Below are 56472 nucleotides of genomic sequence, written 5' to 3' on the forward strand. Positions count from 1 at the left end.
GTCGGCCAGATCGATGGGGCGGTCGTCGCGATGCAGACGATGGGGCGCCCGCTTGGGCAGGCGCATCGCGAGGCGCGACCCGAGCGTGGTCGCCAGCGGGTTGCTCAGCGAGGAGAGCACGAACCCACCGGTCACGGCGATCACCAGGGCGTTCAGCCAGTCGGTCGAGAGCCAGCCCGCGTCCACGCCCACCGCCGCCAGGATCAGCGCGAACTCCGAGTAGTTCGCCAGCAGCAGCGAGGCGAGCACGCTGGTGCGGTTGCGCAGGCCCAGCCACCACAGCAGCAGCCAGTACATCGCCGCCTGCACGGGCAGCAGGAGCAGCAGGGACAGCCCGTCGATCACGTCGCGCAGCGTCGGCACGCCCTCGTAGCCGATCTCCACGAAGAAGCAGACCAGCAGCAGCTCCTTGAGCGTGAACATGGTGCGGGCCAGCTTGTCTGCGCCGGTGTGCTTGGACAGGACCACGCCCATCAGCAGCGAGCCCAGCCCGCCCGAGAGGCCCAGGTACTCGAAGAGCGCATACCCGGGCACGAGCGCCATCGCGAGCCCGAACAGGGCGCCCAGGTCGCCGTCGCCCAGACGGTGCCAGCGGCGGGTGATGACCATGAGCACGGGCACGATCACGAGCAGGCCGAGCGACCAGGGACTCGGCGCGCTGCCCGTGGAGACCGCGATGAGCACCACCGCGAAGACGTCCTGCATGATCAGCACGCCGATGCAGATGCGCCCGTACAGCGACTGCTCGTCGTCGCGGTCGGCGAGCACCTTCAGCACCATGATCGTCGAGGAGAACGAGAGCACGAGGGCGAGCTCGAGCAGCTTGTGGAGGGGCTCCGGGCCGACGAGGCCGACGAGCCCGAGCACCGAGAGGAACACGGCCCCGATCACCGTCATCGCGAGCATGTGCGCGCCCGCGGTCAGCCAGACCTCCACGCGCAGCAGCACGCGCAGGTCCAGGTGCAGACCGATCGCGAACAGCATGAGCGCGACGCCGAGGTCCGCGAGCATCGGCAGGCCGATGATCTCGGGGACGCCCAGGGCGTTGAGCAGGAACCCGGCGCCCAGGTAGCCGATGAGCGGGGGCAGCCGCAGCAGGCGCGCCAGCAGGCCGAGTCCGAAGACCACGACCAGGTACGTCACCAGCAGCTCACCCATGCCTCCATCCTCTCGTACGAGAGGGCCGGGCAGGGGGCCAACGGACGACGGATCTCAGGGGCTCTGGAGGCTGCCGGGTGTGCTCGGCTCGGCGACGTCGTAGTGCAGCCCGAGCAGCCGACCCTCGGCGGTGAGGCTCACGCGCACGATCGCGTCGGCCCGCTCACGATGCTCCCGTGCGCTGACCAGCGTGACCTGAGCGATCACGCGGGCCTCGGGGGCCTCGCGGGAGAGGCACGCGCCGAAGATCGGCTCCACGCCGGCGAGCACCGGGGCGGCGCCGTCCTCGCCGAGCGCGGCGCGCATGCGGGGGCTCGCGATGGCATCGAGGAGTGCGGCGTCGCCAGTTGCGGCGTGCTCCATCACCTCGACGGCGCGCGCGACCAGGGCGGGGTCGGGCGTCGCCGCCTCGGCGAGGACCCGCTGCGGCGGGGCGGAGAAGCGCTTCTGCGCGGCCTGGCGCGTGATCCCCAGGACGCTCCCGATCTGCGCCCACGAGGTGCCCTGGTCCCGAGCGGCGGCGACGAAGCGGTGCAGGGTGCGGTCGGCCGAGGCGACCAGATGCGCGGCGGCGGCGAGCGGCTCCTCGCCGGCCGTGCCCGCGCTCTCCAGGGCGCTCGTGCACAGGGATGCGGAGAAGCGCAGCTCCTCCAGGAGCTGCGCGTCCGCGTCGGCCGGTCGGCCCGGTCCCTCGATGCTCACCCGTCGATCCTGCCGGATCGCGGGGAGGGCGGTGCCGGGATCTCCGCATCCTGGCCCGGAGCAGCAGCGGAGGAGGGCAGTCCGCGCACGATCGGTCGCCGGGCCCGCCACGGCACGATGACGGCGGCCGCGATGAGCAGCAGCACGACCCCGATGATCCCGGCCTGCGTGTCGATCAGCGGGTTCAGGGCGGCGCCGGTGGCCAGGGTGCTGACCACCCCGATGAGCGTCGAGCCCAGGGAGTTGACCGCCGAGTGCGCCCACGCCGAGGGGAGGGGGCTGCCGCCCGCGCGGTCCGCGAGGCCGCAGAACAGCAGCGACATGGCGATGCACGGGAGGATGAAGAACGGGATCGCGATCCAGCGCGCGACACCGGGGTAGTTATAGCCGATCACCATCACCGGGGTGTGCCAGAGCGCCCAGATCACGCCCATCACGAGGGCGGCGCGCACCCGTCCGAGCGGCCACAGGGCGGGCCACAGCCAGCCCCGCCAGCCGATCTCCTCGCCGAGCGTCGCGAGGACCGTGATCACGAGGCCGAACGCCAGGTTGAACGCCATGGCCAGGACGAAGGCGACCGGCGGGATCTCGGTCCCCGTGAGGTCGGAGATCTGCCGGGTGCCGATGCCGAGCCAGGTGCGCCCGGTGAGGTCGCCCGGGACGCCCCGCAGCACCATCAGGACGGCGCCCGCGAGGACGACCGCGGCGATCACGACCACGCCGAGCACGGACCAGACGATGATCCCGCGCCAGCGACCGCGGAAGCGCAGCCCCACGCGGGTGCGCCAGTTCGTGCGCTCCACGCCCTTGGCCATGATGATCGAGGCGAGCGCGGGCGCCCACATGCCCACCGCGATCACGAGGGTGAACAGCGGATTCGCGATGCCGCCCGGCAGGAACCAGAAGGGCGCGGCGAACACGGCGAAGATCGCGTAGGCGAGGACCACGAACAGGCCCACCCGCTTCCACGGCACGCGGTCGAAGACGACGGGCGGGACGATCGGGGGCGCCGGGCGGGCCGAACGCGGGGCTGTGGCCGGGGCTGACGCCGACGGCGCTGCGGGTGCGGGATCGGGGGCTGGGTGCTCGGCTGCGGTGCTCATGCCTCCGAGACTCCGCCCCGCCCGACGGGGTGTCAACGTTTCGTGGACACCTCTGGCGGATGGTCGGCGAGGTCGCGACCAAAGGCGGAGGGCGGGGCGTCGGAGGTCGCAGGTGCGGTGCGCGCAGGCGGCGGTGATCAGCTCGCTCGCGTCGGCGCCGACGTCGGCAACGGCGTCAGCTCACGCACGCGCCAGACGGTGCCCCGAGCGGGATCGCCCGACGGGTGCTGCTCCACGCGGTCCTCGGCGAACCCCTCGCGTGCGTAGAACGCCGCAGCCCGGGTGTTGCCCGCGAAGTGCTCCGTGAGCAGCCGGGGCGCTCCTGCCGGGAGCTGGGCGATGGTGGCCTCGATCAGCCGCGGCCCCAGGCCGCAGCCGCGCGCCTCGGAGGAGAGGTAGAGCTTATAGAGCACGTGGTCCTCGCCGAAGCGGCCCCGCTCGGCGACGCCCACGATCTCGCCGGCGCGCACGGCGAGGACATGGCGTCCCTCCTCGACGGACTGCGCGATGGCCGCGCGCGTCCACCAGGTGTCGACCTGGCCCTGCGCCGCGTCCGCGCCGATGATCGGCCCGTAGTGCGCGGGGAGCACCTCGGCCCCGAAGTCGCGGATCGCCGGGACGTCATCCGGTGCGGCGAGACGGATCTCGACCGGTTCGATGGGGCGGGAGAGGTCGAGGATGACGCCGGGCAGCGCCGGGACGGAGATCCATGCCGAGCGCTCCCCGAAGTCCATGTCCTGCGGAGGGCGCACGCTGCGCGCTCCCCGGCGCACCGCGGAGGCGTGAGCGGCGTCCACGTCATCGGCCGCGAGGTGCAGGACGATCCCGGACGAGGCCGCCTCGCCGTCCCCTGGGACGTTCAGCCAGAGCGGGATGCCGGAAGGCGGCGTGAGGGAAGCGAACGCCCCGACGTCGGACTCGATCTCCCAGTCGAGGATCGCGTGGAGCGCGGCCGCCGCCGCGGAGGGATCGGCGACCAGCAGGGTCAGGGCGCGGATGCGATCGGGCACGGTGCTCTCCTCGGTGTCTCCTCAGCGGGGCTCCTCCACGGGCCCGCTCGATCGGATGCTAGCAAACTAAGCTCAGACGGGCAGAGACGGGCAGAGACGGGCAGGCACGGGCGGGGACGGGCGGTCACGGGACGCACACCCATGGCGCGTGCATCCCATCGGGCCTAACGTTGCGCCATGACCGCATCCTTCGAGGAGCTGCTGCGCATCGGCGCGGAGGCGGACGTCAGCGGCTGGGACTTCTCCTGGCTCGACGGCCGCGCCACCGAGGAGCGCCCGCCGTGGGGGTACGCGCGTCTGCTCGGCGAGCGTCTCGCGGGGGCGACGGCCTCGCTCGACATCCTGACCGGCGGGGGAGAGGTCCTCGCCGAGGCGCCGCGCTTCCCCGCCCTCGCCGTCGCCACCGAGTCCTGGCCGCCGAACCTCGCGCGCGCCACCGAGCTGCTGCATCCGCGCGGGGTCGCCGTGGTCGCCGACCCCGATGAGCCGCCCCTGCCCTTCGCCGACTCGGCCTTCGACCTCGTGACCAGCCGCCACCCGGCGACGATCCACTGGGAGGAGATCGCCCGCGTGCTGCGGCCGGGCGGCACCTACCTCGCCCAGCACGTCGGCCCCGCGAGCGCCTTCGAGCTCATCGAGTTCTTCCTCGGCCCGCTGCCCGAGCAGAGGCTGGGCCGAGATCCCGAGCGGGAGGCGCGGCAGGCCCGCGCTGCCGGACTCGAGATCGTCGACCTGCGCACCGCCAGGCTGCGCATCGAGATCTTCGACGTCGCCGCCGTGGTCTACCTGCTGCGCAAGGTGATCTGGTGGGTCCCCGGCTTCACCGTCGAGGCGCATCGCGACCGCCTGCGCGACCTGCACGAGCAGATCCGCTCGGAGGGCCCCTTCATCGCCCACTCGAGCCGCCACCTCATCGAGGCCCGTCGGCCCGGGTGAGGCTCCAGCCGGCCCGCGGAAGGCACGAGCCGACCCGCGCAGGCACGCATCGATCCCATCGCACGAGGAGACCCGCCATGACCAAGTACCTGCTGCTCAAGCACTACCGCGGCGCCCCGAAGGGCGTGAACGACCATCCCATGGACACCTGGACCCCGCAGGAGGTCGAGGCGCACGTCGCGTACATGGACGACTTCGCCGACCGTCTGCGCGCCACCGGCGAGTTCGTCACCAGCTTCGCCCTCGCCGACGAAGGCCTCTGGTGCGCTACGGCGGCGAGGGGCAGCCGCCGCTCACCGACGCCCTCGGCGAGTCCAAGGACCTCATCGCCGGCGGGATGGTGCTCGACGTCGCGAGCCGCGAGCGGGCGCTCGAGCTCGCGGCGGAGCTCTCCGCGGAGCCCGGCAAGGGCGGCGACCCGATCCACGAGTGGCTCGAGGTGCGGCCCTTCCTGGGCGACGAGTGAGCCACGAGCGGCGTCGTCTAGGCTCGCTCCCATGACGCAACTCGTGCTGACCGCGATCGGTGAGGATCGCGAAGGACTGGTCTCCGCCCTGGCCCGCGTGGTCGAGACACAGGGAGGCAACTGGCTGGACAGCCAGTTCGCCCGCCTCGCCGGCACCTTCGCCGGCATCGTCCTCGTGGAGATCGACGAGTCCCGCGCGACCTCCCTCGAGGCGGCCGTCGCCGATCTCCTGTCCGAGGTGGGCTGGAGCATCGAGGTCACCCGCGCCCCCGAGCACGAGGCGGCCGACGCAGCGGGCGCGGCGGGCGGCGGTGCCGCGGCCGGCGCGGCCGGGAGCGTCGCGGCATCGGCGCTGCGCGTGCACCTGCTGGGGCAGGACCGCTCGGGTATGGTCCACCAGGTCAGCCGCGCGCTCGCCGAGCAGGGCGTGAGCATCGAGTCCTTCCGCTCCTGGACGCTCGACGCGCCCGAGGGCGGAGGAGTGCTCTTCGAGGCCGAGGCGCTCGTGCGGCTGCCGGCGACGGGAATCGGCGGTGCCGACGCCGACGTGGTGCGCCGCGTGCTCGAGCCCATCGCGAACGACCTCATGGTGGACCTGGACCTCGAGGACGCCGCGCCGGCGACCGGCGCCTGAGCGGCACCGGCGGAGCGCCGCCCCATCAGCCCCCGGCGGCGACCTGTCAGCCGCCGGCGAAGGGCGGCAGCACGTCCACGCGGTCGCCCGCGATCGCACCGTCGTCCCGGCGCACCACGCCGTCCACGAGGAACGATCCCGTGGCCAGCACGCGGCGCATCGGGTCGCCGTAGCGCTCGATGAGCTGGGAGCGCAGGGTTCCCAGGTCGGCATCGGGACCCGGCTCCCAGGTCTCCTGCTCGGTGCCGGCGGCGTCGGCCGCGGCGGCGAAGAAGCGGACGGTGATCGCGGACATGCCCCCAGTCTATGAGCCCCGGACCAGGGCCCTCCGTCCCGCCGTCGCGCGCCCTCCCGCGCCTACGATGGCAGCCATGGACACCTCCGACGCCGCCCCCGCGACCTCCCGCGCTGCGTCCGGGGAGAGGGGCCCGGCCGACGGGGCCCAGGGCCCGGCCGACGGGGCCCAGGGCCCGGCCGCAGCGACCCCGGTGCCGCTCGTCGCCCCCGGTGCGCCGCTGAGCCCGGAGCAGTCCGAGAGGGCCCGCCGCCAGCTCGCCCTGCCCGGCTTCGACGAGACCGCCCAGCGACGCCTCGCCGCCGCGCGCGTGCTCGTGATCGGCGCCGGGGGACTGGGGACCGCGAGCGTCCCCTACCTCGTGGGGGCGGGCGTCGGCACGATCGGCATCGTCGACGACGACGTCGTGGACCTCGTGAACCTGCACCGGCAGGTCGCCCATCGCACGGCCGACGTCGGCCGCGCCAAGACGTCCTCGCTGGCCGACGCCGCCCGCGCCCTCGACCCCGCGGTGCGGGTCCACGAGCACCGGCTGCGCCTGACCGCGGCCAACGCGCTCGACGTCCTCTCCGGCTACGACCTGGTGCTGGACGGCAGCGACAACTACCCCACGCGCTACCTCGTGAACGATGCCGCGCAGCTCGCCGGCATCCCGCTCGTCTGGGGCGCGATCCTGCAGCACCACGGGCAGGTCTCCGTCGCCTGGCACGAGCAGGGGCCCGGCTACCGCGACCTCTTCCCCGCGCCGCCCGCCCCCGAGGACGTCGTCAGCTGCACCACGGGCGGTGTCCTCCCCGGTCTGTGCGGCACGGTCGGTTCGCTCATGGCGACCGAGGCGCTCAAGCTCATCTGCGGGATCGGCCGCCCGCTCATAGGCCGCGTCCTCGTCTACGACGCGCTCGCCGCCCGCACCCGCGAGATCCCCTTCGCCCGCGACCCGCAGGCGCAGCCGGTCACCAGTCTGGTCGACTACGAGCTGTTCTGCGCCGGGCCCGACGCCCCGCCCTCGATCGGGGCCGACGAGCTCGCCGCGCTGCTGCGGGCGGCCCGAGGGGCGAGCGCCGAGGCAGGAGCAGGGGCCGACGCACGATCAGAGGCCGACGCACGAGCAGGGGCCGACGCAAGAGCGGAGGCCGATGGCCGCGCGCCGTGGATCCTGGACGTGCGCGATCCCAAGGAGGCCGCGCGGCTGCGCATCCCGGGCGCCCACCTGCTGCCGCTCGCCGAGCTCGAGGCCCGCGCCGAGGACGCGGCGGGGACCGACCTCCTGGCCGGCGCCGCGCCCGCGCCGGGGGAGCGGGGACCGCTCGTGGTCCACTGCGAGCGCGACCCGCGCTCCGTGCGCGCGGCGCGGCTCCTCGCCGCCCACGGGGGCGACGACGTCCGCTACCTGCGCGGCGGCATCCAGGAGCTCGATCGCGTCGCCCCCGATCTGCTGACGGAGGGCGAGCAGGCCCGCTGACGCCGGGCCCGCTGACGCCGGGCCCCTGAGATCGGGCCCGCTGATCCCCGAGCGTCGCGGCAGAACTCTTCCGCGGGCGCACCCCGAGTCTCGGAGGATCCCTTCCGCGGGCGCTCGCAGAGGGGTATCTTCGGACGAAAGGCGTCGACGGATCGGGACAAAGGGCCCTTCTTTACGCGACAGTGCTGTTGCGCAATTCCATTCACCCTCGTCGCGCGGGATTCCGCATCGCCGCGATTCCGGAGAGCCAGAATCCGACGCATTCGAGGAACCGCAGGACGGGGCCATCGTCCCTTTCTCAGGTCATCACCTCGTGTACTCTGAATCTCAACGGGGCGGAAACACTGCGACCCGCCCCGGGATCCCGATTCCCAGCAGCCAGAGCGAGAGTGGAGCGCCCTGATGCCGACCGCCCCGACCCCACGATCCGCCCCGTCCTCGAGCACGGCCGCCGATGCCATACCGCGCGGAGCCGCACGCGCACTTCTGCTCGCGACCCTCGGCTTCGGCCTGAACTTCTGGGCCTGGGCCCTGCTCAGCCCCCTCGGTCCCGTCGTCGTCGAGCGCGGCATCGCCGAGGACGCCTCCCTCGTCGTCGCGATCCCCGTCCTCGTCGGATCGCTCGGCCGGATCCCCATCGGCGCCCTCACGGACCGCTTCGGCGGGAGGGTCCTGTTCCCTCTCGCGAGCCTCGTGACCGTCATCCCCGTGCTGTTCCTGGGCCTGGGAGGGCAGAACTCGCTCACGGGCCTCCTGGTCGGAGGATTCTTCCTCGGCATCGGCGGGACCACGTTCGCGATCGGCGTCCCCTATGTGAATTCCTGGTTCCCTCCCGCCAAGAGAGGAATGGCCACGGGAATCTACGGCGTGGGCATGGGCGGAACCGCCATCAGCGCGTTCACGACCCTTCCCCTCACCCAGAGCCTCGGCCCGAGCACACCGTTCGTCCTCACCGCGATCTGCCTCGTCATCTATGCGGTCATCGCCTTCTTCCTGCTGCCCACGTCCCCTCACTGGACCAGCGCGCGCAGCAGCGTGATCGGCCGCACCCTCGCGGTCATGCGCCTGAAGGTCACCTGGCAGAGCTGCTACCTCTACGCGCTGTCCTTCGGCGGCTTCGTCGCGTTCTCGGTGTTCCTGCCGACGATGCTCAAGAACTGGTACGACCTGGAGACGTCCGACGCCTCGTTCCGCACGGCGGGCTTCGTGGTCGTCGCCGTGCTCCTGCGGCCGCTCGGAGGCGTCCTCTCCGACCGGATCGGGGCCGCCCGGGCCCTGCTCGGCTCCTACATCGCCGTCGCGCTCGCCGCCCTCGTGCTCATCGCCCAGCCCGCCCTCATGCCACTGGGCACCCTCGCCTTCATCGTCATGGCGGCCGGGCTCGGACTGGGCTCAGGTGCGGTCTTCGCGCTGGTCGCCCAGACCACCGACGCCTCGCAGGTCGGCTCGGTCACCGGGTTCGTCGGCGCGGCGGGCGGCCTCGGCGGATTCGTCCCGCCGCTCGTCATGGCCGCCGTGCACGCGAGCACCGGCACCTACGCGCCCGGCGTCGCGCTGCTGCTCCTGGCCACGCTCGGAGCCGTGCTCGTGACCATCGCCGTCTCCCGCGGCAGGCGCCGGAGCGCGGCGTCGGCATGAGATCCGCACCCGAGCCCCGACCCGTCGGCCGCACCCCTGCACCTTCCACCCACCCCACGAGGAGCTGCTCCGCATGACCATCCACGAGACCTCCGACCGCCGTGGTCCCGACGACGCCCCGGCCTCCCCGGGCGTGGACTCGCCCCTGTTCGACTCCCTGATCGGCGCGCGCCGCATGTTCGAGCGCCGCACCACGATCTCCGAGGACAACCGCGAGATCCATCGGGTGGGCGGGCGCAGCGGCGACTCCTTCTACCGCGAGCGCTGGAGCCACGACAAGGTGGTGCGCTCGACCCACGGCGTGAACTGCACGGGCTCGTGCTCGTGGAAGGTCTACGTCAAGGACGGCGTCATCACCTGGGAGTCCCAGGAGACCGACTACCCCTCGGCCGGCCCGGACAAGCCCGAGTACGAGCCGCGCGGCTGCCCCCGCGGCGCCTCGTTCTCCTGGTACACTTACTCGCCCACGCGCGTGCGCTTCCCGTACGTGCGCGGCGCCCTGCTGAGCATGTACCGCGAGGAGAAGGCGAAGGCGCCCGGCCACGACCCGGTCGAGGCCTGGAAGGCGATCGTCTCGGACCCCGAGAAGGCCGCGAGGTACAAGTCCGCGCGGGGCCGCGGGGGACTGGTGCGCGCCTCCTGGGACGAGGCGATCGAGATGGTCGCCGCCGCCTACGTGCACACCGTGAAGGAGTACGGGCCCGACCGCACCGCCGGGTTCTCGCCGATCCCCGCCATGAGCCAGGTGTCCTTCTCCTCCGGCGCCCGCTTCCACCAGCTCATCGGCGGCGCCATGCTCTCCTTCTACGACTGGTACGCGGACCTGCCGCCCGCCTCCCCGCAGGTGTGGGGCGACCAGACCGACGTCCCCGAGTCCGGCGACTGGTGGGACGCCGCGTACCTCATCATGTGGGGCTCGAACGTGCCCCTGACCCGTACGCCCGACGCCCACTGGATGACCGAGGCCCGCTACCGCGGGCAGAAGGTCATCTCCATCGCGCCGGACTACGCCGAGAGCGTCAAGTTCGCCGACGAGTGGCTGGCCCCGCACCCCGGGACCGATGCCGCGCTCGCCATGGCGATGGGCCACACCATCCTGCGCGAGTTCTTCGTCGAGCAGCAGGTGCCCTACTTCGAGTCCTACACGCGCCAGTTCACGGACCTGCCCTTCCTCGTCGAGCTCGACGAGCGCGAGGACGGCGCGCTCGTGCCGGGGAAGTTCGTGGTCGCGAGCGACCTCGGCCCGGAGCTCGTCGAGGAGGCCGGTACCGAGCACGCGGACTTCAAGCCCCTCATGTTCGACGCCGCGACGCAGCGGCCCGTCGTCCCGCAGGGCACGCTCGGCCACCGCTACGCGGCCGACGGCGAGGGCCGCTGGAACCTCGAGCTCGGCGACATCGACCCGGCGCTGAGCCTCATGGACCACCGCGAGGAGGTGGTCGAGGTGCTCGTGCCGCGCTTCGACACCGCGGGCCAGGGCGGGCGCGGGGACATGCCGCGCGGCGTCCCCGTGCGCCGCATCGGCGATCGCACGGTCACCACGGTCTTCGACCTGCTGCTCGCGCAGTACGGCGTGGGTCGCGAGGGGCTGCCCGGCCGGTGGGCGCGCGGCCTCGACGACGCCGACGCCCTCTACACCCCGGCCTGGCAGGAGGAGATCACGGGCGTGCCCGGCCAGGCCGCGGCCCGCATCGCCCGCGAGTTCGCGCAGAACGCGATCGACTCCAAGGGTCGCTCGATGATCATCATGGGCGCCGGCACCAACCACTGGTTCCACTCGGACACCATCTACCGGGCGTTCCTGACCCTCACCAACCTGTGCGGCACGCAGGGCGTGAACGGCGGCGGCTGGGCCCACTACGTGGGCCAGGAGAAGGTGCGGCCCATCACCGGCTGGCTGCACCTGGCCAACGCCCTGGACTGGTCCCGCCCGCCGCGGCAGATGACCCAGACGACCTACTGGTACATGCACACCGACCAGTGGCGCTACGACCGCTTCGGCGCCGACACCCTCGCCGCCACCACCGGCGCCGGGCGCTTCGCGGGCACCACCACGGCCGACGCCGTGGCGCTCTCCCAGCGCCTGGGCTGGCAGCCCTTCTTCCCGCAGTTCGACATGTCCTCCCTGGACGTCGCCGACCGCGCGGCCGAGGCGGGCGAGGAGACGATCCCGTGGCTCGTGGACCGCCTGAAGGACGGCAGCGTGCGCTTCGCCGCCGAGGACCCCGACGCCCCGGAGAACTTCCCGCGCATCTGGTCCATCTGGCGGGCCAACACCCTGGGCTCCTCCGCCAAGGGCGACCAGTACTTCTTCCGCCACCTGCTGGGCACCACGAGCGACGTCACCGGCGAGGAGACGCCGCCCGCCTTCCGCCCCCGCGACGTGCAGTGGCGCGAGGAGGCGCCGACGGGGAAGGTGGACCTGGTCCTCACCCTCGACTTCCGGATGACCAGCCACACCCTGCACTCCGACGTGCTGCTGCCCGCGGCCACCTGGTACGAGAAGCACGACCTCTCGACCACGGACATGCACCCGTTCATCCACTCCTTCAACCCCGCTATCTCCAGCCCCTGGGAGTCCCGCACCGACTGGGAGACCTGGTCGGCGATCGCCGAGAAGTTCTCCGAGATGGCGCGCACTCACCTGGGCACGCGCACCGACGTGGTCGCCTTCCCGCTGCAGCACGACACGCCCGGCGAGCTCGCGACCCCGCACGGCCGGGTGCGCGACTGGAAGCGCGGCGAGTGCGAGGCGGTCCCCGGGCTGACCCTGCCGACCCTGAAGGAGGTGGAGCGGGACTATACGCAGATCCACGCGAAGTTCACCTCCGTCGGCCCTCTCCTGGACTCCCTCGGGATGACCACCAAGGGCGTCACCTACGACGTGCGCGAGTACGTCGAGGAGCTCGGACGGCTCAACGGCGTGCACCGCGAGGGCCCCGCCGCCGGGCGCCCGAGGATGGAGACCGATCTGCAGGCCTGCGAGTTCATCCTGGGCCTGTCCGGCACCACAAACGGGCAGATGGCCACCGAGGGCTTCAAGACCCTCGAGAAGCGCACCGGCACCCGCCTGCACGACCTCGCCGCCGAGAACGAGGGCAAGCGCATCCACTTCGCCGACACCAAGGCCGCGCCCGTCCCCGTGATCACCTCCCCGGAATGGTCGGGCTCGGAGACCGGAGGGCGCCGCTACAGCCCCTTCACCATCAACGTCGAGCGCAGGAAGCCCTGGCACACCCTCACCGGGCGCCAGCACTTCTACATCGACCACGACTGGATGCTCGAGATGGGAGAGGCGATGCCCGTCTTCCGCCCGCCGCTGGACATGACCGCCCTGTTCGGCGAGCAGCCGCTGGGCAGCAGCGACGGCGCCTCGATCTCCGTGCGCTACCTGACCCCGCACAACAAGTGGGCGATCCACTCGATGTACCAGGAGAACTTCTTCATGATGAACCTCTCCCGGGGCGGCCAGAACATCTGGATGAGCGTGGAGGACGCCGAGGCCGCCGGCATCACCGACAACGACTGGGTCGAGGCCGTCAACCGCAACGGCGTGCTCGCCTGCCGGGCCGTCGTCAGCCATCGCATCCCCCGCGGCACCGCGTTCATGCACCACGGGCAGGAGCGCACCGTGAACGTCCCGCTCACTGAGCGCGACGGCACCCGCGGCGGCATCACGAACTCGCTGACCAGGATCATGCTCAAGCCCTCCCACCTCATCGGCGGGTACGGCCAGCTCTCCTACGGCTTCAACTACTACGGCCCCACGGGCAACCAGCGCGACGAGGTCACCGTGATCCGCAAGCGCACAGCCCCCGTGGAGTACTGAGCACCCGAGGCGAGAGGAGGAGGACGAACAATGCGCGTCATGGCCCAGATGTCGATGGTGATGAACCTCGACAAGTGCATCGGCTGCCACACCTGCTCGGTCACCTGCAAGCAGGCGTGGACCAACCGCTCCGGGACCGAGTACATCTGGTTCAACAACGTCGAGACCCGGCCCGGCCAGGGATACCCCCGCACCTATGAGGACCAGGAGACCTGGAAGGGCGGCTGGGAGCTCGGGCGCAGCGGACGGATCCGCCTGAAGGCCGGCGGCAGGGTGAAGAAGCTCCTGCAGCTGTTCTCCAACCCGCGCCTGCCCGGCATCGAGGACTACTACGAGCCCTGGACCTACGAGTACTCCAACCTGCTCAACGCCCCCGCGCAGCAGAAGACCATCCCCACCGCACCCCCGAAGTCGCTCATCACCGGTGAGCGCACGGACATCCGGTGGTCGGGCAACTGGGACGACGACCTCGGCGGCACCTACCTGCACAAGGACAAGGACCCGATGCTCAAGGGCATCGAGGACAAGGTGCAGTTCGACTTCGAGCAGACCTTCATGTTCTACCTGCCGCGCATCTGCGAGCACTGCCTGAACCCCAGCTGCGTCGCCTCCTGCCCCTCGGGCGCGATCTACAAGCGCGAGGAGGACGGCATCGTCCTGGTGGACCAGGACGGCTGCCGCGGCTGGCGCATGTGCATCACCGGCTGCCCGTACAAGAAGATCTACTTCAACCACCGCACCGGCAAGGCCGAGAAGTGCACCTTCTGCTACCCGCGCATCGAGCAGGGCGAGCCGACGGTGTGCGCCGAGACCTGCGTGGGCCGCCTGCGCTACATCGGCCTGGTCCTCTACGACGCCGACCGCGTCACCGCGGCCGCCTCCACCCCGGATGAGAAGGATCTGTACGCCGCCCAGCGCGACCTGATCCTCGACCCCTCCGACCCGGAGGTGATCGAGGGGGCCCGGCGCGCGGGCATCCCGCACGACTGGCTGCTGGCCGCCCAGACGTCGCCGACGTACCGGCTCATCAAGGACTACGAGATCGCGCTCCCGCTGCATCCCGAGTACCGCACGATGCCGATGGTCTGGTACATCCCGCCGCTGTCCCCGGTGATCGACGTCGTCAAGGACACCGGCTACGACGCGGAGGACGCCGACAATCTCTTCGCCGCGATCGACGCCCTGCGCATCCCCGTGGAGTACCTCGCGAACCTCTTCACCGCGGGCGACGTGCCGACCGTCGAGCGGGTGCTCTACCGGATGGCCGCGATGCGCGCGTACATGCGGGACATCAACCTGGGCGGCGAGCCCCGCGAGGGCATCGCCAACGCCGTCGCCATGACCGGCCAGGAGATGCAGGACATGTACCGCCTGCTCGCGATCGCGAAGTACTCCGACCGGTACGTGATCCCCGTGGGCCACCACGAGAGCGCCCACGACCTCGAGGGCATCAGCACCGACTGCCCGCTGAACTCGCCCGGCGGCCCCGGCATGGGCATGTCCCTTCCCGAGGACGACCTGGGACTCGCCGGCCCCGGCTACGGGGCGAAGCGACGGATGGGGGCCGACGGGGCGGGCGGCCCGGTCCCGCCGCCGGAGGGCGTGAGCGTCAACCTGCTGAACTGGAACGGCAGGGGACGGCCCGAGGGCATGTTCCCGCGCTCCGCGACGGGAGGTGCCTGATGGGCGCGCTCGCACGGCTGCTGGAGCGGACCGGTCTGATCGGCGGGGACAGGGCGGAGGAGCGAGCGGCCGGGCCGGGAGCCCCGTCGGCTCCGTCGGGCCCGTCAGCTCCGTCGGCCCCTGCCGCACCGGGGACCGACCCGTCGGCCCCCTCCGAGCCGCCGCATGCCGGCACGTCGGCTCGCTCGCGCGCGGCATCCGGAGCTCCCGACGGTCGCCGGTCCCTCGCGTCCCGGGACCTGCTGCACGCCGCCGGTCTGCCGACGGAAGCCCTGCGCGGCTGCTGGATCGCCGTGTCCTGGCTGCTGAGCTACCCGGACGCATCGCTGCGAGCCCGCCTGCCCGAGGTGCGGGCGCTCGCCGGGACACTGCCGGACGCGCTGCGCTCGCCGCTGCTCGAGACCCTCGACGCGCTCGCGGACGAGGACCCGATGGGCATCGAGAGCCGGTACGTCGACACCTTCGACACGCGGCGCCGCGGCTGCCTGCACCTGACCTACTTCAGCCAGGGCGACACCCGGCGGCGCGGCATGGCCCTGGTGCGCATCAAGCAGGACTTCCGTGCCGCAGGCGTCGAGGTCACGGCCGAGGAGCTGCCCGACCATCTGCCGCTCGTCCTCGAGTTCGCCGCCGCGCACGACGCCGAGCGGGGAGCGAAGATCCTGCGCGCGAACCGCCCCGGCGTGGAGCTGCTGCGCCTGCACCTCGAGGACATCGGCTCCCCGTGGCACGGAGCGTTGCGCGCCCTGTGCGCGACCCTGCCCCCGCTGGACGCCGACGACCGCCAGGCCGTGCTGCGGCTCGCGGAGGAGGGCCCCGAGGAGGAGACCGTCGGCCTGGACGGCGACCTCGGCGGCTACGGGATCGACGGCGCGGCCGCCGATCTCGCGGGCCAGACCCGCGCCGCCTCATCGTGCGGGGACGGAGCCGCCGCCCCCGGGCCCGTGCCCATCGAGCTGCTGAGAGGACGACCGTCATGAGGATGGACCCCGACTCGACCCTCGCGATCCTGCTCTGGGTCGTCTACCCCTACATGGTCCTGGCCGTGTTCGTGCTCGGGCACGTCTGGCGGTTCACCAAGGACCGCTTCGGCTGGACCACGCGCTCGAGCCAGATCTACGAGTCGCGCCTGCTGAGGATCGGCTCACCGCTGTTCCACTACGGCATCATCGGGATCTTCTTCGGTCACGTGGTGGGCCTCGGCATCCCCAAGGCATGGACCACGGCGATCGGCATCAGCAACCACATGTACCACCTGATGGCGGTCACGGTCGGCCTCGCCGCGGCCTGCGCCTGCGTGGGCGGGCTGCTGATCCTGCTCTACCGCCGGCGGACGAACCGGCGGGTGTTCGGGGCGACCACCGTGGGTGACAAGCTGATGTACCTGCTGCTGACCCTCACGATCACCTGCGGAGTGCTCGCCACCCTGGTCCACTCGACCTTCGGCGAGTACGACTACCGCGAGGGGGTCTCGATCTGGTTCCGCGACTTCTGGACGCTCCAGCCCACGACGCACCTGATGAGCGAGGCGCCGCTGTTCTTCCAGCTGCACATCCTCAGCGCGCTCACGCTGTTCGCGGCCTGGCCGTTCACGCGGCTCGTGCACGTGTTCGCGGCCCCGATCGGATACATCAGCAGGCCGTACATCGTCTACCGCAGCAAGGACCCCCGCAAGGAGGCCCAGCGCCGCGGATGGGAGAAGGTGAAGTTCTGAGATGACCGGGATCGATGCATCGCGCGGATCTGCACGGCCGACGGCGCTCATCGTCCTCGGCGGGGGAGAGGGCAGGCGCCTCGGCGGCGTCTCCAAGCCCGATCTGCTGCTGGGCGGACGGCGCCTGCTGGACCGCGTGCTCGACGCGGGCTCCGAGTGCGCGCCGCGCGTGGTCGTCGCGCCCGAGACGGTCGAGGTGCCCAGCGGAGTCCTGCGCACGCTCGAGGATCCGCCCGCGGGCGGGCCCGTCGCCGGGATCGCCGCGGGCCTCGCCCTGCTGCGCGGGGTCGAGGCAGAGGGCGACGGAAGCGGCGGGGGCAGCGGGGACGGTGCCGAACGGGGCGCGGTCGCGGGCGACGTCCTCATCGTCGCCTGCGACCTCCCCGGCGCCGCCGGATTCATCGGGCCGCTCCGGGCCGCACGACGGGACCAGGAGGAGACCCGTGCGGCAGAGGCTTCCGGCGCAGGTGCAACGGACACCGCGGGGGCCGACGGCGTGATCGCCGCGCACGCCGATGGTCGGCGCGAGCTGCTCGCCGTCCTCGCGGACCGCCGGGCCCTCGAGGCATCCATCCGCGAGGGCGGGGATCGCGATCGCTCCGTGCGCTCCCTGCTCGCACCGCTCGACCTCGTGTCCGTCACCGTCCCCGAGACCTCGATGGAGGACGTGGACACCTGGGGCCAGCACGCCGCATGGGAGGAAAGGACATCATGAGCACCAGGACGACCAGCGCCCGGACGGGCAGTGCCCAGACGAGCAGCGCCCAGACGACCAGCGCTCGGCCGGACAGTGCCCAGACGACCAGTGCCCAGGCGACCAGCGACCAGGCGACCAGCGACCGGAAGGGCAATGGCCGGGCGGCCGAAGAGCGGGCCCAGCACGGTTCACTCGGTTCGCACTCGTCCCTCGACGGACGCGGCGGTGAGCAGAGTCGCGGCGGACATCTCGAGACAGGGCACCGCGACGGTCACCGGGAGCACGGCTCACGCAAGCCCCCGGTCACGCAGCAGGAGGACTGGGAGACCATGCTGCGGCCCTGGATCCTGCAGGTCGAGGACGCACTCGAGATCGACGACCTGTGCGACGTGGACCGCGTGCACGAGATGACCGGTGTGGTCGCGAGCGGCGTGCAGCGCTCGATGGCGCCGATCTCCTCATTCCTCGTCGGCATCGCCGTCGGCCGCGGCGCATCTCTCGAGGACGCCTGCCGCGTCGTCGAGCGCGTCACCGTCGAGCGGGCCGGTGCCGAGCCGGGGGCCCGTTGAGCCGGTCGACGCGGGAGCGGCCAGCACCACGCAGGCCAGCACCGCGCAGGCCAGCACCGCACAGTCCAGCACCGCACAGTCCAGCACCGCGCAGGCCAGCACCGCACAGGTCAGCACCGCGCGGGACGTCAGCGAGCGGGGCGGCTCGCGTGGTCCGTGAGCAGCGCCCACCGCGGTGACCCGGTGGTAACCCTGAGTTGTCGTTGTTATCGGTCCTCTCAACAACGACAACTCAGGGTGAAGCGGCCGGAGCCGGACATTGTGAGCCTCCCGCTTCGACATCACGCAGGAGTCCAGCGGTCTGACGGCTCGGCGGCCCGACCCTCCAGGGGTCCGATCGGCTGACGGCCCGACGGCCGACGTCCCGGCAGCCCGGACGCGATCCGGCCGGGCGCTGTGGAGGAACGGCGCGCATCCACGTGACCAGCCCACTGTGCATGACCTCTGCCTCGAGCGATCCGCGTCGGCACCATGGGCGCATGACCCGTTCGCGCTCCCCGCTGCCTCGCTCTCTCGGCGCTGTGTTCACCACGCAGCAGGCCCGGGCGGCGGGCGTGAGCGCGCAGCGTCTGCGTGCGGGCGACATCACGACCCTGAGCCGCGGCCTCTACAGCAGGGTCGGCACCGTGCCCTCGCCGTCGGACGTCGCACTGGCCCTGGCCAAGGGGAAACCCCGGATCGTGGTCTGCGGTCCCACGGCGGCGGAGATCTGGGGACTGCCCCTGCCCTCTTCGCTGGCGATGGCGCGCGGCGCTGCCGCCCATTTCAGCTGCGAGACGGCGCGCACCAGCTCCCGCCTGGTCCGATGGCATGAACGCTCGCATGCCGCGGATGAGACGGTCGAGACCCGAGGCGTGCGCCTGACGCACCGCGTGCGGACCTGGTGCGACCTCGCCGGCATGGTGTCCGTCGACCAGCTCGTGCATGTCGCAGACCATCTGCTCCGATGGCCGCGCGAGATCTTCGAGGGGCGCGCTGAGCCCTATGCATCGAGAGCCGGTCTCGAACTTGCCATCGCGCGATGGGGGAGACCATGGACCGCGCAGCTGAGGGAGGCGCTCGCCCTGGCTCGCATCGGCAGCGATTCGCCCGCGGAGACATCGCTCCGCCTCGGGCTCCGAAGGGCGGGGCTCCCGGATCCGAGCCTGAACGAGGAGATCTGGGACGGCGATGAGCGGCTCGGCGAGCCAGATCTGCACTGGGAGCAGTGGAAGGTGTGCGTCGAGCACGAGGGGCCGACCCATCTTGACCGGGAGCAGCAGGCGAAGGACATCGCCCGCACCGAGCGGCGCACGAATGCCGGTTGGATCGAGGTGCGCACGACCGCCGTCGACCTCCGTCACGGCGCCGCCCGCGCCTCGCGGCGCACGGCCGAGGCCCTGCGCCGCCACGGGTGGAATGGCGAATGATTTCCGTGGAGGGGGGGCGGAGCGCTACGGCCACGCGGAGATGCTTGCGGAACCTCGCCCCGCGCGTCATGACCCGGTGCTTCACCCTGAGTTGTCGTTGTGATGAGGGCTCATGACAACGACAACTCAGGGTGAAGCGGAGCGGAGCGGGTGAGGCTGGGCGTAGGGGATGGGGCGGAGCGGGTGAGGCTGGGCGTAGGGGATGGGGCGGCGCGTACGGAACGGCGCGGGCGGATGGGTCCGCGCGCCTCCCGGCTCAGGCCCCGTCGGCCCCGAACTCGCCGACGTGGGTGATCTCCAGGACGGGTTCGCCGGCCTCGTCGGTCGCCTCGAGATCGAGCTCGGCCTCGATGCCCCAGTCGTGGTTGCCGTCGGGGTCGTCGATGACCTGGCGGATGGTCCAGCGCTTGGACTCCTCGCGGATCTGCAGCAGCTGCGGGGAGCGCGCCGCGCCGTCGATGCCCACGTTGTCGTAGGCGTCGTAGTACTCGTCCATGGCCGCGGCCCAGGCCTTGCGATCCCAGCCGGAGGCGCCGTCGAGCTCGCCCAGGCGCTCCTCGCGCTCGAAGGCGAAGTGCTCCACGCGCTGCCAGAGGGCGGCGCGGACCATCTGGCGCAGCACCTTGGTCTGGGCGGAGAGCCCCCGCGGGGACGTCGGCCGCACCTCGCTCGCGGCATCGGCCTCGTCCTCGGGATGGGTGAGCGCCTCCCACTCGTCGAGCAGGGAGGAGTCGATGCCGCGCACGAGCACGCCCAGCCACTCGATGACGTCCTCGAGCTCGTCGGTGCGGAGGTCCTGGGGGATCGTGCGGCTGAGGGCCCGGAAGGCGTCGGAGAGGTAGCGCAGCACGATGCCCTCGGAGCGCTGCAGGCCGTAGCGCTGCACGAACTCGCTGAAGGTCTGGCCCGTCTCGTACATCTCGCGCACGATCGACTTCGGCGAGAGGTCGCCCTCGCGCACCCACGGCCGGTTCTTCCGGTAGATCTCGAGCGCGGCCTCGAGGTCCTCCTCGAGCGGCTTGGGCCAGGCGACCTCGTCCAGCAGGGCCATGCGCTCGGTGTACTCGACGCCGTCGGCCTTGAGCTCGGCGAGCAGCTCCCCCCGGGCCGCGTTCTGCTGGGCCAGCAGGATCTGCATCGGGTCCTCCAGGATCGCCTCGATGATCGAGACGGTGTCCATCGTGAGGGACTCGGAGTCCTCGTCGAGCGAGTCGATGACGGCGATCGCGAAGGGCGCGAGCGGCTGGGTCATCGTGAAGTCCAGCTGCAGGTCCTCGACGAGCGCGATGCGCCGGCCCAGGTGGTCGTCCTTCTCGAGGGTCTCGATGATCTCCGCCTCCCGCAGGCCGCGGAAGATGTCGGCCGCCTGCTTGACCAGTCGCAGCTTCTGGTTGCTCGTCTGATGGGACTCCATGATCAGGTGCCGGGCCGAGGCGACCGCGCTGCCGGGACGGGCGATGAGCGCGAGCTCCATCGACGGGGTGATCTGCAGGTGCGGGCGCAGCGTCTCGGGCGGGGACTCGATCAGCTTGGTCATGTTCTGCTCGGTCCAGTTGATCGCGCCGTCGGGGATGCGCGGCTTGGGCTCCTTCTTGCGCTTCTTCGCGCTGTTGGGCGCCTTGCCGGCCTCCTCCCGCGCCTTCACGCGCGCCTGCTCCTTCGCGAACTCCACGGCCCACTCGGGCGCCTGCACCACGACATGGCCGACGGTGTCGTACCCCGCGCGGCCCGCGCGCCCGGCGATCTGGTGGAACTCGCGCGCGTTCAGCAGTCGCATGCGCTTGCCGTCGAACTTCGCGAGGCCCGTGAGCAGCACGGTGCGGATCGGCACGTTGATGCCGACCCCCAGGGTGTCGGTGCCGCAGATGATCTTCAGCAGGCCCGACTGGGCGAGCCGCTCCACGAGGCGCCGGTACTTCGGGAGCATGCCGGCGTGGTGGACGCCGATGCCCTGGCGCACGAGCTTCGAGAGGGTCTGACCGAAGCCCTTGGAGAAGCGGAAGTCGCCGATGAGGTCGCGGATCCGCTCCTTCTCCTCGGTGCTGAGGATCTTCGTGCCCATCAGCGCGGTCGCCTGGTCCAGGGCGTCCTTCTGCGTGAAGTTCACGATGTACACCGGGGCGTCGCGGTCATCGAGGACGGTCTGGATCGTGTCCGGCAGCGCATCGAGCGACCAGCGGAAATCCAGCGGCACGGGCCTGGGGGCGTCGTCGACGACGGTGACCTCCCGGGCCGTGCGCGCCTCGAGGTCCTCGACGAAGAAGGAGACGTCGCCCAGGGTCGCGCTCATGAGCACGAACTGGCACGCGGGCAGCTCGACGAGCGGCACCTGCCAGGCCCAGCCGCGCTGGGAGTCCCCGTAGTAGTGGAACTCGTCCATGACGGCCACGCGCACGTCGGATGTCGGCCCGTCGCGCAGCGCATGGTTCGCGAGGATCTCCGCGGTGCACACGATGATCGGGGCGTCATGGTTCACCGAGGAATCGCCGGTCATCATGCCCACGTTCTCGGCCCCGAACATCGCGACGAGATCGAAGAACTTCTCCGAGACGAGCGCCTTGATCGGCGCCGTGTAGTACGCCTTCTCACCGCGGGCCATCGCCGCGAAGATCGCCGCGTACGCGATCGTCGTCTTCCCCGATCCCGTGGGCGTCGCCGCGATCACGTGATCGCCGGCGGCGATCGCCAGCAGCGCCTCCTCCTGGTGCGGGTACAGAGAGCGTCCCGAGGCCCCCTGGGAGGCGATGAATCCGTCGACGGTCTGCTCCTGATCGGCGGGCGCAGGCGGGAGGAAGGAGGTCAGCGAGGGCATGGGGACAGTCTGCCAGGGGAGGAGTGGGGCCCGGCGCACGCGGCGCCACGACGAGTGCCCCCCCCCGGCAGCCATACCGATGAGGAGCCGTGCGGCGTCCTCCGATGTCCCGCCGTCAGCCGTGGGCACAGCGACCGAGTACGTTCGAGACAGGTGCCCGACCTCGACTCGGGGTCGACTCCCGTACCCTGCGTGCCGTCCCCACGGAAGGACTCACACCATGACCCCCAAGCGATCCGACGACCCCGCCGCCCGCGAGCGCGAGGAGCACGCGCCCTCGGCCTCCGACTACTGGGACGAGGAGCGGCGACACGCCGCGATCCCCGCCGAGATCCGCATCGATCCGAGCTCTCGGAGAACGGATTCCGAGGAATCCGAGAGCGACTGCGACGCCTCCGAGGAATCGCCCGAGTCGTCCAGCGGAAATGCTGATACCGGTCGCGGAGAATCGCTCTGAGGAAACGGGTTTCGGTTCCCGGCGATGCGTCCCGCCTTGTCCGGATCGGACCGGTTGGCGTGACTTTTGTGTGACGCATCACATGGTCTACGGTGGCGCCCGCGGCCCTCCCGGGCCCATCCCGATCCCACCCGAAAGGACCTCCGGTGATCACTCCTCGCACCGTTTCCGAATCCTCCTCGCGGCCCGGCTCCTCGCGTCTGCGCCGCTGCCTCCACCTCGCCGGCGGCGGTCTTTTCGCTGCAGGGCTCGTCATGGGCAGTGCATCGTTCGCCGGCGCCGACCCGGGCGACAACGACTGGGGCGGCGAGAGCCACGCCCCGTCGGTCACCGAGCAGAAGGCGGCCGCGGACTACTGGACCCCCGAGCGCATGGAGAACGCGAAGTCGGCCGACTCGCTCGTCGCCGACAAGGACGTCCCGAGCGGGGACGTCGCCTCCTCGGACCCCAGCACCGTGCCCTCCCAGAAGGCCGACCCGGCCGTCCAGAAGTCCGTGCAGAAGCAGGCTGCGACGGACGGGGCCGAGACCGCCGCCGCAGGCGGCACCGACCACATCGGCAAGGTGTTCTTCACGCAGGGCGGCACGGACTACGTGTGCTCCGGCAACGCGGTCTCCTCGGGCAACAAGTCCACCGTCGCGACCGCCGGCCACTGCACCAACGAGGACGGCACCTGGGCCACGAACTGGACCTTCGTGCCCGGCTACGACCACGGTGACGCCCCCTACGGCAAGTGGACGGCCTCCGACCTCTACTCCACGCAGCAGTGGATCAGCAGCGAGGACATGAACTACGACGCGGCCTTCGCCGTCGTCTCGCCCGAGAGCGGATCAGCGAGCCTCACCGACACCGTCGGCGGCTCGGCCGTGGCCTTCAACGCCGAGCGCGGCCAGCAGTACACCTCGTACGGCTACCCGGCCGCAGCGCCCTTCGACGGCGAGAGCCTCGAGAACTGCCAGGGCACCGCGTTCGACGACACCCTCGGCGACACCGACGACCAGGGCATCGACTGCGACATGACCGGCGGGTCGTCCGGCGGTCCCTGGTTCCTGGGCGGCGACGCCTCGGGCGCGCAGAACTCGGTGAACAGCTTCGGCTACACCAGCCAGGCGAACGTGATGTACGGGCCGTACTTCGGCGACGTCATCCAGTCCACCTACCAGCAGGCCGCGAACTCCTGATCCAGGCCTTCGCGCAGTTCCCCACGGACGGGTCGGCACCTGCGGGTGCCGGCCCGTTCTGCGTGCAGCGGCCGGGAGCGCGGCGATCGGGTGTGCGGCGTCCGCGTCGCGCTCATCGACCCGGCGGGTCTCGTCCTCGCGTGCGCCGTCAGCGGGCCGCGGGCAGCAGCGCGGCGAGCGGCTCGACGTGCGCGAGGATCCGCTCGCGCAGCTCGTCGGCGCCCGCGGCGAGCTCCCGCTGGCGCCGCTGGTACTCGGCCTTGCCGTCGGCTGTCTCGATCGGGACGGTCCCGTAGCCGAGCGGGCGCACGTCGTACGGGCTCGCCTCCATGTCCAGCACGCGGGTCGCGCGGGCGTGCTCGAAGCAGTCGAGGACCAGGTCGGAAGGGACCAGGGGCACGAGTTTCATCGCCCACTTGTACAGGTCCATGCCCACGTGCAGGCAGGCGGGGTTGTCGCGGCGCACCTGCGTCTCGCGCGTGGGCGCCATCACGTTGCGCGGCACGGCCTCGGGCGTGAAGAAGCGGAACGCGTCCACGTGGGAGCACACGAGGCGCTCGCGCTCGACGACCGCATCGGTCTGCTGCCGCCCCAGTCGCAGCGGCAGGTCCTCGTGGCGCTGCGCCCCCTCGGGCAGGCGGTAGACCATCGCCCACTCGTGCAGCCCGAAGCACGCGAGGTTCGGCCGGCGCTCGCGCAGCGAGGACGAGCGGAGCAGACGGGCCATGAATCCCAGCGCGCCGGCCCTCTCGGCGAGATAGCGGTCGACGTCGGCTCGGCGCAGCATCGACGTGCCGCGGTGCGGGGCCCCGGTGCGCGACGCCGAGTCCGTGGGTGCCGTGTCGCCGGACCGGTCGAGATACCACGAGCGCACCCCGTCATGGACGTCGCCCACCGTCCCGTCGCCCGGCCCCGGGTCCGCCGCCGCGTCGTAGGCGACCTCCCAGCCGGGATGCCAGCGCCGCAGGCGTGCGGGGGAGAACGGGTAGTAGGTGAACAGGAAGTCCTCGACGGGGTGCTTCTCGCCACGTCGGCGACGCTCCCTGTGCTCCGCGGTCAGGGCGTCCGTCCGCTCCTCGTGCGCGCGGCGCAGCCGCCTCGCCTCGTCGGCCGAGAGGACGGCGCGCGGGGCGGGGACGGGGGCCGGGACCGGGGCCGGGACATCGGCGCTCGCGGCGGGGACGTCGCGGGGCGCGGCGGGGGAGTCGGAGGGCGGAAGAGGCACCCGGCCAGTCTGGCATCCGCCGTTCGCGCCGCCCCGCCCCGTGTGCCCGGGATCGCGGCGGACCCGCCCGCCCCGTCGGCCCTAGACTGGGAGCCATGCGCATCGCCCGATACACCACCGGTGACGACCCCAGCTTCGGCATCGTCCAGGAGAAGGACGGCACGGAGTACGTCTACGGCATCACCGGAGACCCCCTGTACACCGAGATCCGCCCCAGCGGGAAGCGGCACCCGCTCGCGGACGTGCGCCTGCTGGCCCCGGTGATCCCGCGCTCGAAGGTGGTGTGCGTCGGCAAGAACTACGCCGCGCACGCCGCGGAGATGGGCACCGAGGTCCCGGAGCAGGCGCTCTACTTCCTCAAGCCCAACACCGCCGTCATCGGCCCCGACGAGCCCATCGTCCTGCCCGCCTACAGCACCGAGGTCAGCCTCGAGGCGGAGCTCGCCGTCGTCATCCAGCGCATGGCCAAGGATGTCGACGCCGAGCAGGCGTCCGACGTGATCCTGGGATACACCTGCGCGAACGACCTCACCGCCCGCGACGCCCAGCGCGCCGAGAACCAGTGGTTCCGCGCGAAGGCCTTCGACACCTCCTGCCCGCTCGGACCCTGGATCGAGACCGACGTCGACCCGTCGGCCCTCGCGATCGGCTCGACGGTCGACGGGGACCTCGCGCAGGACGGCACCACCGCCGACATGCTCCGCGGCGTCCCGGAGCTCGTCGCGGAGATCTCCCGCGTGACCACCCTGCTCCCCGGCGACGTCATCCTCACCGGCACTCCCGCCGGCGTGCGCTCGGTCGGAGCCGGCAGCGTCATCGACGTGACCATCGAGGGCGTCGGCACGCTCACGAACCCCGTCGTGCGCCGCTGAGGTCACGGGCCGCCGCCCGCAGCTCTCATCACCCGCCCGCCGCTCCGCGGCATCCCGAAGGAGTCCTCCCGCGTGACCCACGCCCCCGCCACCGCACCGACCACCGAGGCCACCGGCGCCGACATCCGCGTGCGCTTCTGCCCGAGCCCCACCGGCACCCCGCACGTGGGCATGGTCCGCACCGCCCTGTACAACTGGGCGCACGCGCGGCGCCACGGCGGCACGCTCATCTTCCGCATCGAGGACACCGACGCCGCGCGCGACAGCGAGGAGTCCTACCACCAGCTGCTCGACGCCATGCGCTGGCTCGGCATCGACTGGGACGAGGGCGTCGAGGTGGGCGGGCCCGACGGTCCCTACCGCCAGTCCCAGCGCGGCGAGATCTACGCCGACGTGATCGCGAAGCTCAAGGACGCCGGCGTCATCTACGAGTCCTTCTCCACGCCCGAGGAGATCACCGAGCGCCATCGCGCCGCCGGTCGCGACCCGCAGCTCGGCTACGACGGCTTCGACCGCGACCTCACCGAGGAGCAGAAGGCCGCTTTCCGCGCCGAGGGGCGCCTGCCGGTGTGGCGCCTGCGCATGCCCGACGACGACATCACCTTCGAGGACATGGTGCGCGGCGAGATCACCTTCAAGGCGGGCTCGACCCCGGACTTCGTGGTGGTCCGCGGCAACGGTCAGCCGCTGTACACGCTGGTCAATCCCGTGGACGACGCGCTCATGGGTGTCACCCACGTGCTGCGCGGCGAGGACCTGCTCTCCTCGACGCCCCGTCAGATCGCCCTGTACCGCGCGCTCATCGAAGTGGGCGTCGCGACCGCGATCCCGCGCTTCGGCCACCTGCCGTACGTGCTCGGCGAGGGCAACAAGAAGCTCTCCAAGCGCGACCCGGAGTCCAACCTCTTCAACTACCGCGACCAGGGCTTCCTGCCCGAGGGCATGGTCAACTACCTGGCGCTCCTGGGCTGGGGCTACAGCGCCGATCAGGACGTCTTCACGCGCGAGCAGATGGTCGAGCGCTTCGACGCGAGCGACGTGAACCCGAACCCCGCGCACGTGGACTTCAAGAAGGCCACCGCCATCAACGCCGACCACATGCGCCTGCTGGATCCGGTCGAGTTCACCGAGCGCATGGTCCCGTACCTGCAGAAGGCCGGTGTCGTCTCCGACCCGATCACCGAGCACGAGCACGCCCTGCTCGCCGCGGCGACCCCGCTCGTCCAGCCGCGCATGAACCTGCTGGGCGAGGCCCCGGACATGCTCCGCTTCCTCTTCATCGACGACGCGGACCTGACCATCGCCGAGGACGCCCTGAAGAAGATGGGGGAGGACCCGGCGGCGGTCGTGGACCGTGCGATCACGGAGGTCGAGGCGATCTCCGAGGACGACTTCGCCGCCGCCCGCCTCGAGGAGGCGCTGCGCGCCGCGATCGTCGAGGACATGGGCATCAAGCCGCGCCTCGCCTTCGGCCCCCTGCGCTCGGCGATCTCCGGCCGCCGCATCTCGCCGCCGCTGTTCGAGTCCATGGAGCTGCTCGGCCGCGACTCCTCCCTCGCGCGTCTCCGTGCGGGTCGTGAGGTCTTCGCGGGGCTCGCCTGAGCGTCAGGATCCGGGAGCGCCGGGATCCGGGAGTGTCAGGATCCGGCAGCGCCGGGACCCGGCGGCGCCGGGATCGGGAGTGCCAGGATTCGGGAGAGACGATGACAGCTGATGCGGCATGTGCGTCGTGGTCGATGACGGCGAGGGTTCGGTGAGCGAGGCGGGGCGGAGTTCGTCGTCCGACGGGCCGGCGTGCCGCCCGGCCGAGCTCGCCGAGCACCTGGCAGGGGTGGAGGCCGTGCTCCTGGACATCGACCACACGCTCGTCGACACGGCGTCCGCCTTCGCCCGCGCCCTCGGCCGTTCTCTGATCCCGATGCTGAGAGAGCGGCGCGGCGGGTCCACGCAGGCCGGGAGCGAGGAGCTCGCCTCGAGCCCCGACGACCGGGTCAGGAGCGCCGACGGCCAGGCGACGGGCGCCGACGAGAGGGCTGCGGGCGTCGACGACCGGGAGATCATCGCGCGCTGGTCGGCCGATCCGGGGGATCACTACCGCTCGTACACGCGCGGTGAGGTCCCGTACGCCGTCCAGCGCCACGCCCGCATCGACGAGATCGCGCACTGGCTGGGCCTCACCGCCTTCACGGACGCCGAGTACGAGACGTTCGCCCGCGCCTTCGACGCGGAGTTCGCGCCCGCGTGCGAGGCCTTCGATGACGCCCGACCCGCGGTGCTCGCACTGCGCGAGGCCGGGGTGGCGGTGGGAGCGGTGTCGAACGCGTCCCGCTCCCTGCAGGAGCGCAAGCTCGAGTGCGCGGGGCTCGCGGACGTCGTCCCGCTGCTCGTGACCGTCGAGACCTTCGGCATGGGCAAGCCCGATCCGCGCGTGTTCCGCGAGGGCGCCCGCCTGCTCGGCGCCGACCCCGCGGCCACCGCGTACGTGGGTGACGAGCCCGATGTGGACGCGCAGGCCGCGGCGCTCGCAGGGCTTCGTGGCGTGCTTCTCAGGCGCCCCGGCGACGAACGGTCCCTCGAGCACCGAGAACCGGCGTCTGACCAGCGCAGATACTGCGAGGTGGGAGACCTCACAGGGGTCGCGGCCGCGATCGCTTTGCCGACGGGCACGGAGACCGGGTAATGTTCTATCTTGTTGCGGCACCCGCACCGCGGACCCAGGTCCTCGGAAAGGTGCTCTGACCTTGGGGTATGGTGTAATCGGCAACACGACGGTTTCTGGTACCGTTATTCTAGGTTCGAGTCCTGGTACCCCAGCGCTTCACCCTCGCTCAGGCGGGGAGTTCGAAGTCCGCGCCCCGTTCGTCTAGCGGCCTAGGACGTCGCCCTCTCACGGCGGTAACACCGGTTCAAATCCGGTACGGGGTACCAGCAGATCCTTCGATCTGCGGCAGGTCCAGGACCTGCATCGCGGTCCACGGGACCGCACCTCGGAAACATGGCCTGCATGGCAGGTGATCGCTCCGGATCGTCGGTCCTCGGATCGGCAGCTGATCTTCTGATCGGCACAGGCCCCGTTCGTCTAGCGGCCTAGGACGTCGCCCTCTCACGGCGGTAACACCGGTTCAAATCCGGTACGGGGTACGAGCGGCACAGAAGGAGTCGGCATCCACGCGGATGCCGGCTCCTTCTGCGTGCGGGGCAGGCGCTCGTGTTCTGGAGCGGCGTATACGGGACGTCTCTGCCATATATGGCAGAGACGTCCCGTATTTGCCGCTGCGTGACGGTATCGCCCGAGGTCGGCCCGCCCCACGGCACCCTGCCCCGTGACGGCCTCACCTCCGCTCCAGCTCTGCGGCGGCCTCACCTCCGCTCCAGCCCCGCGGCGACCCCGCCCCAGCTCAGCCGCCCGCGCGGCGCAGGACCTCGCTGAGGTGGTTGGCGGAGCTGATCACCGCGGCGGCGTGCAGGCGCCCGGGCTGTCGGGTGATGCGCTCGAGCGGCCCCGAGACGCTGAGGGCCGCGATCACGCGCCCGCCCGGACCGCGCACCGGGGCCGAGACGGAGCCGACGCCCGCCTCGCGCTCACCGATGGACTGCGCCCAGCCGCGGCGCCTGACCGCGGAGAGCATGGTCGCGGTGAAGCGGGCGCCGTGGAGGCCGCGGTGCAGGCGGTCCGGCTCCTCCCAGGCCAGCAGGATCTGGGCGGCCGAGCCGGCCTTCATCGTCAGCGTGGATCCCAGCGGCACGGAGTCGCGCAGGCCGATGGGCGGCTCGGCGCTCGCCACGCAGATGCGGTGGTCGCCCTGACGGCGGTAGAGCTGGGCGGACTCGCCCGTGTGATCTCGCAGCGCGGTGAGGACGGGACCCGCGGCGGCGAGCAGGCGGTCCTCGCCGGCGGCGGCGGAGAGCTCCCCGAGCCGGGGGCCCAGGATGAAACGACCCTGCATGTCGCGCGCCACCAGGCGATGATGCTCCAGGGCCACCGCGAGGCGATGGGCCGTGGGGCGGGCCAGTCCTGTGGACTGGACGAGCTGGGCGAGGGTCGCAGGGCCTGCTTCGAGGGCTCCGAGGACGGTTGCGGCCTTGTCGAGCACGCCGACGCCGCTCCCGCCCTCCTCCGTGGTGGTGTCCATGCTCCGATATTGCCGTCTTATTTGTTGAGACGCAAGTGCGCAGCGCGATTTCCCTGGCGACGATTGCAGTGTTCCGGCCGAGCGCCGGTGCGCGTGACGTCCTCGTCGGCCCGGGCCGACGGGCCTGTCGGCCCCGCACCGAGCCCGCGCCGGAGGCCGATCCGGCATCGTGCCGGACCTCATCCGGCGCGGACGCCGGGTGATCACGAGGGAAGGAAGAGGAGCCATGGCGAGCACGCTCGCGGAGAAGGTGTGGAAGGACCATGTGGTGCGCCGGGGAGAGAACGGCGAGCCCGACCTGCTCTACATCGACCTCCAGCTCCTCCACGAGGTGACCAGCCCCCAGGCCTTCGACGGGCTGCGCCAGGAGGGCCGCGACCTGCGCCGCGTGGACCAGACGATCGCGACCGAGGACCACAACACCCCCACGGTCGACATCAACAAGCCGATCGCGGACATCACCTCCCGCACCCAGATCGACACCCTGCGCCGCAACGCCGAGGAGTTCGGCGTGCGCATCCACTCCCTGGGTGACAGGGAGCAGGGCATCGTGCACGTCGTCGGCCCGCAACTGGGGCTCACCATGCCGGGCATCACCGTGGTCTGCGGCGACTCGCACACCTCCACCCACGGCGCCTTCGGGGCGCTCGCCTTCGGCATCGGCACCAGCGAGGTCGAGCACGTGATGGCGACCCAGACGCTGCCGCTCGCCCCCTTCAAGACCATGGCGATCACCGTGGACGGCACGCTCAAGCCGGGCGTGAGCGCGAAGGACATCATCCTCGCGGTGATCGCCAAGATCGGCACCGGCGGCGGCGCGGGCTACGTGCTCGAGTACCGCGGCGAGGCCATCCGCAGCCTCTCCATGGAGGGCCGGATGACGATCTGCAACATGTCGATCGAGGCCGGCGCCCGCGCGGGCATGGTCGCCCCCGACGAGACCACCTTCGAGTACGTCAAGGGCCGCCCCCATGCTCCGGAGGGCGAGCTGTGGGACGAGGCCGTCGAGTACTGGAGGTCGCTGCGCACCGACGAGGGCGCGACCTTCGACGCGGAGGTCGTCATCGACGCCGACGAGCTCGAGCCGTTCGTCACCTGGGGCACGAACCCCGGGCAGGGCCTGCCGCTGTCGGCCGCGGTCCCCGCACCGGAGGACTTCACGGACGACACCTCGCGCGCGAGCACCGAGAGCGCCCTGAAGTACATGGACCTGGTGCCCGGCACCCCGCTCAAGGACATCCGCGTGGACACCGTGTTCATGGGCTCGTGCACGAACTCGCGCATCGAGGACCTGCGAGCCTTCGTGGACGTGATCCGCGGGCGCAGCAAGGACCCGGACGTGCGGGTGATGGTGGTGCCCGGCTCGGCGCGCGTGAAGCTGCAGGCCGAGCAGGAGGGCCTGGACCGCGAGATCCTCGCCTTCGGCGCCGAGTGGCGCCAGGCCGGCTGCTCCATGTGCCTGGGCATGAACCCCGACCAGCTCGCGCCGGGGGAGCGCTGCGCGTCGACCTCGAACCGCAACTTCGAGGGCCGGCAGGGCAAGGGAGGACGCACCCACCTGGTCTCCCCGGTGGTCGCCGCGGCGACCGCGGTGCGCGGCACCCTGAGCTCCCCGTCGGACCTCGAGCCCGTCGACCCCGCGGCCGAGCCGCCCCGCGCCGAGCGCGTGCCGCTCCCGGGCGGACTGCGCATCGCCTGAGCGCGAGCACGCACCGGCCGACGACCCACGAGCAAGGAAGCACAGACCATGGAGAAGTTCACCACCCACAGCGGCGTCGGCGTCCCGTTGCGCCGCAGCAACGTCGACACCGACCAGATCATCCCCGCCGTCTACCTCAAGCGGGTCACCAAGACCGGCTTCGACGACGGCCTCTTCGTCAACTGGCGCAAGGACCCCGACTTCATCCTGAACCAGGAGCCCTACTCCCACGGCTCGGTGCTCGTGGCCGGCTCCGACTTCGGCACCGGGTCCTCCCGCGAGCACGCCGTCTGGGCGCTGCGCGACTACGGCTTCAAGGCCGTGCTCTCGAGCCGCTTCGCCGAGATCTTCCGCGGCAACGCCGGCAAGCAGGGCCTGGTCGCCGCGAAGCTCTCCCAGGACGACATCGAGCAGCTGTGGAAGATCCTCGAGGAGGCGCCGGGCACCGAGATCACCGTCGACCTCGAGAACCAGCAGGTCCATGCGGCCGACGCGACCTTCCGCTTCGACATCGACCAGTACACCCGCTGGCGCCTCATGGAGGGCCTGGACGACGTGGGCCTGACCCTGCGCCACGAGGCGGACATCTCCGCGTTCGAGGCGAAGCGTCCGCGCTGGATGCCCAAGACGCTTCCCGCGCGCGCCGCGGACTGAGCGGCGGCCGACGTCCAGCCCCGCCACATCGCCCTCCGGTACTCTGTCAAGATCGGAGGACGGACCCCGCCCGGGGGTCCCCGGAACGCTTCAAGGACGATATGACCTCGACATTCCACGTGCGCGGAGGGCGCCCGCTGAACGGTGACATCACCGTGCGCGGCGCCAAGAACCTCGTCTCCAAGGCGATGGTGGCGGCGCTGCTGGGCGAGGAGCCCAGCCTGCTGCGCTCCGTGCCCGACATCCGCGACGTGCAGATCGTCGCGGATCTGCTCAGGGTCCACGGCGTGAAGATCGAGCGCGACGTCCAGGCGGGCCTGATCCGCATGGACCCCTCGAACGTCGAGCGCGCGCACGCCACCGAGATCGACGCGCACGCGGGCAGCTCGCGGATCCCGATCCTGTTCTGCGGCCCGCTGCTGCACCGCCTGGGCGAGGCGATCATCCCCGACCTGGGCGGCTGCCGCATCGGCGACCGGCCCATCAACTACCACCTCGACGTGCTGCGCGAGTTCGGCGCCCACGTGGACAAGCGCGAGCTGGGCATCCACATCACCGCGCCGAACGGCCTCAAGGGCACGAAGATCCATCTCGAGTACCCGAGCGTCGGCGCGACCGAGCAGGTGCTGCTCACCGCCGTGCGCGCCGAGGGCCTCACCGAGCTCACCAACGCCGCCGTCGAGCCGGAGATCGAGGATCTCATCGCCGTGCTGCAGAAGATGGGCGCGCTGATCACCCTGCAGACGGACCGCACCATCACGATCGAGGGCGTCGAGCGCCTCGGCGGCTACGAGCACGTGGCGATCCCGGACCGCATCGAGGCCGCGAGCTGGGCCTGCGCGGCGCTCGTGACCAAGGGCGACGTCTTCGTGCGGGGTGCCCAGCAGAAGCCCATGTCCACGTTCCTCAACGTGTTCCGCCGGATCGGCGGCGGCCTCGACATCACCGAGGAGGGCATCCGCTTCTTCCGGCCCGACGAGCCGCTGCGCTCGATCGCCATGGAGACCGACGTCCACCCCGGCTTCATGACCGACTGGCAGCAGCCTCTCGTCGTCGCGCTCACGCAGGCCGAGGGCATCTCCATCGTCCACGAGACCGTCTACGAGAACCGCCTCGGGTTCACCCGGGCCCTCAACGACATGGGCGCGCGCATCCAGGTCTACCGCGAATGCCTGGGCGGCTCGAGCTGCCGCTTCGGCTGGCGCAACTTCAACCACTCGGCCGTGATCTCCGGGCCGAAGGAGCTGCACGGGGCCGACATCACCGTGCCCGACCTGCGCGGCGGCTTCTCCTACCTGATCGCCGCGCTCGGCGCCGAGGGCGTCAGCTCGATCCACGGCATCGACCTCATCGACCGCGGCTACGAGGCCTTCCGCGAGAAGCTCACGGCGCTCGGCGCCGAGTACTGGGAGGACTGAGAAGACGCATGAGCGAGCAGCACGACGACATCCTCGAGGGCACGACCGTCGACCGCGGGTCCGCGGATCGCTCGACCGTCGACCGCGGGTCCGATGACCGCGGCGACGGGGTGACGAGCGCGGCCGCGAGCTCGCTCGCGCTGCGTGACATCCCCGTGCCCGACTACTGCGACGTGGTGATCGTCCCCACCCGCGGGGTCGACGTCGAGGACCCGCGCGTGTGGGCGGAGGCGATCTTCTCCCACGAGAACACACCGCTGGGCACGCGTGGTCTGCGCGCGCTGCGCGACGAGGCGGTGCGCCTGTTCGACATGGTCCCGCCGCCCGAGAAGCAGTACGTGACCGACGAGGTCCGCGGCAGCGAGGCGCTCATCAAGGACGACGACCAGAACCTCTCGGTGCGCATCGGCGTGGCGATCCTGCCCGGCGGCGAGCTGCTGCAGGTCACCACGGCCGTGAAGTACCGCTCGGTGCGCGGCCGCATCGCCTTCGCACCGCGGCGGATGATGCACGCGGCGGCCGTGAACGCGCTCGCCCGGCGCGCGCCCGCGACCGTGCGCCGCCGTGCGCTCGGCCCGCGCACCACCGGTCCGCGCACCGTCACCGACCGCGCGCCCCGTCGGGCCCTCGGCCGCGGCAGGTTCCTCGGGCGATGACCCGCATCGCCGTGCTCGGCGCCGGCAGCTGGGGCAGCACCTTCTCGCTCGTGCTCGCCGACGCCGGCCGCGAGGTGGTCCTCTGGGCACGGCGCGAGGAGACCGCCCGCGAGATCCGCGAGCACGGCGCCAACCCCGCCTATCTCGGGGACGTCCGCCTGCCAGGGCAGGTCACGTCGACCTCGGAGGTCGGGGAGGCGCTCGACGGGGCCGACGGGGTGGTCCTCGCCCTGCCGGCACAGAGCCTCCGCGAGAACCTCTCCGCCTGGCGCGCGGCGGGCCTCACGCTGCCCGAGGTCCCCGTGCTCTCGCTTGCCAAGGGCATCGAGCGGGGCACCGATCTGCGCATGAGCCAGGTGATCGTCGAGGCAGCGGGAGTCGACCCGCAGCGCGTCGCCGTGCTATCCGGCCCGAACCTCGCCGTCGAGATCGCCCGGCGCCAGCCCTGCGCGAGCGTCATCGCCGCGCACGACGAGCAGCTGGCGCGCACCGTCGCCGCCTGGTGCGCCGCCCCCTCCTTCCGCCCGTACACCTCGCAGGACGTCATCGGCGTCGAGGTCGCCGGAGCGGTCAAGAACGTCATCGCGATCGCCGTCGGCGCCGCCGCGGGACTCGGCTACGGCGACAACGCCCGCGCGAGCCTCATCACCCGCGGGCTCGCCGAGATCACCCGCCTGGGCGTCGCCGTGGGCGGTCAGGCGGGGACCTTCGCCGGGCTCGCGGGGATGGGCGATCTTGTCGCCACCTGCGCGTCCCCGCTCTCGCGCAACCACCGCCTGGGCCACGCGCTGGGACGGGGGCTCGACGTCGGGGCGGCCGTCGCCGAGGTGGGCCAGACCGCCGAGGGCGTCGCCACCGCCCGTGCCGTGGACGAGACCGCGCAGAGGCTCGGGATCGATATGCCGATCACCCGCGGGGTCGTCGACGTCGTCGATCACGGTGTGCCGATCGAGCAGGTCACCACGGCGTTGCTCGCACGCTCCGTACGACCCGAGTGACTACTCTCGACCCCATGACCTCCACCATCGCGCTCCTCTTCGGCGGCCGCTCCGGCGAGCACGGCATCTCCTGCGTGACAGCGGGCGGGATCCTCGGCGCGATCGACCGCGAGCGGTACGACGTCGTCGCGATCGGCATCACCCGCCAGGGCCGCTGGCTGCACGTGAGCGACGACCCCGCCGACTGGCAGCTGCAGGGGGCGACCCCTCCCGAGGTGCCGTCCGACGGGGACGAGGTGCTCCTGCCCACGGGCACGAAGACCCCCGGCGCTCCCGTGCCGCTGCGCGTGGTCCGGGACGGCCGCGTCGAGCCGCTCGCGGAGGTCGACGCGGTGCTCCCCCTGCTGCACGGCCCCTACGGGGAGGACGGCACGGTGCAGGGAGCCCTCGACCTGCTCGACATCCCCTACGTGGGCAGTGGGGTCCTCGCCTCCGCCACGTGCATGGACAAGACGTCCACGAAGGCCGCCCTCGCCGCCGCCGGGATCGCGTCGGCCCCGTCGATCAGCGTTCACGAGGACGAGTGGGCCCAGCGCGCCGAGGAGGTCGGCGCGAGCGTGCGCGAGCGCCTCGCCGCCCCGTGGTTCGTCAAGCCCGCCCGCGCCGGCTCGAGCCTGGGCGTCTCCAAGGTGACCGATCCCGCGGAGCTCGAGCACGCGGTGAAGACCGCCTTCGCCGAGGATCCGCTGATCCTCATCGAGCAGGGCGTCGTGGGTCGCGAGGTCGAGTGCGGAGTGCTCCAGGGCCGAGGCGGCGACGCCCCGCGCACCACCGAGCCGGGCGAGGTCATCGTGGGCGACGACCTGGACTTCTACGACTACGAGTCGAAGTACTTCGGCAAGGGGACCGTGAGCATCCAGGTGCCCGCGGCCCTGCCGGACGGCGCCGCGGAGCGCGTGCGCGAGGTCGCCGCGCGCGCCTTCACCGCGCTGCGCCTCGAGGGCCTGGGCCGGGTGGACGTCTTCGTGACCGAGACCGGCGAGGTCGTCGTCAACGAGGTCAACACGATGCCCGGCTTCACGCCGTCCTCGATGTTCCCCGTGCTCTGGGAGAACATGGGCATGGACTACACGAGCCTGATCACCGACCTGCTCGAGCAGGCACGCACCCGCCGCATCGGCCTGCGCTGAGGGTCGCGGGCGCCGACGGGCCGAGGCGCCTGCTTCACTGCACGTCGTCGACGTCGAGGCAGTGGCGCTCGGCAGGGATCGACGTCACCAGGTCGGTGAGATCCAGCGCCGCGGCAGAGGCCTGGTCGCCGACGACCTCGCGCGGCACCGTGAGGTCGATCGCCGGGGTGCGCCCGTAGGTCGTGAAGCGCACGATCCCGTCCGACGAGCCGTCCTCGTCGATGATCCAGTCCACATCGGTGCCGTCGGCGTCGGTGAGGGTCGTGCACATCTGCGTGGTGGGACCCGGGGGAGTGACGCCGCAGCGCAGGACGATCGCCTCGTCGCCGCTGCCCCACGCGAGAGTGCCCTGGCTGCTCGTCGCGTGCCGCGACTGCCCCTCGAGCTGCTCCGGCGCGCCCTGGACGACCTGCGCGCACGCCGGGTCCGCGGCGTCCTCGCCCGCGGGGACGCGCACCGTGGCGCACGCCGTGCAGCCGAGCAGCAGGGCGCCGGCGAGGAGCACGGGACGGGGCAGAGCGCGGCGCATGCCCCGAGGATATCGGGCCTGACCTCGGGCACACTGGGGGCATGACGCGCATCGAGCACCTCACCGAGTCCGGCCTCCTGGCCCGGATCACCCCCGGGCTCGCCCAGGGCTCCGACGTGGAGCTGGGACCCGGGGACGACGCGGCCGTGGTGCGCCTGGCCTCCCCGCGTCTGGTCATCACGACCGACACCCTCACCGAGGGGCACGACTTCCTGCTGCGCGCGACCCGTCCGGAGTGGATCGGCCGCAAGGCCGCGGTGCAGAACCTCGCCGACGTCGCCGCCATGGGCGCACGCCCGCAGGCCGTCGTCGTCTCCGTCTCCGCCCCGCGCGAGACCCCCTCGGAGCTGCTCGAGGGCATCAGCCGCGGTCTCGCCGAGCGCTGCGCACGCGAGGGAGTGAGCGTCGTGGGCGGTGACCTCGGCGCAGCCGACGCCCTCTCCATCACCGTCACCGCGGTCGGCGCCCTCCCGGAGGGACAGGTGCCCATCCGACGGGACGGAGCACGCCCGGGCCAGGTGCTCGCCCTCGGCAGCCCGCTGATCGGCCGCTCCGCCGCCGGCCTCGCGCTCGTGCTCGCGGGCCGGGGCGAGGAGCTCGTCGGGAGGATCTCGGCCGCCGGGAGCTCGACCGACAGGGACTCCGCAGACGGGGACTCTGCCGACGGGGCGCCCCGCGCCGCCGGTCTTGACATGACTCCTGAAGGCCTCGTGGCCTGGCACGACGCACCGGGTCCCGAGATCGCCCCGGGCTGGACGACCTGCCCCGGGCGCGCCCGAGCCATGCTCGACGTGTCCGACGGACTCGCCCGCGACGGCGGCCGCATCGCACGGGCGAGCGGCGTGGTCCTCGACCTGGACCGGGCCGTGCTCGCGGCCGATGCCGCCGCCCTCGCACCTGCTGCGGATCTCCTCGCGGAGCGCACCGACCCCTGGCAGTGGGTGCTGGGCGGCGGGGAGGAGCATGCCCTCCTGGCGACCTTCGAGGAGGGCGAGGTCCCCCCGGGGTTTCGGCGGATCGGCCGCGTGCGCGCTCTCGCGCCGGGGGAGGAGAGCGGCGTGGTGCTCGACGGCACAGTGCTCGCCGATCTCGGGTTCGATCACTTCGGATAGGCTCACCTCACCACGGGTCGATCGCCGGCCCGACGCACCGAGGAGGGCCACTGCCCATGGCGTTCACCGACGCACGCCGCTTCCGCGGGCACCATCTCGCGCGGGTGGCCCGCACCGCACAGGTCAGCCCGCACATGATCCGCGTGACCCTCCAGTGTGAGGACGTGTCCACGATCCCCGCCCACGGCTTCGACCAGTGGGTGCGGCTTTTCCTGCCGCACCCCGAGGGCGGGACCGACTATTCGCGCGTGCCCGAGGGCTTCGGCCTCGCCGGGGCGCTGAAGTACCTCACCACGAGCTCGGGGAAGCGCCCGCCCGTGCGCAGCTACACGATCCGCGAGCCGCGCGCCGAGGACGGAGAGCTCGACATCGACTTCGTCTCCCACGGCGACGAAGGGATCGCCGGCCCCTGGGCGCGACGGGCGCGCGAGGGCGAGCAGGTGATGATGATCGACCAGGGTCGGGGATTCGACCACCTGGCGGACGCGTCCTCCGTGCTGCTCGTCGGCGAGGAGTCCGCGCTGCCCGCGATCCTCGGCATCCTGCGCGACCTGCCGCGCAGCACGAGCGGCACCGCGATCCTCGAGATCCCCGAGGCGGCCGACGAGCAGCCCCACGAGGCCCCGGCGAACGTGGAGGTGCGCTGGATCCCGCGCGCCGACCCGCACGACCGCCCCGGTGTGGTCGCCCTCGAGGCGCTGCGCGAGCTGCGACCGGCGCGCGGGGCCGAGCTGCAGGCGTACCTCGCGGGCGAACAGGCGCTCGTGGCCGAGGGGCGCCGCCACCTGGTCGCGCACGACGTGCCCAAGAAGCGCATCGAGTTCACCGGCTACTGGAGGTTCGGCAAGGCCGCCCTCTGAACCCTCGGCGGCCGGGTGAACCGTCGGCGGTCCGGCCTCTCAGACCTGCGCTTCGGCGCCCATCACGACGGTGCGCTCGGGCGGCAGGTGCAGGGCATGGGTCTTGTTCGCGGAGAACTTCTCGAGGAGGCGGAACAGGCCCTTCTGCCAGCGCGGCATGCAGCGGTCCTCGCCGGGCTCGATGCGGAACACGGACAGGAAGTAGGTCGCCTTCCTCGGGTCCACGCGCAGCTCGGGGGAGAGTCCCACGGCCTCCGTCAGCGCCGCGGGAAGGTCCTGCGAATCGTTGAAGCCCACCTTGTAGGTGACGTGGACGATGCCGTCGTGCGGATCGCCGAGGTCGCTGACCTGCACGCGGGCATCGTGCAGCACGTGCGGGACCCCCACGTTGCGGATCGTGATGATGACGACGTTGCGATGCACCATCCGGTTGAACCGGAGGTTCGAGCGCAGCGCGAGCGGGACTGTCGACGGATCGCCGTGCGGGTAGACGGCGAGGCCCGGGACCCGTCGGACGTGCTTCTCGCGGATCTCCCGCACGAACTCGTCGATCGGCCCCTCGAGGGCGTGGCGCCTGCCGAAGTACTCGCGCGCTCCGCGCCGCCACGTCAGCATGACCACGAGCAGCGCGGCCGCGATGACCAGGGGCAGCCAGCCGCCCGAGGCGACCTTGATGACGTTGCCCGCGAACAGGGCGAGCTCCAGGCCGCCCACGATCACGGCCATGAGGACCACGCGCCACAGCGGCCAGTTCCACACGCGCAGCGCGAGCAGGAGGAACAGGGACAGCTCGAGCATCAGCGTGCCCGTCACCGAGAGCCCGTAGGCCGAGGCCAGCGATTCCGAGGAGCGGAAGGCGAGCACCAGGGTGAGCACGCCCAGGAACAGGAAGAGGTTCACCACCGGCAGGTAGATCTGTCCGCCGTGGACCCTCGAGGTCTGCAGGACCTTCAGCCGCGGCAGCAGGCCCAGCCGGGTCGCCTGCCGGGAGACCGAGAAGGCACCGGAGATGACCGCCTGGGAGGCGATGACCGTGGCCATGGCCGCGAGCACCACGAGCGGGATCCGCGCCCACGACGGGGCGAGGCGGAAGAACGGGCTGGCGATCGCCGAGGGGTCCGAGAGGATCAGCGCGCCCTGCCCGAAGTAGCAGATGAGCAGGGAGGGCAGGATCAGGCACAGCCACGCCAGGGCGATCGGACGCCGGCCGAAGTGGCCCATGTCGGCGTAGAGGGCCTCCGCGCCCGTGATCGCGAGGACCACGGCGCCCATCGCGATGAACGCGACCACGGGCCGGTCCAGCGCGAAGACGATCGCATAGCTGGGGGAGACGGCGCGGAGGATCGAGAGGTCCGAGAGCAGGTGCGGCAGGCCCAGCGCGGCGATCGCGAGGAACCAGCACACCATGATCGGCCCGAACGCCTTCCCGATCGCGCCCGTTCCCCACCGCTGCACGAGGAAGAGCCCGGTGAGGACCACGACCGCCGCGGGCACCACCCAGGCGCCCAGCGCCGGGTTCGCGACCTGCAGGCCCTCGAAGGCGCTGAGCACGGAGATCGCGGGGGTGATCACGGAGTCGCCGTAGAAGAGGGTCGCGCCGATGATCGCGAGGATCAGGGCGATCGACGCCTGCGTGGAGCGCCTGCCGAGCTTGCGCTGGATGAGGTTCGCGAGGGAGAGGATGCCGCCCTCGCCCTGGTTGTCGGCGCGCAGGATCACGCCCACGTAGGTGACCGTGACGATGAGGATCAGGCACCACACGATCATCGAGATCACGCCGAGCACGTCCTGCTCGGTGGGGGCGACGGAGTTGTGGTGGGTGCTGAAGACGGTCTGGAGGGAGTACAGGGGGCTCGTGCCGATGTCGCCGAACACGACGCCCGCGGCGCCGAGCATGAGGGCTGCGACGGGCTGGCGGCGGCGGGGTCGGCCGTCGGGATCGAGCACGGCCCGACGCGAGCGTCGAGGGCGATCCGGCGGGGGAGTCGAGGCGGTGCCGGGGGACATACGCGTGGCGGGGTCCGAGGAATCGGCGTCCGATGGGGTCGCGCTCGGGGCGTCCGCGCCGGGCGCCCCTGTGCTCGGGGCATCTGCCGTGGAAGGGGACTCGGCCGACGGGGCGGCTGCGGGGGTGATGCTCCCGCGAGGATGCGGGGCACGGCCTGGTTCAGTGACCACGAGCGGACATCCTGCCACTGCCGGGGGCCGATGCACAGTGCCCGCCCGCGGCGCGCGCGATCCGTGCGTCACATGGGGGATCGGATCATCGGGCGACTACTGTTCCGCGCATGACCCACCGCGCGCAGGAGGACCGCCTCGCGGAGATCGCGCGCCTGCGCGCCGTGCGCGACCGCATCGATCGCGAGTTCGACCGGCCCCTGGACGTCGAGGAGCTCGCCCGCGGCGCCCACATGTCCGCGGGCCATCTCGCCCGCCGGTTCCGCGAGGCCTTCGGGGAACCGCCGTACCGCTACCTCATGACACGCCGCGTCGAGCGGGCGATGATGCTGCTGCGGCGCGGCGACATGAGCGTGACCGACGTGTGCTTCGCCGTGGGATTCGGGTCCCTCGGCACCTTCAGCCTGCGCTTCAGCGAGCTCGGCGGCGTCGCGCCCAGCGCGTACCGCGCGCAGGTGCAGGGCACGCCCGGCATCCCGTCCTGTGTGCAGATGGCGATCCACAGGCCCCGTCGGAACCCCTCGGCCGGTACCGCAGGGACAGCCGGGACGGACGCACCCGATCAGGAATCGAGAAGCGGCCCCGCAACCCCCGCGCGCACAATGGGGCCATGAGCATCGGCATCCGCACCTCCTTCCTCCCGCACACCGACCCCGACGCGTCCCTCGCCTTCTGGCGCGACGTGATCGGCTTCGACGTCAGGCTCGACGTCGGCCAGGGCGCCATGCGCTGGATCACCGTCGGCCCGAAGGACGATGAGTCCGTCTCGATCGTCCTCGCTCCGCCGGTCGTCGACCCTGCCGCGACCGACGAGGAGCGCGCCGCCGTCGCCTCCCTCATGGCCAAGGGCGTCTTCGCCATGGTCCTGCTGTCCACCGACGACGTCGACGCCGAGTTCGCACGCATCGAGGCCGCCGGCGCCGACGTCATCCAGGAGCCCACCGACCAGGATTGGGGACCGCGCGACTGTGCGCTGCGCGACCCGGCGGGCAACATCGTCCGCCTCCAGCAGGTCGGCTGAGCGACCCCGATGCCGGAGCGCCGCGCTGACGGGCGGGCGGAGCGCGCGGAGGTCGTGCCTCCGCTGCGTCTCGCCCATCCACTGCGCGGCCGATGGACCCCGCGGAACTCCCCGGCCGACCGCGTCCCGAGCCACGGCACCGAGCGCTTCGCGACCGCCCTCGCGCTGGACCTGGTGCCCGTGGGGGCGGACTCCCGCACGGGCCCCTTCGACGCCGGCGCCCTGCTCGGTCCCGAGCCTCCCGAGCGCTTCCCCGGATTCGGGCAGGACGTGCTCGCTCCGTGCGAGGGCCGCGTCGTGAAGGCCCACGACGGGGAGGTCGATCATGCCGCGCACCGCGGGCTCGCCTCGATCGGATACGCGCTCACGCAGGGCCGTCGCGCCGCCGAGGGCTGGAACGGCCTGGCGGGCAACCATGTGGTGATCGCGACGGAGGACCCGCACCGCGGACGGGTGTTCGTCGCGCTCTGCCACCTGCGGCGCGGGAGCATCCGGGTCCGCACCGGGGAAACGGTCCGCACGGGCGACGTGCTCGCGTCGTGCGGCAACTCGGGCAACAGCATGGAGCCCCACCTCCACCTGCAGGCGATGGAGGGGCTCGACATCGAGCGCACCGTGCCCGTGCCCTTCGTGCTGCCCTGCGGGATGCCCGGTCGCGGCGAGATCCTCGAGGGCGCGCCGGACTGAGCACCCTCTCCACAGCGCCCGGGCACCGTGCCGTGCGGGCGAAGCGACACCGCCACGCCGCGCCGGGGCGGACGCCAGGTGGTCGCCGTCATTCCTGAGTGTCTGGAGAATCTCGTCGGCCGATCACGCGGGGACCTGCGGGACTACGCTGGTCGGGTCGCCCGCCGCGGGGGTGCGTCCTCGAGATCGCACCCCATGCCGGAGCATCGCTCCGGACGTCCCGGCGGGCATCCATCCGCACCCGAGCTCCGAGGAGACGACCGTGCCCTTCACCGTCAAGGCCCTGCAGAAGACCGGCCCCGACCAGCCCTACAAGGTCGCCGAGATCCAGCGTCGCGACCCCCGGCCCACCGATGTCGTCATCGACATCAAGGCCGCCGGCATCTGCCACAGCGACATCCACACCATCCGCAACGAGTGGGGCGAAGCGCACTTCCCGCTCACCGTCGGCCACGAGATCGCGGGCGTCGTCTCCGCCGTCGGCGACCAGGTCACGAAGTACACCGTGGGCGACCGCGTCGGCGTGGGCTGCATGGTCGACTCCTGCGGCGAGTGCGAGCAGTGCCTCGCCGGCCAGGAGCAGGACTGCCTGAACGGCAGCGTCGGCACCTACAACGTCAAGGACGTCGACGGCACCATCACCCAGGGCGGCTACTCGCAGAAGGTCGTCGTCGACGAGCGCTTCGTGTGCCGCATCCCCGACGGCCTCGACTTCGACGTCGCCGCCCCGCTGCTGTGCGCCGGCATCACGACCTACGCCCCGCTCGCCCGCTGGGGCGTCGGCGAGGGCAAGAAGGTCGCCGTGCTGGGCCTCGGCGGCCTCGGCCACATGGGCGTCCAGCTCGCGGCGGCCATGGGCGCCGAGGTCACCGTGCTCTCGCGCTCGCGCAAGAAGGAGCAGCTCGCGATCGATCTGGGCGCTACCCGCATGCTCCCGACCACCGAGGACGGCTTCTACGAGGAGCACCGCGGCGAGTTCGACCTGATCCTCAACACGATCAGCGCCGACATCCCCGTCGACAGCTACCTGCGGCTGCTCAAGCCGCACGGCGTGATGGCCGTCGTCGGCCTCCCGCCGGCCGCGCAGCCGCTGCACTTCGGTGCGCTCATCGGCGGCGGCAAGGTGCTCGCCGGCTCCAACATCGGCGGCATCGCCGAGACCCAGGAGATGCTCGACTTCTGCGCCGAGCACGGCATCGGCGCCCAGATCGAGGTCATCGGGGTCGACGAGGTCGACGCGACCTACGACCGCGTGGTCAACGGCGAGGTCTACTTCCGCGCCGTGATCGACACCGCGACCTTCGAGGACGCGCCGGTCGGCGTCTGAGCCCCGACCCGCGCGGCGGTCGGTGATCGACCGCCGCGCACGGCGCCTCGTGCGCCCTCGTCCGACGGGCCCGGCGGCCTCCTTGTGGGGAGGCCGCCGGGCCCGTCGGCGCTGAGGCCTCAGGAGGGTCCGGCCGGGAGCGCTCCGTCGAGCAGTCGCACGGGCAGGTCCTCCTCGATGAGAGCGCCCGTCGAGTGCTCCCGATGGAGTCTGCGGACCCTCGCACCCTCCTTCTCGCTGACAGCCTCTTCCAGCTGTTGCGAGCGATACAGCAATCGCGTGCTGTCGTCTGTGCAGAGCGTCTCGCCGAGCGTCCCCTCGGCCACGAGCCGCCGCAGCAGAGGCATCCGCGCCTCCTCCGTGTCGCAGTGCACGCCGTTCGCCCACGGGAGCAGACCCAGGCCGTCGGTCACCGGAGCGAGGTCGGGACCGAAGGAGTCCGTCACCCCGCCCGTGTGCCAGCAGATCGATCCCGCGGAGACGCCCGCGAGCACCACGCCCTCCTCCCACAGCTGCAGCATCACGCGGTCCAGGCCGTGCGCCCGCCACACCGCGAGCAGGTTGACCACGGAGCCGCCGTTCACCCAGATCACGTCGAAGGAGCGCAGGTAGGCGGGGATGTCCGCGACGTTGGGCGTGGAGAACAGCGAGAGGTGGTGCAGCTCGTAGCCGGCGTTGCGGGCGGCCTCCTCCATGTCCCTCTGGAAGCGCGCGTCATCGCCGGAGGCGGTCGAGACGTTGCAGATGCGCGGTGGGCCGGACGGGTCGTGCCATCCGTCCTCGGCGGCGAGCTCGGTCGCCAGGCGCATCATCGGCCCGAAGGCGAAACGCAGGCGCGGGTGGGGGACGTAGCCGGCGCTGGTCGCGAGGATGGTCGGTGCGGAGGCGGTCATGGGCACAGCATGCCCGAACCCTGCGCCGCGCGGGCCCGGCTCAGGCGGCGGTGAGCACTGCGGCGTCGGCCGCCTCGAGGGCCGCGGTGAGCACATCGCGCGAGGCGTGGGAGCCGAAGACGGCGCCGTCGGGCTCGAGGTGGCGGGCCTGGCCCAGCCCGTCCACGAGCACCGCGTCGTATCCCAGCCGGTCCAGGAGCGCCGCGACGCGGGTGGCCGCGACCTCGTCGTCCGAGGCGATCGCGAGGGCACGGCGATCGCTCGCCCCGGCCGGCCGCGGATGGTCCTCGACGTCGTGGTAGCCGATGTGGTTCAGGGCCTTGGCGACGCGGCTCGCGGGCAGGTGCGCCGCGACCAGCTCGCTGCTCGAGAGGTCGGCGCCGAAGCGCGCGCGGGCCTCCTCGATCGCCGCGAGGTCCTCGGGCCCCCAGGGGTTCGTCGCGTCGACGACGACCGCCCCGCGCAGGCGTTCGGGATCGAGGTCGAAGACGGCGTGGAACGGCATGGTCAGCACGACCACCTCCCCGGCCCAGGGCGTGCGCAGACCGGCCACGGCGCCCGGGATCCGCGCGCTCAGCGAGCGGGGGTCGCGAGAGGTCTCGACGTGCACGTGCAGTCCGCTGCGCACGGCCTGGCGCGCGATCGCGGTGCCGATCTTGCCGGCGCCCACGATGCCGACGTCGTGCGCGGGATGGTCGGCATCGGTGCTCGCGGCGCCGGCGGCGACGGCCTCCGCCTCTCCGAGCAGGGTGCGGGCGAGGGCGTCGTTGCGCCGGAAGACCGGGGCGTCGGTGCGGGGGCGGGCGAAGGCACCGAGCGGGAACTCGGAAGTCGCGGGCCCGACGGCCCACAGCCCCGGGACCGGCTCGCCCTCGGCGTCGAGCACCCGGCCCACGCCGTCGGTGCGCAGACGGCCCGGCGCATGAGGATCGCTCGCTCCGATGTCCGTGCCGAGGCGGCGCAGGAAGGAGTTCGAGGAGCCCTCGAGCGTGGGCGCGGGCAGGAACGCGTCCACGAGCGCGCGGGTCCGCACCCGTGCGCCGCCCGCGCCCTCGGCGACGAACTCGCCGGTCTCCTCGTCGGTCGTGACCTGCAGGCGCGGTCCGAGGAAGTGGACGAGGCCGGCGCGTTCGAGGGCGAGGATCTGCTGGAGCCGACGCGGCGGCGGACCCGAGCAGACGAAGCTGAACAGGGAGTGCCACAGCCCCGGGTAGCTGCCGCGCGAGGCGGGGGAGAGGCGCTCGGCGGGCAGCAGCCGGGCGAGCGCCCCGGTGATGCGCAGCAGCACCTGGAAGAGCGCGCGCGCCTGCGTCGGATCCTCCCCGGTGCGCTCGCGCAGGTCGCTCTCGATGTGGCCGACGAGCACGTCGCGCGTGCGGCGCGCCGCCTCGGCGGCGTCGTCGGGGGCGGCGCCGTCGCTCCCAAAGAGCCCGACCAGCGGGTCGTCGAGCGCGGTGAGCAGATCCCAGCCCTCGCTGTCCGTGCGGCCGAGGGCGATGCCCGGGACCGCATGGCGGATCTCGGCGGCGACCAGGGGCAGCACGGAGCGCTCGAAGTCGACGTGGCCCTCGGCGTCCTCGGCGGCGTCGAGCGCCTCCGGCGTCAGGTGCGCGAGCTCGGACGGCCCGGCGGGGACGTCCTCCCCGCGCACCTTCGAGTGGAAGGGGGTGCCGCGGCGCGAGCCGAGCCACAGCACGGGCTCCTCCCCGGAGGGCTCGTACGAGAGCCGGTCCGGGTCGCCCGCGAGCGGAGCGGGGGAGAAGCTGCCGCCGCGGCCCTCGGCGAGCAGGGCGATGAGGTCCACCGCGCCGAGGCCCATGCCTCGCAGGATCACGTCCTGGCCCGCGTCCAGCGAGGCCAGGTCGACGCCGTCGGCGTGCGAGGGCGAGGCGTAGACGCCGCCGTGGCGGGCGGCGAAGTCAAGGAGGTCGCGCTGCGCAGGAGTGGGGTGGGCATCGGTGTGGCCGACGGTGACGAGCACGAGATCGGCCGAGAGGGAGGTGCCGTCGTCGAGCGCGACGCGCCAGGACGAGCCGGGTGCCGCGGCGCCCGCTGCCGACGCGTCGTGCTGCTCGATGCCGGTCGCGAGGCGGCGGTGGATGCGCACCTCGATGCTCTCGGGCAGGTCCGCGAGCACGCGCCCGAACACCCACTCGAGGTAGAGCGCCTGCACGCGGCGGCTCGGGAAGGACTCGGGAGTGAGCGCCTCGATCTCCGCGAGGCGCTCGGTGCCCGCCGTCGGGGCCGCGATGCCGCCCTCGCGGATGCCCTCGGCCCACTGCGCGAGGGAGGGGCCGGGGCGGACCGGCCCGTCGATGCTGGACGCCTCGTCCGTGAACATCGTCACGTCCATCGCGCGGGAGTTCATGAGCAGGAGCGGGCTCTCGTGCGCGTCCCAGATGCGTCCCGCACCCGGCGTGCTGGGGTCGACGAGGTCGATCCGCACGTGCGCGCCGGCGAACACCGCGGCGTTCGCGCCGAGGCGTTCCAGCAGGCCAGAGGGCCGCGGACCGGCACCCACGACGATGATCCGCGCGCTTCTCGTGCTCATCGGCGCTCCCTTCTGTGTCGTGATGTGTCCGGTCGAGACGTCTCCGCTTGCCACAACTAAAGACTCGCTTATACGGTCCATAACTGCAACAGGGGTGTTACGTGCGTTCACACAGATCCACCGGATCCACGTCATCCCGGAGCCGACGACCGCCGGCCCCCTCGCCCCAGACCCACGACCGGAAGGCACAGCCGTGACCCTCACTGCACGCGACGCCGCATCCCGCACGCTCCGCACGAGCGGCGAGGAGTCCTGTGCCTCGGACATGCCCGGCCGGCCGGAGGACGACGGGGTCGAGGGTGGCGGCGCTCCTGCGGGCCGCTCGCTCGACGCCCTGGGAGCGGACCGGATCGAGCGGCTGCGGGTCGCCCCCGCGCGTCGGCCGGTGCGCCGCGCCGTCGTGACCATCGTGGGCGTCCTCGTGCTCGCTGCGCTCGTCGCGATCGCCCTGAACCCGCGGTGGGAGTGGGGCGTGGTGGGCAGCTGGTTCCTCGCCCGCTCGATCATCCGCGGGCTCGGGGAGACGCTGAAGCTCACCGTGCTCTCGGGCGTGCTCGGTTTCGGCCTGGGCCTCGTGCTCGCGCTCATGCGCCTCTCCCACTCGCGGCTGGCCTCGGGGCTGTCCTGGACGTTCTCCTGGATCTTCCGCTCCACGCCGCTGCTGGTGCAGATGCTCATCTGGTTCAACCTCGGCTACCTCTACGACCGCATCGTGGTGGGCGTCCCATTCACGAACCTCAGCATTCTCGACGCCCGCACGAGCGACCTGATGACCCCGCTCGTCGCCGCCGTGCTGGGCCTGGGCCTGCACCAGGCGGCCTACGCCTCCGAGCTGATCCGCGGCGGCATCCTCTCGGTCGACGCCGGACAGGTCGAGGCCGCGAGCGCGCTCGGCATCCCCGCGCGCGACCGCAACCTGCGGATCGTGCTCCCGCAGGCCATGCGCGCCATCCTGCCCTCGGCGTTCAACGAGGTGATCGGCCTGGTCAAGGGCACGGCGATCGTCTACGTGATCGCCCACGCCGAGCTGTTCTTCACCGTGCAGCTGATCTACGGCCGCACCCAGCAGGTGCTGCCGATGCTCATGGTCGCGACCCTCTGGTACATCGTCATCACCTCGCTGCTGTCCATCGCCCAGTACTACATCGAGCGCCACTTCGCGAAGGGAGCCGTGCGCACGCTGCCGCCCACCCCGCTGCAGCGCCTGCGCGCGAACCTCACGGGCCTGCGTTCGAAGAGCACGGAGGTGCGCGCATGACCGCCCTCGAGACCACCACGTCGACCGCCGCCGTCACGGCGCCCCGCGGGGGACGCGTCGAGGTCCGCGCGGCCCACAAGGCCTACGGCGACCTCGAGGTGCTGCGCGGGATCGACCTGACCGTCGAGCCCGGCACGGTCACCGCGATCCTGGGCCCCAGCGGCTCGGGCAAGTCGACGCTGCTGCGCACGCTCAACCACCTCGAGGCCCTGGACCGCGGCGTGGTCGCGATCGACGGCGAGATCATGGGCTACCGCCGCCGCGACGACCTGCTGCTCGAACTCTCCGAGAAGGACGTGCTGCGCCAGCGCACCGAGGTGGGCATGGTGTTCCAGCAGTTCCACCTGTTCGGGCACATGACCGCGCTCCAGAACGTCGCGGAGGCGCCCAGGCGCGCGCTCGGCGTCCCCAAGCGCGAGGCGCTCGCACGCGGCCGCGAACTCCTGGAGACCGTGGGCCTGGCCGCGAAGGCCGACGTCTACCCGCGCCAGCTCTCCGGCGGCCAGCAGCAGCGCGTCGCGATCGCCCGCGCCCTCGCCCTGCGCCCCAAGGTGCTGCTGTTCGACGAGCCCACCTCGGCGCTCGACCCCGAGCTCGTCGAGGAGGTGCTCGCCGTGATCCGCGATCTCGCGAGCGCCGGCACCACCCTGCTGATCGTCACGCACGAGATCGCCTTCGCACGCGACGTCGCCGACCACGTCGTCTTCATGGACGGCGGACGCATCGTCGAGCAGGGACCGCCCGAGCAGGTCATCGGCGCGCCCCGCCACGAGCGCACCCGCGGCTTCCTGCAGCGCATCCACGCCGCATGAGCACCCTTCGCGACCCGGGCCCCGTCGGCCCGCACACCACTCACGCCCCCTCCGGAGAATCCATGACCCAGCATCCCGCCGACCCCGCTCGGCACCGGCTCCCGCGCCGACGGCTCCTCGCCGGAGCCGCCTCCCTGCCCGTCCTCGCCGCGGTCGCGGCCTGCGCCCATCCCACCACGGTGAGCAGCGCGGCGGGCTCGGGCGGCTCCGACGGAGGATCCTCCGACGGCGGCTCGGGCGGCTCCTCGCCGATCGACACCTCCGGCACGCAGAAGAGGATCCGCACGTCCGTCGACGAGAAGCTCGCGAAGGCCGTGCCCGAGTCCTTCCGCAAGGACGGCAGGCTCACCGTCGCGACCACCGTGGTGGGCGGGCCGCCGCTGTGCTTCATGGCCGACGACAACAAGACCCCCATCGGGTCGGAGCCCGACATCGCCCAGCTCGCCGCCGACAAGCTGGGCCTCGACCTGGACCTGAGGATCACCAGCTGGGAGAACTGGCCGCTCAAGCTGAAGGCCGGCGAGTTCGAGGTCGTCCACTCCAACGTCGGCATCAACGACGAGCGCCTGGAGACGTTCGACTTCGCCTCCTACCGACGCGCCTTCATGACGTTCCTCGTGAAGAAGGGCGCCGGCCTCGGGCTCGGCGAGCCCGACTCCGTGAGCGGGCGCGTGATCGCCGTGGGCAACGGGACCAACCAGGAGGCCCTGCTCATGCGCTGGAACGAGGACCTGCAGAAGGACGGCAAGGACCCGGCCGAGCTCAAGAACTTCTCGAGCGATGCCGACGTGCTGCTCGCCCTCGGCGCCGGACGCATCGACGCCTACTTCGCCCCCTACGAGACCATGAGCTACGTGGCCTCCACCCGGGACGACGTCGAGACGCAGGGGAAGATCGACGAGCTCTCGCCCGGCAAGACCCTGGTCGCCGCGACGTTCACGCGCGGCACCGGGATCGCCGAGGTCTACGCGAAGGCCCTCCAGGCCACGATCGACGAGGGCACCTACGCGAAGGTCCTGGACCGCTGGGGACTGTCCGAAGAAGCGGTGACCGAGAGCCGCGCACACACCAAGGAGAACCCGTGATGACCACACCGCCCGTCCTGACCGTCGACCTGCCGAGCACGCCCGCTCGGCTGGGGGCCGTGCGAGACCTCGCGCGGGCGCTCGACGCGGCCGGCCTCGGCGCCCTCAGCATCAGCGGCGACGCCGAGCGCGGCGACCTCCACCCGATCCACGTCGCCTCCCACCTCGCCCCGCTCACCCGCACCCTGTCGCTCGTGGTCCGCACCGACGCGGTGGACGTCGAGCCCTTCCACCTGGCCACCCAGCTCATGAGCCTCGACCACATCAGCGGCGGCCGCGCCGGCTGGCTCGTCGAGACCCGCACCGACGACGAGGCCGCCCACGTCGTCGGACGCGAGGCGCTGGACCCCGAGGCGGCGCGCCGCGAGACCTCGGACGTCGTCACCGTGGCCCGCCTGGTCTGGGACTCCTGGAGCGACGACGCCGTGGTGCGCGACGCCGAGACCGGCGTCTACGTCGACGCCGCGAAGCTGCAGTACGTCGACTTCGAGGGGGAGACCTTCTCCGTGCGCGGCCCCTCCATCACCCCCCGCTCCCCGCAGGGCCTGCTGCCGGTGCTCGTGGCGGACGCTGACCGCGCCGCGGTCGGCGACACGGTCGCCGAGCAGCTGGCCGACGGCCGCGCCGTCGACGTCGTGCTCGACCCGGACGCGACCGCGCAGGAGATCGCGGGCGCGGTCCGCGAGGCGCTCGGCGCGGCCGGGATCGTCGGCGCCGAGCTCGACCCGCAGGCCGCGGACACGGCCGCAGCGAGTGCCGCCCCGAGCACGCCGCGCCTCGTGCGGCTCGTCGGACTGCTCGGCCAGCAGGATCCCGCGGACGACGACGCGCAGTCGCACCCGACCGAGGCGGGCGAGGATGCGTTCCGGCCCGCGGAGCTCGCCTCGCGCGTGGCCGACGCCGCCGCCCAGCTGCGCGCCGACGGACTCATCGCCCCGGCCCCGAGCGCCGGCGCCACCCTGCGCGAGCAGTTCGGGCTCCCGCGCCCCGACGTCACCATCGACCCCGCGCGCCGCTCGGACCGCGCCCGCACCGCCCAGAAGGAGACCGCTCGATGAGCAGCACCACCGCCGAGCAGACCACCGCCGGAGCCGCAGCCTCTCCCGCCGACACGGACCACCCCATCCACGCCGCGCACACCCCGAGCGGCACCATCCGCCTGGGGGTCTTCTTCCAGGGCGTGAACTCCTCGACCGCGTGGCGGGCGCCCGGCGCCGGCGACCAGGTCGCCTGGGAGTCCTTCGAGCGCCTCATCACGACCGCCGAGCGCGGCGTGTTCTCCGCCTTCTTCCTGGGGGAGGGGCTGCGCCTGCGCGAGCACCAGGGAGTGCCGCTCGAGTTCGACGTCGCGGGACGCCCCGACGCGCAGACCCTGCTCGCGGCGCTCGCCTCGATCACGACGCAGATCGGCCTCGTCGCCACCCAGAACACCACGTACAACGACCCGGTCGACCTCGCCCGTCGCCTGCAGAGCCTCGACCTGCTCAGCGACGGCCGCGCCGCCTGGAACATCGTCACCACCGACAACGCCTGGACCGGGGAGAACTTCCGCCGCGGCGGCTACATCGACCACGCCGAGCGGTACGAGCACGCCGAGGCCTTCGTCGACGTCGCGCGACGGATCTGGCGCGGGGAGGACGTGGACCACGAGGGACGCCACTACCACGTCCGCGCGAGCGGGAGACTGCCGCGCTCGCGCCAGGGCGAGCCCGTGCTCTTCCAGGCCGGCGTCTCCCCGCAGGGGCGCGACTTCGCCGCCCGCACGGCCGACGTCATCTTCTCGCCCTTCGGCGACCTCGAGCGGGCGATCGACTTCCGCCATGACATCGTCGAGCGCACGCTCGCCGCGGGCCGCTCGGCCGAGTCCGTGCAGATCTTCCCGGGGGCCGAGTTCATCCTGGCCGCGACCGACGCCGAGGCTGAGGACAAGCTGCGCTGGGTGCGCGAGCAGCAGGTGGGCCCGCAGCAGGCGATCGCCCTGCTCGAGCAGTACTGGGGCCGCGACCTCACCGCCTACGACCCCGACGGGCCGCTGCCCGACGTGGATCCGCTCGTCGTCGAGTCCGGTGTCACCCGCGGTGCCGGCTTCCAGTTCGAGAAGGCCCAGGAGCTGACGCGCGCCTGGCGGGAGGAGGCCGCCCAGAAGGGGCTGTCGATCCTCGAGTTCGCGCGCTCGCGCCAGGGCTCGCGCGGCAGCAGCTTCACCGGCTCCTACGACGCGGTCGCCGAGCAGCTCGCCGAGTACGCCCGGTGGGGAGCGATCGACGGACTGAACATCACCCCGTGGTTGATCCCCGGTGGCCTCGACGACATCGTCGACGAGCTCGTGCCGCGCCTCCAGGAGCGCGGCGTCTACCCGACCGAGTACTCGGGGACGACGCTGCGCGAGAACCTGGGGCTGCCCGCGCTCGCCTGAGGCGACACGGGGCGCCTCGCGGAGGAGCTCGGCGGCGCGCTCACGCCCGACGCAGTCGGACCGCCCGCCAGCCGAACTCCTCCGCGCCCTCCGTGTGGGAGACGCTGTCGTCGAGGAAGGCGACGGAGCAGCGGGGGACGGCGCGGCCGAGCACCCGTTCGATGCGCGCGTGGACGAGGGCGAACGCGGCGGGATCGGGCTTCGCCTCGCCCAGCTCGGCCGTGTTCAGGACCCGCTCCCCGTGCGGATCGAGGAGATCCCCGAAACGCCGCGGCGTGGGAAGGGCGGGATCCTCGTGCGCGAGCAGCTCCTCCAGCTCCTCGCGCACCCGGTCGGTGCCGTTGGTGAGCACGAAGACCTCGACCCCCTCCCGCTGCGCGCTCCCCAGCAGGTCGAGGACATCCGTGTCGAGCCGGCCGCGGTCGTCCGCCCAGGTGCCGATGGCACGGCGGGCCCGGGCGGCGGGGACGCCCTGGTCACGGAGCGTGGAGAGGATGGACTCCCGCCAGGCCTCATGAGTGGCGCGGCCGCGCGTGACATCCTCGAGCAGCGGGTCGCGCAGCACTGCGCGGAAGGCGGAGCCCGGGGGGAGTCCGAGCTGCTCGTCGAGCGCCGCCCAGGGGGTCGTGTCGAAGACGCGCAGGACCCCGTCGAGGTCGCTCACGGCGACCCGGACGTCTTCCTCTGCGAGGAGCGCGCGATAGTCAGCGAGTGCGTCGAGCATCGGCTCAGCGTACGGGGCCGGGCGTATGGGACCGGCCCCGGACGCACGGAATCCCCCACCGTCTCCGATGGGGGCTCCGACGGGGAATCCCGAGGGACGGCCTGGCCGCGAGGGCCGAGCGCGTCCTGCTCAGGCGCCGACCTTCTGCACCTTGCCGGCCTTGAGGCAGGAGGTGCAGACGCTCAGGCGCGTGGGGGTGCCGTTGATCACGGTGCGCACGGTCTGGATGTTCGGGTTCCAGCGGCGCGAGGTGCGGCGGTGCGAGTGGGACACGCTCTTGCCGAAGCTCGGGCCCTTGGCGCAGATGTCACACGTGGAAGCCACTGTCGTCTCCTGAAGATCGAATCGTTGCGGGTGCCTCGCCCGCCGGACGCGCCCCGGCCGACGCTCGATCGTCGGAGGGTTCGCATACCGTGGTCGACCACAGGAAGAGCGGTCGCGCAAGGCAACCCCGACAGCATAGCCCACGGCTGCCGGGCGCCGGAAGCACGGAGAGCGCCGCGCGCTGTGGATTCAGACACAGCGCCCCCTGCAGGTGGCACCATTGTCCCGCACGCATCCGTGCAGGCGAAGACCGGTAACGGGAGCCAGTGGCAGGGCAGGGCAGGGAACGGGGAGAGGGACAGCGCACCATGAACGCTGACGCGAGCGGCACGGGCCGCACGGCGCGCGCGTCGCGCCGCTCCTCCGGCGTGCCCGAGCTCTCCGAGCTCCTCACGTCCGCGGAGCTGCGGGCCGTCCGCGCGCAGGGCGCGGAGGACCTCGACGACATGCTGCGCCTGACCCCGCTGCGCTACATCGTCCCCGGCGAGCTGCGCGATCTGGGCGCGCTGCGCGAGGGGGACGACGCCACGGTGATCGTGCGTGTCGTCGGCTCGCAGGCACGCCGCATGAAGCGCAGGCCCGGCTCGATCCTCGAGGTCCGCGTCGCCGACGAGAACGCACAGCTCACCCTCACGTTCTTCCTTCCCAAGGACCACATCGTGCGCTGGCACCAGGAGCACCTCGCACCCGGCACCCGCATCGCCGTGTTCGGCACGGTCCACTTCGACGCCCGCTTCCACCAGGGCGCCCCGCAGATCACGAATCCCCGCTACGAGCCGTACGACGGCAGTGCGGAGGCGCGGGCGCGGCTGATGCGGCCGGTCCCCGTCTACCGACTGCGCAAGAGGGCCAAGCAGGCCACGCTGCGCTCGGCCTACAAGAAGGCCGTCGAGTTCGCCGACCAGCTCACCACGATCCTCCCGCCCACCGTGCGCGCGGCCGAGCACCTGCCCACGCTGCCCGAGGCCATGCGCCTCATCCACACCCCGCAGGACATGGCCGAGACCGAGCGCGGCACGAGGCACCTCGTCTTCGAGGAGGCCTTCATCCTGCAGACGATCTTCGCGCAGCGCCGTGCCTTCGACGCGCGCACGCCCGCGCCCGCCCTCCGCGCGAGCGGCCCGCTGCAGCCCCTGCTCGACGAGCGCCTGCCCTTCACGCTCACCGAGAGCCAGGCCGAGGTCGGGGAGGCGATCCGCCACGAGCTCGCGCGCTCGCGGCCCACGAACGTGCTGCTCCAGGGGGACGTGGGCTCCGGGAAGACCGTGGTCGCGCTGCGCGCCATGCTCCAGGCCGTGGACTCCGGCCACCAGGCGGTCCTCCTCGCCCCCACCGAGGTCCTCGCCGAGCAGCACCACCGCACCATCCTCAACCTCCTCGGCGACCTGGGGCGCGCGGACCACATGCACGCCCACCCCGACGCCACGCGCGTGCGCCTGCTGACCGGCTCGCAGTCCGTCGCCGACCGTCGGCGCACCCTGCTCGACGTCACCAGCGGCGAGGCCGGCATCATCGTCGGCACCCACGCGCTGCTCACGGAGTCGGTCGAGTACGCGGCGCTCGGCCTCGTCGTGATCGACGAGCAGCACCGCTTCGGCGTGGACCACCGCAGGCGGCTGCGCACCAAGGGGGCCGACGGCAAGAACCCCCACGTCATCGTCATGACCGCGACGCCCATCCCGCGCACCGCGGCGCTCGCGACCGCCGGGGACCTCGACGTCCTCAGCCTCACCCAGAGCCCCGGCGGCCGCCCGGGCATCACCACGCACGTCGTCCACGAGGAGGACCCGGCGTGGGAATCCCGCATGTGGGCGCGCACCGCCGAGGAGATCGGCGCCGGCCGCCAGGCGTTCGTGGTCTGCGCGCGGATCGACGAGCGCGAGGAGACGGCGGATGTCGAGATCATGGGCGAGGTGTTCGAGGACCTCCCCAGCGGCACCCACCCGGGCCTCGAGCCGCGCGGAGTCACCCAGACGGCCGAGCGCCTGGCCCGTCGGCCCCAGCTGCACGGCGCGCGCATCGGCGTCATGCACGGCCGGCTCTCCGCTCAGGAGAAGCAGGAGGTCATGGACGCCATGGTCGCAGGCGAGCTCGATCTCCTGGTCGCGACGACCGTCATCGAGGTGGGCGTGGACCTTTCCAATGCGTCCGTGAT

Annotated in this window: 49 protein-coding genes and 3 tRNA genes (2 of these 52 only partly in view); 38 read left to right on the plus strand and 14 right to left on the minus strand. The window is 72.2% G+C overall.

Annotated features, from left to right (window positions below):
* From Bra3105_RS01015 to Bra3105_RS01030, 4 genes are all read right to left on the minus strand, one after another.
* On the minus strand, positions 1-1158 hold the 5' portion of the coding sequence (locus Bra3105_RS01015; RefSeq protein WP_228358248.1) for a cation:proton antiporter family protein. Its footprint begins 570 nt before the window's first position; only the first 1158 of its 1728 coding nucleotides appear in the window; it begins with the start codon at positions 1156-1158; the stop codon falls past the left edge of the window.
* Between the two features lie 54 nt (positions 1159-1212).
* The gene (locus tag Bra3105_RS01020; RefSeq protein ID WP_228358249.1) at positions 1213-1860 is read right to left on the minus strand and encodes a hypothetical protein; all 648 of its coding nucleotides are present in this window, start codon (positions 1858-1860) and stop codon (positions 1213-1215) included.
* Complete coding sequence (locus tag Bra3105_RS01025) at positions 1857-2963, minus strand: CPBP family intramembrane glutamic endopeptidase (RefSeq protein WP_228358250.1); 1107 nt, start codon at positions 2961-2963, stop codon at positions 1857-1859. The genes Bra3105_RS01020 and Bra3105_RS01025 overlap by 4 nt, the downstream gene beginning before the upstream one ends.
* Before the next feature lie 137 nt (positions 2964-3100).
* On the minus strand, positions 3101-3973 hold the full coding sequence (locus Bra3105_RS01030; protein WP_228358251.1) for a GNAT family N-acetyltransferase: 873 nt from the start codon (positions 3971-3973) through the stop codon (positions 3101-3103).
* A gap of 177 nt (positions 3974-4150) precedes the next feature.
* Between Bra3105_RS01030 and Bra3105_RS01035 the strand changes: the two genes are divergently transcribed.
* From Bra3105_RS01035 to Bra3105_RS01045, 3 genes are all read left to right on the plus strand, one after another.
* Entirely contained in the window at positions 4151-4909 is a 759-nt protein-coding gene (locus Bra3105_RS01035; protein ID WP_228358252.1) for a class I SAM-dependent methyltransferase, read from the plus strand.
* Positions 4910-5171: 262 nt separating this feature from the next.
* Entirely contained in the window at positions 5172-5375 is a 204-nt protein-coding gene (locus Bra3105_RS18630) for a YciI family protein (RefSeq protein WP_407650888.1), read from the plus strand.
* A 31-nt stretch (positions 5376-5406) separates the two neighbouring features.
* Positions 5407-6009 (plus strand): glycine cleavage system transcriptional repressor, encoded by a 603-nt coding sequence (locus tag Bra3105_RS01045; protein WP_228358253.1) that lies wholly within the window; start codon positions 5407-5409, stop codon positions 6007-6009.
* A gap of 46 nt (positions 6010-6055) precedes the next feature.
* Here the strand turns inward: Bra3105_RS01045 and Bra3105_RS01050 are convergent, their stop codons facing one another.
* A complete protein-coding gene (locus Bra3105_RS01050; RefSeq protein WP_228358254.1) occupies positions 6056-6304 on the minus strand; it encodes a MoaD/ThiS family protein in 249 nt (82 codons plus the stop codon).
* Between the two features lie 76 nt (positions 6305-6380).
* Here Bra3105_RS01050 and Bra3105_RS01055 point away from each other — a divergent pair, with 76 nt between their 5' ends.
* The 9 genes from Bra3105_RS01055 to Bra3105_RS01095 all read left to right on the plus strand — a co-directional run bounded on the left by Bra3105_RS01055 (position 6381) and on the right by Bra3105_RS01095 (position 19305).
* Positions 6381-7766 carry a ThiF family adenylyltransferase gene (locus Bra3105_RS01055; RefSeq protein ID WP_228358255.1) on the plus strand — a complete coding sequence of 462 codons (1386 nt, stop codon included), beginning with the start codon at positions 6381-6383 and terminating at the stop codon, positions 7764-7766.
* 402 nt (positions 7767-8168) lie between these two features.
* Positions 8169-9404 carry an MFS transporter gene (locus tag Bra3105_RS01060; protein ID WP_228358256.1) on the plus strand — a complete coding sequence of 412 codons (1236 nt, stop codon included), beginning with the start codon at positions 8169-8171 and terminating at the stop codon, positions 9402-9404.
* Positions 9405-9477: 73 nt separating this feature from the next.
* A complete protein-coding gene (locus Bra3105_RS01065) occupies positions 9478-13233 on the plus strand; it encodes a nitrate reductase subunit alpha (RefSeq protein ID WP_228358257.1) in 3756 nt (1251 codons plus the stop codon).
* A gap of 30 nt (positions 13234-13263) precedes the next feature.
* The gene (gene narH, locus Bra3105_RS01070) at positions 13264-14916 is read left to right on the plus strand and encodes a nitrate reductase subunit beta (protein WP_228358258.1); all 1653 of its coding nucleotides are present in this window, start codon (positions 13264-13266) and stop codon (positions 14914-14916) included.
* Positions 14916-15896 carry a nitrate reductase molybdenum cofactor assembly chaperone gene (narJ, locus tag Bra3105_RS01075; protein ID WP_228358259.1) on the plus strand — a complete coding sequence of 327 codons (981 nt, stop codon included), beginning with the start codon at positions 14916-14918 and terminating at the stop codon, positions 15894-15896. Before narH ends, narJ begins: the two co-directional genes overlap by 1 nt.
* Positions 15897-15898: 2 nt before the next feature.
* Positions 15899-16630: a respiratory nitrate reductase subunit gamma gene (gene narI / locus Bra3105_RS01080; RefSeq protein ID WP_228359571.1), complete on the plus strand. Its 732-nt coding sequence runs from the start codon at positions 15899-15901 to the stop codon at positions 16628-16630.
* Between the two features lies 1 nt (position 16631).
* Positions 16632-17345 carry a molybdenum cofactor guanylyltransferase gene (mobA, locus tag Bra3105_RS01085; RefSeq protein ID WP_228358260.1) on the plus strand — a complete coding sequence of 238 codons (714 nt, stop codon included), beginning with the start codon at positions 16632-16634 and terminating at the stop codon, positions 17343-17345.
* Positions 17342-17896 (plus strand): DUF6457 domain-containing protein, encoded by a 555-nt coding sequence (locus tag Bra3105_RS01090; protein WP_228358261.1) that lies wholly within the window; start codon positions 17342-17344, stop codon positions 17894-17896. The genes mobA and Bra3105_RS01090 overlap by 4 nt, the downstream gene beginning before the upstream one ends.
* A gap of 479 nt (positions 17897-18375) precedes the next feature.
* The gene (locus Bra3105_RS01095; RefSeq protein ID WP_228358262.1) at positions 18376-19305 is read left to right on the plus strand and encodes a type IV toxin-antitoxin system AbiEi family antitoxin domain-containing protein; all 930 of its coding nucleotides are present in this window, start codon (positions 18376-18378) and stop codon (positions 19303-19305) included.
* Positions 19306-19561: 256 nt separating this feature from the next.
* Here the strand turns inward: Bra3105_RS01095 and Bra3105_RS01100 are convergent, their stop codons facing one another.
* Positions 19562-22117 carry a DEAD/DEAH box helicase gene (locus Bra3105_RS01100; RefSeq protein ID WP_228358263.1) on the minus strand — a complete coding sequence of 852 codons (2556 nt, stop codon included), beginning with the start codon at positions 22115-22117 and terminating at the stop codon, positions 19562-19564.
* 220 nt (positions 22118-22337) lie between these two features.
* Between Bra3105_RS01100 and Bra3105_RS01105 the strand changes: the two genes are divergently transcribed.
* Entirely contained in the window at positions 22338-22574 is a 237-nt protein-coding gene (locus Bra3105_RS01105; RefSeq protein WP_228358264.1) for a hypothetical protein, read from the plus strand.
* Between the two features lie 146 nt (positions 22575-22720).
* Positions 22721-23755: a trypsin-like serine peptidase gene (locus Bra3105_RS01110; protein ID WP_228358265.1), complete on the plus strand. Its 1035-nt coding sequence runs from the start codon at positions 22721-22723 to the stop codon at positions 23753-23755.
* Positions 23756-23903: 148 nt separating this feature from the next.
* On the opposite strand, the gene Bra3105_RS01115 is transcribed toward Bra3105_RS01110, so the two are convergent.
* The gene (locus Bra3105_RS01115; RefSeq protein WP_228359572.1) at positions 23904-24848 is read right to left on the minus strand and encodes a 3-methyladenine DNA glycosylase; all 945 of its coding nucleotides are present in this window, start codon (positions 24846-24848) and stop codon (positions 23904-23906) included.
* Positions 24849-25075: 227 nt separating this feature from the next.
* On the opposite strand from Bra3105_RS01115, the gene Bra3105_RS01120 reads away from it, so the two are divergent.
* From Bra3105_RS01120 to Bra3105_RS01145, 6 genes are all read left to right on the plus strand, one after another.
* Positions 25076-25852 (plus strand): fumarylacetoacetate hydrolase family protein, encoded by a 777-nt coding sequence (locus Bra3105_RS01120; protein ID WP_228358266.1) that lies wholly within the window; start codon positions 25076-25078, stop codon positions 25850-25852.
* 72 nt (positions 25853-25924) lie between these two features.
* Positions 25925-27454, plus strand: coding sequence for a glutamate--tRNA ligase (gene gltX, locus Bra3105_RS01125; RefSeq protein WP_228358267.1), 1530 nt, complete (start codon positions 25925-25927; stop codon positions 27452-27454).
* Positions 27455-27572: 118 nt separating this feature from the next.
* Positions 27573-28532, plus strand: a complete 960-nt coding sequence (locus Bra3105_RS01130; RefSeq protein WP_228358268.1) for an HAD family hydrolase — start codon at positions 27573-27575, stop codon at positions 28530-28532.
* Between the two features lie 62 nt (positions 28533-28594).
* Positions 28595-28666 (plus strand) — tRNA-Gln (locus Bra3105_RS01135).
* 38 nt (positions 28667-28704) lie between these two features.
* A tRNA-Glu gene (locus Bra3105_RS01140) sits at positions 28705-28780 on the plus strand.
* 140 nt (positions 28781-28920) lie between these two features.
* Positions 28921-28993: transfer RNA gene (locus tag Bra3105_RS01145), tRNA-Glu, on the plus strand.
* Positions 28994-29250: 257 nt separating this feature from the next.
* Here Bra3105_RS01145 and Bra3105_RS01150 read toward each other — a convergent pair.
* Positions 29251-29985 carry an IclR family transcriptional regulator gene (locus Bra3105_RS01150; protein ID WP_152352762.1) on the minus strand — a complete coding sequence of 245 codons (735 nt, stop codon included), beginning with the start codon at positions 29983-29985 and terminating at the stop codon, positions 29251-29253.
* 226 nt (positions 29986-30211) lie between these two features.
* Here Bra3105_RS01150 and leuC point away from each other — a divergent pair, with 226 nt between their 5' ends.
* From leuC to Bra3105_RS01180, 6 genes are all read left to right on the plus strand, one after another.
* A complete protein-coding gene (gene leuC / locus Bra3105_RS01155) occupies positions 30212-31684 on the plus strand; it encodes a 3-isopropylmalate dehydratase large subunit (RefSeq protein WP_228358269.1) in 1473 nt (490 codons plus the stop codon).
* Between the two features lie 48 nt (positions 31685-31732).
* Positions 31733-32338, plus strand: coding sequence for a 3-isopropylmalate dehydratase small subunit (gene leuD, locus Bra3105_RS01160; protein ID WP_228358270.1), 606 nt, complete (start codon positions 31733-31735; stop codon positions 32336-32338).
* A gap of 101 nt (positions 32339-32439) precedes the next feature.
* Entirely contained in the window at positions 32440-33756 is a 1317-nt protein-coding gene (gene murA / locus Bra3105_RS01165) for a UDP-N-acetylglucosamine 1-carboxyvinyltransferase (protein WP_200500905.1), read from the plus strand.
* Between the two features lie 8 nt (positions 33757-33764).
* Positions 33765-34412 carry a DUF2867 domain-containing protein gene (locus Bra3105_RS01170; RefSeq protein WP_228358271.1) on the plus strand — a complete coding sequence of 216 codons (648 nt, stop codon included), beginning with the start codon at positions 33765-33767 and terminating at the stop codon, positions 34410-34412.
* The gene (locus tag Bra3105_RS01175) at positions 34409-35410 is read left to right on the plus strand and encodes an NAD(P)H-dependent glycerol-3-phosphate dehydrogenase (RefSeq protein WP_228358272.1); all 1002 of its coding nucleotides are present in this window, start codon (positions 34409-34411) and stop codon (positions 35408-35410) included. The genes Bra3105_RS01170 and Bra3105_RS01175 overlap by 4 nt, the downstream gene beginning before the upstream one ends.
* A gap of 14 nt (positions 35411-35424) precedes the next feature.
* A complete protein-coding gene (locus Bra3105_RS01180) occupies positions 35425-36540 on the plus strand; it encodes a D-alanine--D-alanine ligase family protein (RefSeq protein WP_228358273.1) in 1116 nt (371 codons plus the stop codon).
* Positions 36541-36574: 34 nt separating this feature from the next.
* Here Bra3105_RS01180 and Bra3105_RS01185 read toward each other — a convergent pair whose 3' ends face one another.
* On the minus strand, positions 36575-37069 hold the full coding sequence (locus Bra3105_RS01185; protein WP_228358274.1) for a DUF3515 family protein: 495 nt from the start codon (positions 37067-37069) through the stop codon (positions 36575-36577).
* A gap of 41 nt (positions 37070-37110) precedes the next feature.
* On the opposite strand from Bra3105_RS01185, the gene thiL reads away from it, so the two are divergent.
* Together thiL and Bra3105_RS01195 are read left to right on the plus strand one after the other, a co-directional pair.
* The gene (thiL, locus tag Bra3105_RS01190; protein WP_228358275.1) at positions 37111-38181 is read left to right on the plus strand and encodes a thiamine-phosphate kinase; all 1071 of its coding nucleotides are present in this window, start codon (positions 37111-37113) and stop codon (positions 38179-38181) included.
* A 56-nt stretch (positions 38182-38237) separates the two neighbouring features.
* Positions 38238-39041, plus strand: a complete 804-nt coding sequence (locus Bra3105_RS01195) for a siderophore-interacting protein (protein WP_228358276.1) — start codon at positions 38238-38240, stop codon at positions 39039-39041.
* A gap of 39 nt (positions 39042-39080) precedes the next feature.
* Here Bra3105_RS01195 and Bra3105_RS01200 read toward each other — a convergent pair whose 3' ends face one another.
* Positions 39081-40988 carry a potassium transporter Kup gene (locus Bra3105_RS01200; RefSeq protein WP_228358277.1) on the minus strand — a complete coding sequence of 636 codons (1908 nt, stop codon included), beginning with the start codon at positions 40986-40988 and terminating at the stop codon, positions 39081-39083.
* A 341-nt stretch (positions 40989-41329) separates the two neighbouring features.
* Between Bra3105_RS01200 and Bra3105_RS01205 the strand changes: the two genes are divergently transcribed.
* From Bra3105_RS01205 to Bra3105_RS01220, 4 genes are all read left to right on the plus strand, one after another.
* The gene (locus tag Bra3105_RS01205; protein ID WP_228358278.1) at positions 41330-41833 is read left to right on the plus strand and encodes a helix-turn-helix transcriptional regulator; all 504 of its coding nucleotides are present in this window, start codon (positions 41330-41332) and stop codon (positions 41831-41833) included.
* Positions 41830-42240, plus strand: coding sequence for a VOC family protein (locus Bra3105_RS01210; RefSeq protein WP_228358279.1), 411 nt, complete (start codon positions 41830-41832; stop codon positions 42238-42240). Before Bra3105_RS01205 ends, Bra3105_RS01210 begins: the two co-directional genes overlap by 4 nt.
* A gap of 54 nt (positions 42241-42294) precedes the next feature.
* Positions 42295-42927 carry a M23 family metallopeptidase gene (locus Bra3105_RS01215; RefSeq protein ID WP_228358280.1) on the plus strand — a complete coding sequence of 211 codons (633 nt, stop codon included), beginning with the start codon at positions 42295-42297 and terminating at the stop codon, positions 42925-42927.
* 262 nt (positions 42928-43189) lie between these two features.
* Positions 43190-44254, plus strand: coding sequence for an NAD(P)-dependent alcohol dehydrogenase (locus tag Bra3105_RS01220; protein WP_228358281.1), 1065 nt, complete (start codon positions 43190-43192; stop codon positions 44252-44254).
* 119 nt (positions 44255-44373) lie between these two features.
* Here the strand turns inward: Bra3105_RS01220 and Bra3105_RS01225 are convergent, their stop codons facing one another.
* Positions 44374-45147: a Type 1 glutamine amidotransferase-like domain-containing protein gene (locus Bra3105_RS01225; protein ID WP_228358282.1), complete on the minus strand. Its 774-nt coding sequence runs from the start codon at positions 45145-45147 to the stop codon at positions 44374-44376.
* A 40-nt stretch (positions 45148-45187) separates the two neighbouring features.
* Complete coding sequence (locus Bra3105_RS18475) at positions 45188-47698, minus strand: FAD/NAD(P)-binding protein (protein ID WP_267062043.1); 2511 nt, start codon at positions 47696-47698, stop codon at positions 45188-45190.
* Positions 47699-47891: 193 nt separating this feature from the next.
* On the opposite strand from Bra3105_RS18475, the gene Bra3105_RS01240 reads away from it, so the two are divergent.
* From Bra3105_RS01240 to Bra3105_RS01260, 5 genes are all read left to right on the plus strand, one after another.
* Positions 47892-48956 carry an amino acid ABC transporter permease gene (locus Bra3105_RS01240; RefSeq protein WP_228358283.1) on the plus strand — a complete coding sequence of 355 codons (1065 nt, stop codon included), beginning with the start codon at positions 47892-47894 and terminating at the stop codon, positions 48954-48956.
* Complete coding sequence (locus Bra3105_RS01245) at positions 48953-49768, plus strand: amino acid ABC transporter ATP-binding protein (protein WP_228358284.1); 816 nt, start codon at positions 48953-48955, stop codon at positions 49766-49768. Before Bra3105_RS01240 ends, Bra3105_RS01245 begins: the two co-directional genes overlap by 4 nt.
* Before the next feature lie 62 nt (positions 49769-49830).
* Entirely contained in the window at positions 49831-50853 is a 1023-nt protein-coding gene (locus Bra3105_RS01250) for a transporter substrate-binding domain-containing protein (RefSeq protein WP_228358285.1), read from the plus strand.
* Positions 50853-51911, plus strand: a complete 1059-nt coding sequence (locus Bra3105_RS01255; protein WP_228358286.1) for an LLM class flavin-dependent oxidoreductase — start codon at positions 50853-50855, stop codon at positions 51909-51911. Before Bra3105_RS01250 ends, Bra3105_RS01255 begins: the two co-directional genes overlap by 1 nt.
* Positions 51908-53269: an LLM class flavin-dependent oxidoreductase gene (locus Bra3105_RS01260; RefSeq protein WP_228358287.1), complete on the plus strand. Its 1362-nt coding sequence runs from the start codon at positions 51908-51910 to the stop codon at positions 53267-53269. The genes Bra3105_RS01255 and Bra3105_RS01260 overlap by 4 nt, the downstream gene beginning before the upstream one ends.
* A 40-nt stretch (positions 53270-53309) precedes the next feature.
* On the opposite strand, the gene Bra3105_RS01265 is transcribed toward Bra3105_RS01260, so the two are convergent.
* Together Bra3105_RS01265 and rpmB are read right to left on the minus strand one after the other, a co-directional pair.
* Entirely contained in the window at positions 53310-53993 is a 684-nt protein-coding gene (locus Bra3105_RS01265; protein WP_228358288.1) for an HAD family hydrolase, read from the minus strand.
* Between the two features lie 129 nt (positions 53994-54122).
* Complete coding sequence (gene rpmB / locus Bra3105_RS01270) at positions 54123-54317, minus strand: 50S ribosomal protein L28 (RefSeq protein ID WP_152352778.1); 195 nt, start codon at positions 54315-54317, stop codon at positions 54123-54125.
* Positions 54318-54625: 308 nt separating this feature from the next.
* Between rpmB and Bra3105_RS01275 the strand changes: the two genes are divergently transcribed.
* Positions 54626-56472 carry the 5' portion of an ATP-dependent DNA helicase RecG gene (locus tag Bra3105_RS01275; RefSeq protein WP_228358289.1) on the plus strand. 409 nt of this gene lie beyond the right edge of the window, so only the first 1847 of its 2256 coding nucleotides appear in the window; its start codon is at positions 54626-54628; the stop codon falls past the right edge of the window.

The sequence above is a fragment of the Brachybacterium halotolerans subsp. kimchii genome, assembly GCF_020792675.1.
Taxonomy (GTDB): Bacteria; Actinomycetota; Actinomycetes; order Actinomycetales; family Dermabacteraceae; genus Brachybacterium; species Brachybacterium halotolerans.

Bases quoted from the DNA above. Each gene is read 5' to 3' on its own strand.
- Bra3105_RS01025 (WP_228358250.1), bottom strand. From the start codon at position 2,963: ATGAGCACCGCAGCCGAGCACCCAGCCCCCGATCCCGCACCCGCAGCG.
- Bra3105_RS01035 (WP_228358252.1), top strand. From the start codon at position 4,151: ATGACCGCATCCTTCGAGGAGCTGCTGCGCATCGGCGCGGAGGCGGAC.
- Bra3105_RS01045 (WP_228358253.1), top strand. From the start codon at position 5,407: ATGACGCAACTCGTGCTGACCGCGATCGGTGAGGATCGCGAAGGACTG.
- Bra3105_RS01050 (WP_228358254.1), bottom strand. From the start codon at position 6,304: ATGTCCGCGATCACCGTCCGCTTCTTCGCCGCCGCGGCCGACGCCGCC.
- Bra3105_RS01055 (WP_228358255.1), top strand. From the start codon at position 6,381: ATGGACACCTCCGACGCCGCCCCCGCGACCTCCCGCGCTGCGTCCGGG.
- Bra3105_RS01060 (WP_228358256.1), top strand. From the start codon at position 8,169: ATGCCGACCGCCCCGACCCCACGATCCGCCCCGTCCTCGAGCACGGCC.
- Bra3105_RS01065 (WP_228358257.1), top strand. From the start codon at position 9,478: ATGACCATCCACGAGACCTCCGACCGCCGTGGTCCCGACGACGCCCCG.
- narH (WP_228358258.1), top strand. From the start codon at position 13,264: ATGCGCGTCATGGCCCAGATGTCGATGGTGATGAACCTCGACAAGTGC.
- narJ (WP_228358259.1), top strand. From the start codon at position 14,916: ATGGGCGCGCTCGCACGGCTGCTGGAGCGGACCGGTCTGATCGGCGGG.
- narI (WP_228359571.1), top strand. From the start codon at position 15,899: ATGGACCCCGACTCGACCCTCGCGATCCTGCTCTGGGTCGTCTACCCC.
- mobA (WP_228358260.1), top strand. From the start codon at position 16,632: ATGACCGGGATCGATGCATCGCGCGGATCTGCACGGCCGACGGCGCTC.
- Bra3105_RS01090 (WP_228358261.1), top strand. From the start codon at position 17,342: ATGAGCACCAGGACGACCAGCGCCCGGACGGGCAGTGCCCAGACGAGC.
- Bra3105_RS01095 (WP_228358262.1), top strand. From the start codon at position 18,376: ATGACCCGTTCGCGCTCCCCGCTGCCTCGCTCTCTCGGCGCTGTGTTC.
- Bra3105_RS01100 (WP_228358263.1), bottom strand. From the start codon at position 22,117: ATGCCCTCGCTGACCTCCTTCCTCCCGCCTGCGCCCGCCGATCAGGAG.
- Bra3105_RS01105 (WP_228358264.1), top strand. From the start codon at position 22,338: ATGACCCCCAAGCGATCCGACGACCCCGCCGCCCGCGAGCGCGAGGAG.
- Bra3105_RS01120 (WP_228358266.1), top strand. From the start codon at position 25,076: ATGCGCATCGCCCGATACACCACCGGTGACGACCCCAGCTTCGGCATC.
- Bra3105_RS01130 (WP_228358268.1), top strand. From the start codon at position 27,573: ATGTGCGTCGTGGTCGATGACGGCGAGGGTTCGGTGAGCGAGGCGGGG.
- Bra3105_RS01150 (WP_152352762.1), bottom strand. From the start codon at position 29,985: ATGGACACCACCACGGAGGAGGGCGGGAGCGGCGTCGGCGTGCTCGAC.
- leuC (WP_228358269.1), top strand. From the start codon at position 30,212: ATGGCGAGCACGCTCGCGGAGAAGGTGTGGAAGGACCATGTGGTGCGC.
- leuD (WP_228358270.1), top strand. From the start codon at position 31,733: ATGGAGAAGTTCACCACCCACAGCGGCGTCGGCGTCCCGTTGCGCCGC.
- murA (WP_200500905.1), top strand. From the start codon at position 32,440: ATGACCTCGACATTCCACGTGCGCGGAGGGCGCCCGCTGAACGGTGAC.
- Bra3105_RS01170 (WP_228358271.1), top strand. From the start codon at position 33,765: ATGAGCGAGCAGCACGACGACATCCTCGAGGGCACGACCGTCGACCGC.
- Bra3105_RS01175 (WP_228358272.1), top strand. From the start codon at position 34,409: ATGACCCGCATCGCCGTGCTCGGCGCCGGCAGCTGGGGCAGCACCTTC.
- Bra3105_RS01180 (WP_228358273.1), top strand. From the start codon at position 35,425: ATGACCTCCACCATCGCGCTCCTCTTCGGCGGCCGCTCCGGCGAGCAC.
- Bra3105_RS01185 (WP_228358274.1), bottom strand. From the start codon at position 37,069: ATGCGCCGCGCTCTGCCCCGTCCCGTGCTCCTCGCCGGCGCCCTGCTG.
- thiL (WP_228358275.1), top strand. From the start codon at position 37,111: ATGACGCGCATCGAGCACCTCACCGAGTCCGGCCTCCTGGCCCGGATC.
- Bra3105_RS01195 (WP_228358276.1), top strand. From the start codon at position 38,238: ATGGCGTTCACCGACGCACGCCGCTTCCGCGGGCACCATCTCGCGCGG.
- Bra3105_RS01205 (WP_228358278.1), top strand. From the start codon at position 41,330: ATGACCCACCGCGCGCAGGAGGACCGCCTCGCGGAGATCGCGCGCCTG.
- Bra3105_RS01210 (WP_228358279.1), top strand. From the start codon at position 41,830: ATGAGCATCGGCATCCGCACCTCCTTCCTCCCGCACACCGACCCCGAC.
- Bra3105_RS01225 (WP_228358282.1), bottom strand. From the start codon at position 45,147: ATGACCGCCTCCGCACCGACCATCCTCGCGACCAGCGCCGGCTACGTC.
- Bra3105_RS18475 (WP_267062043.1), bottom strand. From the start codon at position 47,698: ATGAGCACGAGAAGCGCGCGGATCATCGTCGTGGGTGCCGGTCCGCGG.
- Bra3105_RS01245 (WP_228358284.1), top strand. From the start codon at position 48,953: ATGACCGCCCTCGAGACCACCACGTCGACCGCCGCCGTCACGGCGCCC.
- Bra3105_RS01250 (WP_228358285.1), top strand. From the start codon at position 49,831: ATGACCCAGCATCCCGCCGACCCCGCTCGGCACCGGCTCCCGCGCCGA.
- Bra3105_RS01255 (WP_228358286.1), top strand. From the start codon at position 50,853: ATGACCACACCGCCCGTCCTGACCGTCGACCTGCCGAGCACGCCCGCT.
- Bra3105_RS01260 (WP_228358287.1), top strand. From the start codon at position 51,908: ATGAGCAGCACCACCGCCGAGCAGACCACCGCCGGAGCCGCAGCCTCT.
- Bra3105_RS01265 (WP_228358288.1), bottom strand. From the start codon at position 53,993: ATGCTCGACGCACTCGCTGACTATCGCGCGCTCCTCGCAGAGGAAGAC.